Consider the following 57,671-nt stretch of genomic DNA (forward strand, 5'->3'; position numbering starts at 1 on the left):
TACCTGCTCGTTATCGAAGTAGATGAGATCAGGCGTCCACTGCGTGTGCGCAAGACGGCCGAATAGTGGTGCGTAGGAGGCCATGCGAACGGTGTCTCCATTGCGTTCCATTGACGTCATGATTGCTGCTTCAGCCAGCGCACTGATCTGCATATTGGACCATGAACCGTATTCGCCCAAGTAGGTGGCCGGTCCGTTTGGGTCGCGGCCATCGTAATGGTCGAGATGCGAGAACCACCATTGCGGCGACTTGTACGCATGCTCATCAACCATATCGAGATGCTGTTCGTGAGCGAATGCCCAGCCGTTGTCGTAATCCTCGCCATTGGGCACTGGGCCGACGGTACCAATCACCGTAACTTCCGGATACTGGCGTTTGACGGCATCATGAATCATCGTGAAGCGCTCACGGAAGGCCTCATTGGTTTTATCCTCATTGCCAAGGCCAAGATAGCTGAGATCAAACGGTTCCGGATGACCGGCAGCGGCACGCTTCGCACCCCACTCGGAATCCACAGGACCATTCGCATATTCGATGAGATCCAGAGTTTCCTGCACCAGTTCGTCCATGTCTTCGATGGGTACGGTGGTCACTCCCCCGGCAGTGTTCTGGCAGGAGACGCCGACCGGCAGCACAGGCAGCGGCTTGGCGCCAATCGCCTCACACAGCAGGAAATATTCATGGAAGCCGATGGTGAACGACTGATGATAGCCCCAATAACTGTATTGATGCTGGCGATGCTCCACGGGCCCGATAGTCCGCTTCCAACGGTACATGTTGTCCACTTCCACGCCATGGGTGATGCAGCCGCCTGGGAAGCGCATAAAGCGCGGATGCAGCGTGCGCAAGGCATCAACGAGGTTCTCGCGGAAGATACAGGGGTTGCCTTGATCATCGCATGGTTTGAGAGAGATCCAGTCGATACGGAAGATGGCGTCCGTGGACGTTGCAGTTGGATTGATTCCGTTGTGCTGCGCGATAGTCAGTCGCAGTGCACCCTGAGCGGTATTGCCGGAGCAATCAAGCATGAATCGCACATGATTCCAACCGTGGGAGTCGGCAACAGTGCTGTCGGCAGCACTGTCGGTAGCACAGATGCAGTCGCAGTCATCGCCATTGTGCGCAGGAATCACAGTTTCAGCAGTGCCTAGCACAGCGCAGGAGGCCTCATCAATCAGCTCGGCGGTGAACTGCACATCGGCACTGTCCGCGCGAACCCAAGCCGAGCATTGATACTGTGTGCCGGCACGCAAATTCATGCCGTCGAAGCCGCGGTTGATGAGCGTATCAGTGCCCCCGGTAAGCCGAATGGCCAGATGATGAGGATTCTCATCGGCAACCGGCTCATCGGTGCGTACGGAGACATCGCGGAAGCCATTGCCGGTGTGTCCGATAGTCCAGCTGAACAGGTGACTCCAGCGGGGATTGTCGGTGCGGTTGTATTCGAAGGCGCCGTTTTGCACGAGTTCGGCATTGAGCCCGCCGTCCACTGCATAGTTGATGTCTTCCAAGAAGATGCCCCATAAATCTTGGCTAATCAGTTTGCCTTGCTGTTTGTTATGCACCATCACATTGACTGGCTGCTTTGCCGTGATATCCGCCATGGATGCTCCTTGGTAACAATTTGGTAACTGTCGATTATGCCGTTCGACAATCAATATTATCGATAATATCATGCTATGTATCGATAAAGTTATCGATATATAAAAAATCGATACCGATACAGTGAGTGCAGAAGCTTGCTGTGCACACAGTCAAGGAGACGCCATGAAGAAGTACCCGAACATCACCGTGAAGTACCAGAACATCGGTTCCGCAGATAAGCAGTACATCTCCCTGAACAATGCCATTTCCGCCAACTCCGGTATGCCGGACGTTGCCATGCCTGAGTACCACGCGCTGCCGCAGTTCGTCTCCACTGGCAAGCTCGCCGACGCGGTGGTGTTGCCGCCTGTCGGCGGGGTCTCTCCCTCCGTCAGCCTTCGGCTGACACCTCCCTCGTCAGAGGGAGGCTTAGCAAGTACGTTCGGCCTCGGACCTCACCTTTCGGACACTTCCCTCGTCGGAGGGAGGCTGCGTATAGGCCCCCTCTGACGAGGGGGCTCCCGGCGAAGCCGGGTGGGGGAGAGACCTAAAACACAGCTGGCGGAGCTCCGCAAAGTCCAACTCACTCGTTTTTGCCATAGTTTGTGACCGGTTACGCGTTGTGTGTACACTAAGAAATTGTTTGAAGAAGAGCACCGCACTCTTGCGAGCCTCTACTGCAAACAATGGAAGTGCCGCCAATTTACTGGCGGAAAGAAATCGCTATGGTACATAGCGATTGCCGGTCATTGAAGACTGCGCAATGGTCGGCTCTGGGAAGACGAGGAGGTCTCCTCTATGGCTGCAAGCAATGTGCAGAAATTATTTGGAGGAGTAGTCGCTGCGGCGACACTATGTGCCGGAATATTAGTCGTTCCGGTGGCTCAAGCAGAGGAAAGCACCAATCCCGAACCGGCTACAGGAACCACATATTACGTGGATTGCTCTGCGGCAGAGAACGGCAGCGGTACTGCACAAGACAGTCCGCTGAACTCATTTACCGCGGCAAACAGCGTACAGCTGCAGCCCGGCGATCAGCTGCTGTTCAAGCGCGGCACAACCTGCACCGGCGAAAACCAAACCGTTGATGGCAACACCATCAAAGCTGCTTTGCGCATCGTCAATGTGAAAGGTACTGCCGAAGCACCAATCATCATCGGTGATTACGGCGATGCCGATGCCGCAGCACCAAAGCTTGCCGGCGATGGCGTGGCCGACGTAGTACTGCTGCGCAACAGCGAATACATCACCGTGCAGAATCTGGACATTACTAACACTGATCCCGAGGCTGACCATTACAAGTACATGCGCCGCGGCATCACAGCGGAGAACGACAATGCTGGCGAATTAAGCGGCATCATCATTCGCAACAATTCCATCCACGATATCTACGGCGAAAAGCAAAAGGACTTGGGCGGCTCGGCAGCAATCCAGCTGGAGAATTACGGCCGCTCCATTCCAGTCGATGGTGCAACCCAGACCAAGGGCAGCGTGAAATCCGATACCTCCCGCAGCACCCGCTCCTGGTTCAATGACGTGCAGATTGTGGGCAACACCATCACCGATGTGAACCGATCCGGCATTAACATGTCTTCCGACTTCCGTTGCCGCGAAGATGTGGCATGGGAATGCGGCGTATCCGGCTCTCTGCGCGACCAATATCCGTGGACGCCGAACACCAACCTGTACATCGCCGAAAACACGTTGAAGAATATCGGCGGCGACGGCATCGTGGTGCAGATGTCCGATGGTGCAGTGGTCGAAAAGAACTATCTGGAGAATGCGGCCAGCGTTTCCGGTCAGGGCTCGAACGCCGGCATCTGGAACTGGAATTCAGACAACACTCTGTTCCAGTACAACGAGGTGACCAACACCCAAAAGACCAGCGGCAACAATGATGGCACCGCATGGGACTTCGATTACGGCACCCGCAACACCGTGTTCCAGTACAACTACAGCCACGATAACGCTGGCGGTGCTACGCTCGTATGCGCCTGCACCGACTGGTACAAGTGGCAGAACAACAACGCTGAGCTTATCGGCACGGCATTGGGCGGCACTTTCCGCTACAACCTGTCCGTCAACGATGGTGTGGCCAGTGAGCCTTGCGATGGTTCGGAGAACACCTACCGCACGGTGACGCTCGACGGCATCACCGATATGAATTACTACAACAACACAACCATCCTGCCCAAGGGAACGAATGTCACGTTCTCCAACAATGCGCAGAACGCTGGCGTCACCTACAACAACAATGTGATTATTGCTCAGGATGGTACTTCCATGGCCGATCAGAACAATAATCTCAACTCCGATGGCTTCCAGATCAACTACGGCAACAACCTGTACGTTGGTGGCGATAAGGATATGTGGGCCAAGGTTGGCGAGAACGGCAATAAGTACGTCGACCTCACTGAGTACCTGAGCGCGACCGGCATCGATCTCGACGCTGTTGCCAAGGGTGATTTGAGCACGCTGTATTCTGCCAAGGCCACTGATTATGCGGCAGGTAAGGGTCGTGCGATGGCGACAGATAACTTCCCGTTTGCCATCAGCAACACGTATCTGACCGGCGATAATGCGCTGAAAACCCGCGACTTCCCGCACGGTTTCAACCACGCTAAGCAGACGTATGGCACTCAGCATGTGGTGTCTGGCTGGACTGCTCCGGCTGTGGGCGCTTTCCAGGGTGCTGATACCACGGCAACCGGTGACGTGGCCGATTTGGCTGCAGGCAAGACTGTGACCATTGATGCGCCCGGCAATGCCACACTGAAGATTAAGGCCACTACGACAGGAGACGCGGTACTGGAAGCCAGCTTGGCCAACGACCGCGACTATGTGCAGAAGACCGCAGGCGAGGGTGAGCAGGTGCTGCACGTGCGCACATCGTCTGACGTGTCCAAGCTGACCCTGACCAACGCGGGTAAGTCCGGCGCGATCACCGGCATCAGCGTGGCAACCGTCTACGACCAGCTGTGGGATGGCTCATTCGAGAACATCAACCTCGGCACCAACAGCGAACCGTGGAATGGTATTTCGCCATGGACTCCAGCCAACCGCGATCATTCCAAGAACCGCGACACCTACAAGGATTCCAGGTTCAAGCGCTACCGCTCCGACCTCAACCAGAAGGACGCGGTTGTTTCCGGTGAGCGTGCCGCCAAGCTTGGCAAGAGCGACGGCGTCTCCTTCACGCAGATCGACCAGCGCAACATTCCAGCTGAGCCCGGCAAGACCTATGAGCTCGGCTTCTGGATTACCACCGGTGCCAGCAACGACGAGACACCTTCCACCGTGAGCACCACCGTGCGTTACCGCAAGGAAGGCTCTGGTGCAGGCGGCAACTTCAGCCAATACGCCACCGCGCTGCTGAACAAGACCGTAGAGGCCGAAACCGCTACGGGCGGCGAAAAGGTGTACGTGTCCGGTACGTTTACTGTACCGTGGGATGCCGCTGCAGACAGCGCGCTGTGGGTCAACATTCAGCAGCCTGACTTGGCTGATTCGTCCGCCGCTTACGTGGACAATGTGACCTTGACCGAGGTGGCCACTCCGGCTACGGATATTGAATCCATTACTGTGACCCAGCAGCCAACCAAGGTTGATTACCAGGTTGGCGAATCGTTGGATACTACTGGTTTGGAAGTCACCGCTACCCTTTCGGACGGCACCACGCGCGTGCTCGATGCATCCGAATACACGCTGCTTGGTTTCGATTCGGCTAAGGCTGGCGTGGTTCCGGTCACGGTCAAACTCAATGCCGATGGCAGCAAGGTGGCCCGATTCCGCGTGCGCGTGCAGAACGTGACCAACTTGGCGAACAAGTTCTGCTCGTCTGCAGCCGCTTCCGATGTGCAGACCAGGTGGGGCACATCGAAGGCCTCATACACGTGCGACAACGATCTGTCGACCAACTGGTCGAACTGGAAGGATTCGTCTGAGGATGCTCCCGCCAACCCATCATGGCTCAACTGGACCTTCGATAAGAAGTACCAGTTGAGCACGCTGGAGTTCTACCTTGACCAGACCAAGGCTGAGGCTGCGCCTGCTCAGTTCAAGGTGCAGTACCTTGACGACGATGGTAATTGGGCGGATACCGACATTATCGGCAAGCCCAACGCCGATGACAAGGCCACGCCAACCACTGTGAACCTGAGCAGCCTGCCCGCCACCAAGGCCATCAGCCTGATCATCACCCCTGCCAACTACGGCAGCGACCAGCCATATTCCAAGGTGGCTGAGGTGAAGATCTTCCAGGCTGCTGACCCGCTGCCGACGATGGATTCGCTGAAGATCGAAGCCAATCCGAGCCAGACCAAGTACACGGAGGGCGACATGTTCTCCGCTTCCGGTCTCAAGGTGCAGGGCGTGTGGTCGGACGGCAGCGCTGAAGAGCTGCTGAGCGGCGAATACACACTGGCTGCTACCAATGCTTCCGGTGAGGCTGTGGACCTTGATCAGCCACTTCCTGCCGGCGATCTGACCATCACGGTCACTTCCACGGACAATGCGGAAGCCAAGGCCACGTTCACAGTATCGGTTGCTCAAAAGCAGCCAGAACCGGAGCCTGAAGTGACGATCACCAGCATTGCCGTGGCGAAGAACCCATCCAAGACCACGTATACGGTTGGCGATCTGTTCTCCGCTGATGGCTTGAAGGTGAACGCCGCATTGTCGAACGGCACCGTGCGCGAACTTGGCTCTGACGAGTACAAGATCTTCGCCTTCGATGCTGTGGATAATCCAATCGATCTGACCAAACCGTTCTCGGCAACTGGCGAGCTGACGGTAATGGTTCGGTTGAAGTCCGATACCACCAAGACCGCCACGTTCGCGATTACGGTCAAGGCCAAGGGCGGCAGCAATTCTACCGATCAGAACAAGACCGATAACCAGAAGGGCGATAAGCTGACCGACTCCGGTTCTTCAGTGACTGTTATCGCCGGTGTAGTGGTTGTGCTGGTCATTGTGGGAGGCATCCTACTGCTTAACCGCAAGCGTCACTGATTGCAGCAGTTGGTTGATTAATTAAATAATTATTTATCACAAATATTATGATGATATGCTGATATTATTAAAAACAGGACTTCGTATCTCGGAACTGTGCGGACTGACAGTAGCCGACATTGATTTCAAGAATGAAGTTGTGATTATCGACCACCAGTTATTAAAGAGCAAGGAACAAGGCTATTACATTGAAACGCCTAAAACAAAAAGCGGAATAAGGCAAGTGCCATTAAGCAAAGAAACGATACAGGCATTTCAACGGGTTATGAAGAAACGCCCAAAGGCAGAACCATTTGTGATAGACGGACGGGGCAATTTCCTATTTGTCAATCATAAGGGCAAGCCAAAAGTTGCGATTGATTACAACGCCTTATTTGTCCGTATGGTAAAGAAATACAACAAGCACCACAAAGACAATCCCTTGCCACATATCACACCGCATACGCTACGCCATACGTTCTGCACAAGGCTGGCAAGCAAGAACATGAACCCAAAAGATTTACAGTATATCATGGGGCATTCAAACATTAGTATCACAATGAATTGGTACGCTCATGCGTCCATAGATACCGCAAAATCAGAGGTTCAGCGTCTAATTGCATAGAAGTATTTACCACGATTTTAACCACGTTTGATAGAGAAAATATAAGAAGATAGACCTAGATATGTGAGGTTTACCACAAAAGCAAAATGCCCGTAGAGCCGATAAAATAAGGCTTTGCGGACATTTAAGAAGATATAAAAAGATAGTCAAAAAGACATATATAATTGTGATACACATTGTCCGTCTTGATGAATGAGAGTAAGGCTTGTTCCTGTTCCTCTGTCAATGCGACTTTCTCTTTGGTATCATTTTCTATGACTTCACTTAACTTGAAATCAAAGGGATTTTTCCTTACACAATCGTCTTGTATGGCGATATAGAATGACGCTTTTAACGAGCGTTTATGGTTGTTAATGGTATTGTAGGAAAAGCCTTTGTCTTTCATGCGTAACGCCCATTCTTTAGCGTCAGAGGGTTTGATTGTATCAATGCTCCTAGCACCCAGCTTGTCCTCTTTCAATAACCGCATGAGTTGTTCCCGTTGTTTTTGTGTGCTTTTCTTCACATTTGCCCTCTGTGCGTTCTGTTTGGCATAGAGTTGGCAAAGCGTCATTTTCTTGCCTGTGCTGTCGATACCGTCCTCAATATCCCGTCTTATCTGCTGTTCCAGTTCTCGAAGTGAGGGTTTTTCCCGTTTTCCCTTTGGTGTCGGGTCTGTGGGTGTCAATCTCCAAGCATACACATATTTTGTGTTTCCAAATGCGTCCACATATTTATATAAGTATTTTCCGTCTGTTCGTTGGCTCTCTCCAGTATGCAGGATACGTCCTTTGTTATCCCGTCTTTTTTCTTTCATGGTGTCTGCTCCTTTCCTTGTTGGAAAGAGCCTTGATATGACTTGTGTTCATCATAACACATACAAGGCTCATTTGCACTAGATAGCGTCCAATTTGTCAATGACCTGTTCAAACTGTCGGCGTTTAATCTGTATGCGGTTGCCATTCATAATGAGCCAGCCAGCGTCCTTGTTTTCCTCTGCCAATCGTCTTAACTTGTTTTCTCCGATACGGAAATACTTTGACACTTCTTCAATGGTAAGGGTGTATTTTTCCCATACGGGAATATCGTTGTTATTCATCAGATACCCCCTTTCCCATGTTTCGTGTCATACTGGATATAGGGGATAAGGTCGGTGCGGTTTATCCTCTGTAAATGGGCGGTTAATTTACTGGAAAGGGAATTGCTGTATCTTGCCTTATCAAGCATAGTTCCTACTTTTTCCAGTCCACCTAATGCGTCATGTTCTTCTAAGAAATAAAAACTTTTGACAGCGGAAATCACGCCACCCTCTGTGAGCCATTGCTGTGTTTCCTCAAGGGAATTTTGCTGTTTTGGTACTTGCAGTTTCAAGACTTCCACAGCCCCTAAAAAGCGTTCCCAAAATCGACACGTTTTCCACCTGCTTTTATTACTTTCGTTTCTGTTTGGCACGACAAAGCGTAGGTTGTTTGCCAGTAGCCCGAAAGCCAGTTCCCCAAGTTCCAGCGGTCTGTCCTTAAATGTCATGGCAAAAACATGAGCCTTATCATCACGCAGTTGCATTTCTGTTCGTTTCCAACTGCCGACTTCCTCAAGCGTCTTATTATGTTTTGAACAGACTTCCTTATCCTTATCATAAAAGCGGTAGGATAATCCAGATTTTCCAGCACCGATATAAACAGTCTTTGCGGTGTCGAAATCGTCAAACTTGCTTTCATCAAAGTGGTAGCCCTCACTATTGGAGATAAATTCCTCTTTTTCGCATTTCTTCTTTATCTGCTCTATGGTAAAGAATGGCTTTTCGTTCCTATCATCAATGGCAATATCAAGTCTTGTGAAATGGAAGTTATCCAGTCCGTATCTTCGCTCGCAACGTCGGAACATATCCCCAAAGGTATAATTCCTACTGTCGAGAATACGGAAAATATCATCACAACCTCTGCCAGTCATAACAAGATAACAGCCTAACCCTTGTGGGTTGTCCTCTGTTTTTCTTGCGTCCCCCGATACATAAATATCTCCAATCTGCCAGCGTGCTTGATAGGTCTTGAATTTAACGCTTGCCGAATAGACATTGAAAATGTCAGTCGGTAAATCTAAAATGTGCATGATAACATCTTCTGCGGTTGCAGTATCAAATACAATGCTGATGTAATCAATCTTAACGGATAAATTTTTGTGTGTAGTTATAGTGCATTACTCCTTTCGTATGCCCCGTTTTTTTGCGGGGTAAAAATAGCGTTTTGTCCTTTATTTATCACAGTTTCTAGGTACTATGACATGTATGCGCAGGGCGGTGTTATATACGCCCTTTACGAACGCCTAAAGGCGTTCCCTTTCCAAAAGGAACTGTCTGTCCGAACACGTCTGGGGGACGTGCCCCGTCCAGCCAGCCCCTTTTGGAAACCACTATTTTCGGTCTGACAGTCCATGCTTATTCATGCTATCAAAGTGAAAATATATCTTCTCTATGCTTACTCAAGCGTGTGATTGACCCTAGCGTGCTTAATCACTCCATCTAATACGATAATAACGCCATTAGAATTACTTGTCAAGAAGTTTTTGTTGACTTTTGGATATATATTAAGTATGATATGCTTATAAATACCAAGAGAAGCAACGAAAGGAGCGGTTATACTAAGTTATGGAGCATTATGAAAAGAAAATCAGTTTCTTAGGAGAAAACATACAGACCATAAGAAAACACAGAGGAATGAAACAACAGGAACTTGCGGACAAAATCGGTATCAATATGCAGAGCCTTTCCAAGATTGAACGTGGTGTGAATTATCCTACCTTTGATACATTAGAGAAGATAATGGACGTGCTGGGTGTAACGCCCAATGAATTATTGTCGGGAGAATGGAAGTATATCGACCATACCGAGCCATATATTATGGATATTATCAAACGGGAACAGGACTTCAATGTTTCCTTAGATTATCTGTCTGAAAATGAATTCTTTGATAATGAAAACGAATACAAATTCTACATGGAAACCATATTGATTAGATACATCAGCAATTATCTTTCTAATGAGGTTGTAGAAATTGAAGAACTTATGGAAATCAAACAGTTGATACAGCGTCAAAAAATAGAACGTATGATGAAAGTACACAAGGAAATGCGAGGGTTAGACCGATACAGAGAACAACCAAAAGAATACAAATATCACAACCCTTATGATGATTGGATATTCCGTCAACTTGCAGATATTGACAACAGAAAAAACATTCCTAATACTTCTCCACAAGTAGACTTTAATGAGGGAGATTATGAAGATTATCTAAAGGCGAAATGGAACAGAGGTTTTTAATTTCCTCTTGCATGGAAGATACAGCAAACAAAAAGCCCAATAAAGAGTGCAAAGCACCACCAATGGTGGCAAGGCTCTTGACAGGGCTTTTTCTTTTCTGTGATTGGTAATCAAGAGGAAGAAAGGAAAAGTGTGCATTTTCAATGCAGAAAATATTTAAAGGGTATGCTGATTTTTATTGTGGTGGATATATGGAACTGTTATAATATGAGTATGAAGAAAGCGACAAATTGGAAGTTGTAGAGGTATAAAGAATTATGAAAAGTTTAATTATATATGGTAGTCAATATGGAACAGCAAAAGCATACGCTACAAAACTTTCAGAGATAACAGAAATTCCTTGCATAAGTTATGAAAACATAAAGGATATAAAGGATTACGAGCAGATAATTTATTTTGGGGGGTTGTATGCAGGTGGTGTAAAAGGATTAAAAAACACATTTAGACTATTGAAAAATAGCAATATCAAAACGATTCTGGTTACTGTAGGGCTTGCAGATGTAAATAATAAAGAAAATACTAATAACATTAAAGCCTCCCTTGAAAAACAACTTGAAAAAGATATTTATAAAAACTCTTTAATCTTTCACTTAAGAGGTGGTATAGACTACAGTAAATTGAATTTCAAGCACAAGACTATGATGAAAATGTTATATCATTCTCTTAAAAACAAGCCAATTGAAAGCCTTACGCAAGAAGATAAGGCACTGATAGAAACCTATAACACAAAAGTAGATTTTGTTGATTACGATTCGCTAAAACAAATTGTAGAGGTGATTCAATAAATCTCAGTTTGAAAAGGGGAAATGAAAAAGTGGCAATTTCAAATATAAATACAATTATTAGTAATGATTTTCAAAAAGTTTGGAACATTGTTTTAGCTGTTGATAAATATAACTCATGGCGAAGTGATTTGAGCAAAACAGAAATAATAAATGACAAACAATTTATTGAATACACAAAAAATGGATATGCTACTACATTTACCGTCACCGTTGTAGAACCATATAAACGCTGGGAATTTGATATGGAGAATAGCAACATGAAAGGTCATTGGATTGGTGTTTTTATAGACAAAGGGAATGAAACACAAATAGACTTTACAGAAAATGTGATACCTAAAAAGTGGTTTATGAAACCTTTTGTAAAAACCTATTTAAAAAAACAACAAAAGCAATTTGTTCTGGACTTAAAGAAAGCATTGGAATAATAAAATTCAAGATTGGAGGGTTGGAAATGGCTTCAAGTAAAGATTATTTACAATTTGTTTTAGAACAATTATCAGAATTACAAGAAATAACATATCGTGCAATGATGGGAGAATTTATTATCTATTATCGTGGAAAAATCATTGGCGGTATATATGATGATAGGTTACTGGTAAAACCAACAAAGTCTGCAATTTCTTATATGCCAACAGTTACTTATGAAATTCCATACGAAAATGCCAAAGAAATGTTATTGGTGGAAGAAATTGATAATAAAGATTTTCTGACGGGGTTATTTAATGTGATGTATGATGAACTACCAACGCAAAAACCTAAAAAGAAAAAATAAACAGTTTTTAACTTGACAATTTCATATCCATACACACAAAGCAGTTAGTCTTAGGATTGACTGCTTTTTTCTTACCAAAATTATAGATTGGAGTGATGAAATGATATACTCTTAGAACTTTTTAACAAGATTATTGAAGCATAAAATTTTGTTGTAGCACTTATATGTGAATGGTATAATCGGGGTATGAAAAAAGATAAAATAGATTAGGAGTCAAGTTATGGATTATATCATAAGGGAAATTAAAAAAGCAGAATATGATTTACTCAATGACTTTTTGTATGAAGCAATTTATATTCCAGACGGTGTTGAGCCACCACCTAAATCAATAATTAACTGTCCAGAATTACAAGAATATGTTTTTGAATTTGGAAAGCGAAAAGATGATAGGGCTTTAGTTGCGGAAGTTCAAGGAAATGTCATAGGTGCTATTTGGGTACGAATAATGAACGATTACGGACACATTGACAATGATACACCGTCCCTTGCTATGTCTGTTTTTCAAAAGTATAGAGGACAAGGGATTGGGACTTCATTATTGCAACAATTATTGTTAGTGGAAAAATCTTTTGGTTATTCAAAAATTTCCTTATCTGTTCAGAAAAATAATTATGCAGTAAAAATGTATAAGAAAGCAGGTTTTCTTGTTGTTGATGAAAACAGCGAAGAATATATTATGACTATAAATCTATAACAGACAATCTAGTTTACAATTTCATATCCCTACATACAAAGCAGTTAGTCTTATGATTGACTGCTTTTTAAAAAGACACCATTTAGGTGTAATGATGTCTTTTGGGTGTTATTTTATAGTCATATCAAGGCTCATTCAATCGTGGTAAATTAGTGGTAAAATGAATGGTTTTCTATACTCCAAAATGCTTGAAAGTATAGTGGTTATGCGAATAATCCAAAATTAGATATAAAAATTATATAGAATTAATCAACCAATCGATCAATCAACCAAAGAAGGCCCAAAGTCGGGATATGTTCCCGACTATGGGCCTTTTGCGTGATAACGTCCGAATTTTTGCGCAAATTGGTTGAGGGCTTGGAATAGGGCATGGCCTGTGTCCTGTGTACGATTTTCAGTCGCCAAACATAGGAAAACCGCGATTGGAAAGCAGGACGCAAGCCATGTCACAGCAGATTCTACAGGTCGACCAGGCCATGTTGGAGACCACCCTGGACCGGATGGTCCGCAAAAGCGTCGAGGAGACGTTGAACGCGATGCTCGACGCGGAGGCCGACGAGATCACCGGCGCCGCACGCTATGAGCGCAGCGGGGGCCGCAAGGCCTATCGGGCCGGCCACTACGAGCGTGACCTGACCGTCAAGGCCGGCAGGATGAGTCTCAAGGTGCCGAAACTCAAGGGCGCGGTGTTCGAGTCGGCGGTGATCGAACGCTATCGGCGGCGCGAGGAGAGCGTCGAGGAGGCTTTGATCGACATGTACCTGGCCGGCGTGAGCACGCGTCAGGTCGATGACGTCAGCCAGTTGCTGTGGGGCGACCGCATGCCCTCGCAGACCCTGAGCGACAAGCTCAAGAAGGTGTACGCCGACATCGACGAATGGCGCAACCGGCCCTTGGGGCAGGAGTACGCGTACCTGTTCATGGACGGCGTGTGGCACAAGCGCTGCTGGGGAGGCTCGGTGGAGAACGTGAGCATCCTGGTCGCCATCGGCGTCGGCATGGACGGCCACAGGGAGGTGCTCGCCGTGGCGGAGGGCATGAAGGAGGACGCGGAAAGCTGGCGCTCGTTCATCAAGGGCATGCTCTCACGAGGGTTGAAGGGCGTGAGATTGGTGACGGGAGACCGGTGCGCCGGCCTCGTGGCCGCTGTGGGTGAATTGCTGCCCGGCGCCCGCTACCAGCGGTGCATGGTCCACTTCGAACGCAACATCCTCGCCAAGGTCAACCCCAGGAACAGGGATTGGGCCGCGGACGCCCTGAAGGCCGTGTTCTCCATGGAGACCAGGGTCAAGGCGCTGGAGAAGGCGGAATCCGTCGCCGGGGACATGGAGGCGCGGAAACTGAAGGAGGCCGCCAAATGCCTGCGCGAGGGTATCGGCGAGACCACGACCTACCTTCTGGACGACTATCCCCGCGAGCACCGCCGCCGCATCCGCACCAACAACATGATCGAACGCCTCAACCGCGAGATCCGTCGACGCACAAGAGTGGTCGGCAGCTTCCCAGACGGACGCAGCGCATTGATGCTTGTCTGCGCGCGCATCCGCTACGTGACCTCCAACGAATGGTCGACACGACGCTACCTCGACATGTCAAGGCTCGGTGAGAGCGTACAGGCAGCGAACTGATCATCGCCACAGGGACGGGTGAAGATCAAAGTGCGCAAGAATCCGGGCACTACCTTTTGCGTTGTTTTATGTCTGATTGCTGTTTGTATGTTTACGCAGACTGCCGGGTAATAATCTCCGTGGGCAGCAGTTTCACGGTATTGCGCTCCACTGTCTCGCCATTGAGCATGCTGAGCAGCAATTGCGACATCACGCGGCCATGCAGTCGAGAATCCTGGCGAACTGTGGTGAGTTTCGGATCAATCATTGTGGCGATCGGAGAATCATCGAAACCGGTGACCGCGATATCCTCAGGCACGCGGCAACCGAAGCGATGCAGTTGATTAATCACACCGACTGCAATGTCATCATTGGCGCACACAATGCCATCGAGACTATCGAGCTTTGACTGGAATTCCACAGCGGCCATCTCGCCGCTGGTAATCTCCCAGTCATCTGCGTAATACACGAGACTGTCATCGAAACGCTCGCCCATGGCTTCTTTGAAGCCGTTCATTCGATTATTGGCGGACGGCGAATAGCCAGGGCCGCACACATAAGCCAGTCTGGTACGCCCTTGGTTCAGTAGATAGCGGGTGATGTCTCGTTGGCCGGCTGCGTTCGTGAAATCAACGGCCGGATAGGCGACGACGGTACTGCGATCGCTGGCTTCAGACAAGACAACCGGTCGGTTAGCAGTGCGGAAAATGTTAATCAGTGAATCATCCTCACTCAACGAGAAGAGCAGATAGCCGTCCGCGAAATCGCTTTGCACCAATTGGGCGATGCGTTGGGTGGAGGCCGCGGAATTGGCGATAAGAGTCACCATCTGATAGCCGGCGTCGCCCAACGTCTGATTCGCGTCAGCCATAGCTTCGGAAACACTGGACTGCATCAGCGTGGAGATGGATTCGATCTGCACAATGAACGCGACCATGGATGTGCGCTGCTGGGCCAAAGAGCGGGCCGCATTATTCGGCGTGTACCGGGATTCTTTGATGGCTTTGGCGATGCGCTGTGCGGCGTCTTCGGAAACGTGCTGGTTGCCATTGAGGTATCTGGATACCGTGCCATAGGATACGCCGGCTAGGCGGGCCACGTCTCTAATGGTTACTTTCTTGTTCGCCTCAGTCATACAAGACATGGTATCCGCTTTCTGTCTAATGCTCCCTTGCGCTACACCATTGTAACCGGTCACAGGCGTGTTGCTGTGGAACTAGGTGTGGATTCGTGGTGCTGTGCTTATCGAATCACTTAACCTTTATCGATAACTTGCGTGACCGGTCACAATTAGAGTATGCTTTGTTTGTAACCGGTCACATAGAGGGTGATTCGGGTGGATTCAATTGATGAATCCAGGGAGAAATAAGGAGTGCAATGAAGCAAATAGTATCTTCTGATACCCGTGGGAAATCCACTTCCCCATCGGGTTTGCGCAAAGTGATGGCAGCAGTTGCTGGCGCGGCGATGATGCTGACCATCATGCCAATGGGCGTGCAAACGGCAGTTGCCGCTGACGCGAACTTCACCGATAGCGGTACTGTCACCGCGTATGCGCCGACTGGCGTTGGCAATGGCACCACGACATCGCCGGACGTGGCATCCACCAAGTACACGGTCACCGCAAACGGCACCTCAGTCGAAGCTGTGAAATATCAGGCCAATGGTAATAATTTCGACATCGCTCGCTTCAAATCCGATTCGCGCACTCCAGTAATTGAAGTCACCGTGCCGAACGAGGAAATCAACACCGTCAACATTTACCCGCAGCGTTACTATCCAACAACCGCATACAAAGTCAGCGATGACAAACACACGCTGACCTTCAAGATGGAAGCCAGCCTGTACTCCGCCATCGTGATGATTAACGGCGACGCCACCAACGCATCCGGCAAACCATACCTCGCAGTCATCAACGATCCTGAAGAAGATTCCGATACCGTTCCAGACAAGACGTCTGCATCCGATGGATCCGGCATCAACGAGCAGACCGGTGTGCTGAACATCGCCGAATACGCGAAGAACTGGTTCGCCAAGAACAGCAATGCTGAGATTCAGGAAGCCAACCTTGCCAAGGCTGAAGTCAGCAAGTGGGCCGGAAAGACCGTCGGCAAGACGGAGATTCCAGCTGACGCTAAGGTCGATGCCGGTAAGATCGTGCCTGCGAGCACCAATGAGGTCACGTACCCCAACGAGCGTGCACTGGCCTCCGACGATTACACCTACGTGCTGCAGGCGGCCCTTGAGGAAATCAAGAACAACGATAAGCTCAACACCTTGTACTTCCCGAATGGCACCTACATCTACGGCGGTCTTGACATCGCCAAGTGGACTAGCAAGCCGCTGAACATCTACGTAGACGAAGGTGCGCTGCTCAAGAACCATGTGCAGCCGAACCGTGAAGCCATGGAGCCGGCTATCGGCATCTGGAGCTCCAAAGACATCACCATCTCTGGTCGCGGCATCTTCGACAACAATGGCGTGCAGAATTACCGCCAAGACAATCATGATGCATACCGCAGCCAGCATCAGGGCGGTGTGATGGTTGTGCAGTCGCAGAACATCACCTTCAACGACACCTACATGCGTGATTCCAAGCAGTGGAACTATGAGACCCACACTGCCGAAAACGTGACCTTCAACAACATCAAGGGCCTGACCCCGTATGGCCAGCCTTGGGTAGATGGCACCGATTTGGCATCCGGCAAGAACCTGACCATCAACGGTGTGCTCACGCTTGGCAACGATGACGCTTTCGCATCCGGGCACTACAATCCGGGCAATCAGTTCGAGCCAACTCATGCCGACAACATCAAGGGCTTCGGCATGAACGGTGACAGTCCGCGCACCCAGGAATGGATTGACGCAGCCGCCGCTTATGAGTACTACTCCGAAAAGCACAACCTCGATAACCTTGCTTGGGATACCGATGATACGGAGAACGTCACCGTCAACAACACGGTGAACTGGTCGTACGCGGGCGGCAACGGCATTCGTCTCGGTCACAATGTGATGGGCCATACGCTGAAGAACTACACGTTCAACAACTTCAACCCGATTAGCTTCCAAGGCGGCGGTTGGGGCATCACCGTGCAGAACAACACCGGCACCTACCCGAATTACGAGGACTTCACCATCAAGAACTCGTCGTTCGATACCTCTCGCGTGGGTGGCAACTACTCCGTGCAGGGCAAGGACCCGCTGATCAAGAACGTGACCATCGACAACGTCTGGTTCTCCAACGCCAACGCATCCAGCAGCATCTCTAACATCGAGAACGCCACGGTCAATGACATCTACATCGCCGGCAAGCAGGTGCAGTACACGAACCAGAACAAGTTCACTGCCACCAACGTGACGAACCTGAAGTACACGTACACCGATGCCGATGGCAAGACGCAGCCGGTCAAGGACAACGCTCTGCCGACCTTCACTGCGCCTGAATCGGATGCATACACCGCCAAGAGCAACAATGTGCTCTCGTTCAACGTAGCTGCAACCGATGCTGATGAGGGTGATTCGGTGACGCTCGGTGTGGATGAATCCACGCTGCCAGAGGGCGCCAACTTCGACCCCGAGACTGGCGACTTCTCCTGGAAGCCGACCGAAGCTCAGGCTGGCAAGAGCTACGAAGTTAAGTTCACTGCAGCCGATCAGGGCGCTGTGGCTGGCGATTATGATGCAGTGACCAAGACGGTCACCATCACCGTGCAGTCCTCCAGCTCCGCCACGGCCACTGTGAAAGGCGTGATTTCCGGAGACACGTTCAATGGCTCCTGGAGCAGCGACGCCAAGGTGAATAACAGCACTGGCCGCACCATCAAGCTGAGCAACGCGAGCGGTGACTCCAAGCAGGGCTTTGTCGAACTCGATTTGAGCAAGGCAAACAAGATTGGCGAGCATGATTCTGTGAATCTGGTGCTTACCTACATCGGCCACCGCAAGACCGCTACTGCGACTGACGAAATCTCCGTCAAGGCCACCAAGGTAGTCGACGGTTGTGCGGGCGGTGCTACCAGCTGCGGTATTGCGGACATGACGTGGAACACTCGTCCGAATGTTTCTACTGATGCAGCCGATACCGTTGAATCCGCCAAGTTCACTGTTGGCGATGTGATGGTAAAGGAAGGTTCCGAAGATCAGATTCGCGATAACGCCATCGATGGCCGTAAGGTTCGTCTTGACGTGAGCGATCTGGTGCATGCTGCACAGGCAGCCGGCGAAACCAAGCTGATGCTGGCTCTCGACATCACCGGTAGCTATGAAGTTCGCTTCGTGAGCACTGAAGGTGCCACCACCGATAAGCTCAACAACGCCAACGCCGATATGGCTCCAGCTGTTGAGGTGACCACGGTTTCCCCGACCGCCATCACCGGCCCAACCGAGCAGACCATCACGGAAGGTGAAAGCGCGTCCTCCGACGTATTCGATCTGACCGGTGTTGATCCGCTGAAGGTTGAGCTGTCTGGCGATACCGCCGACGGCAAGATCACGTGGAACAACGACACCAATCGCGTTGACTTCGCCGAGGGCATCGCCGTTGGTGAGCATAAGTTCACTGTGACGCTAACCGATGCAAACGGCGACACTGCGTCGACTGATTTTGTGTTGACGGTCAATCCTGCCCCGGTGCAGCCTGACACGGAGAAGCCAGTGATTTCCGGTGCTAGCGATGTGACGCTTGAGTATGGCGCTGCGTTCGATCCGAAGGCTGGTGTGACTGCTTCCGATACTAAGGATGGCGATCTGACTAGCAAGATTGTGATCTCCGGAGACACGGTGAACACCAAGGTTGCCAAGACCTACACGGTGATCTACACCGTGACCGATGCTGCCGGCAATGTACAGACCGTGAACCGCAAGGTTACGGTTAAGGCCAAGGATTCCGGCAACCAGAACACAGGTGACAACCAGAGCAACAATCAGAACAACAATCAGAACCAGTCCGGCAACCAGCAGTCCAACAAGACGGACGGCAAGGGCACTGGCAACCTGGTCGATACTGGTGTTGCAGTCGCAGGCATTGCCGTAGCAGTAGTGATACTGCTCGCAGCCGGCCTTGCGCTGGTGGCTGTGCGCCGCACTCGCCAGTAGTGCAGGTTGCTGTGCCTGACTTCTAGGCCATGCTCGTGCTGCATGGTGCCTCGTAACGAGGCGCATGCAACACGGCATGGCCTTTTCGCATCAGTGAAAGAGCAGCGAGCAGGCCGAGAATCGCCTTTACCGTTGCGGTACGAAGCTTTCGCGCGGAACCAGCGTGGTAGACAGCATGGTATGAGTGTGCGTGGAGGAGTCGTAATTCAATGATTGCGACAGCACCAGCAGCGCAGTACGCGCCAAATCCTGCTGATTGATGTCATAGGTAGTCAGTGGCGGCGAAACATACTGTGCGATGGTCTGGTTGTTAATGCTGATCAGGCTAACATCGCGCGGCACAATAATGCCGGCCTGATTGAACGCCTGCAGCATACCAACTGCCAAAGCATCAGTAGCCACAATAAAGCAGTCCGGCAGATTGCCGCCGAGCTGTGCGATGACCTGTTCGCCGAGTTTGCGCCCGCTTTCCACGCTGACCTGCTCGCTGATGAAAATCAGCCCATCAGTATGCAATCCGAGGCGTTCGCACCAGTTGCGGTATGCCAATGTGCGCACATCTTCGGGGTATTCGTACGAGCCCATGATGTGCCCCTTGCAGCCGATTAATCCAATGCATTGCATGCCGCGAGCTGTGGCTTCGCTCAACGCGTCCAGTACGGTTTGCGCAAGGTCGGGCTGTACTGAATCAAACAGGTTTGGCGCAGGATTGACATCGATGAATACGCCATGCGGCAGCACATTATGCAACTGCACGAGCTCGTCATGAGTGTGTACTTCCGGGCCGATGGACACAAAACCGTCGTATTGATCGGCATTGTCAATCAAGGCCTGAATGTCGGTGAAGAACGAGAGCGTGATGTGCATATCTTCAGCGGTGGTGAGCAACGTGTTGCGTAGCTCGCTGTAATACGCGTTGAGCAGTTCTTCGTCGCTGTCGATGGCGTCGAGCACGGCGATATCGTGAGGTGCGAGATAGTGCCGCTCCTGCACTTCGTAACCGAGTTCTTTGCTGACCTGAAGAATCTTTCGCCGGGTTTCTTCCTTGACTGAGAAGGTTGGGTCTCCATTGAGCAGGCGGGAAACAGTCGCCGGGGAGAAGCCTGCCTGCTGTGCTATTTGCCTGATAGTGACCATGCTGATATCCGATTGATTCTGTGTCTTTTCCGCACTCTGCGCTGAGGCGCACTAGTAACGCTTGTTTACTTCACTCCATCGTAATGCAAAAAGTTTCATTATGTGCGATTGTGCTTGATTTGTTATCAATAAGCAGGGTTTGTTATGTGCTGATGCGGGTTGTTCTTGGTGTTGCGAAAGTAGTTGAGTATACTATTTAGTAAACAGTTTATTTATTGCTCACGTGGTGGTGTGCAGCAGAATTCAGGAAGGCGATAATCACTTATGGCTGATTCGATGATTGCCGAACAGTTTGACCCAGCATGGCTTGCAGATTCGCGCGTATTCGCGGTGAACAGAGTTGCCGCACATTCCAACCATCGTTTCTATGACCATGCTCCCCTGGCTGGCGAATCAATGGATCTTCAGCAGAGCCTGGACGGCGAATGGTCGGTTTCGATTGCGGACTTGGCAGACCTCGGTACCGAGGCTCTGACTGCCGCTGACTTTGCCGATCCTGCTTTCGATGATTCCGCATACGAATCCATCGAGGTGCCTTCTTGCCTGGAAGTCAAGGGGTTCCTGCCGCACAAGTACGTGAACCAGCAGTACCCATGGTCTGGCCATGAGGCGCCTGAAGCTCCCGGCATCCCAGAGCATAACCATGTGGCGTTCTATCGCCGTGAGTTCACTCCTGAATTCAAGGTGGCCTCAGCTGTCGCTGCCAATGCGCGCGCGATTGCCGCTGGTGAAGCCGCGCCGTTCCCGATTACCGTGACCTTTGAAGGAGCCTCTACCGCCATCGCAGTCTGGCTGAACGGTGTTTTTGTAGGCTATTCTGAGGATTCCTTTACCCCAAGCGAATTCGATGTGACCGCAGCACTGCAGCCGGGAAAGAACGTGCTCGCTGTAGCCTGCTTCCAGTACACGTCCGCCAGCTGGCTCGAAGACCAGGATTTCTGGCGTATGCATGGCCTGTTCCGCTCGGTTGAACTTACTGCTCAGCCGGCTGTGCATGTTGCAGATTTGCGTGTGACTGCCGACTATGACTATGAGGCCGGTGAGGGTGACCTTACCGTTGATGCGTTCGTGCGCAATGCCGCAGCTACGGATGCTTTCGAGGCTGTGCTGACCGATGCGGATGGTGCGGAAGTGTGGCGCGAAGGCATTGCCGCTGAAGCCGCTGACTCTGCGGGCGATGCTGCGGGCGACTCCCCCATCGCCTTCAGCTGGCATGCGAATGTCGGTCAAGTCAACCCGTGGAGTGCTGAAGAGCCGACCCTCTACACGCTGACCGTCACCGCACTGGATGCTGACGGCAATGTGATTGAAGCCGTGCCGCAGCGCATCGGTTTCCGCCACTTCGCCATTGAAGACGGCATCATGAAAATCAACGGCAAGCGCATTGTGTTCAGGGGCGTGAACCGCCATGAATTCGATGCGCGCACCGGCCGTACGGTTTCCGAAGCGGTGATGCTGCAGGATATCCACGAATTCAAGCGACTCAACATCAACGCCGTACGCACCTGCCACTACCCGAACCAGACCCGCTGGTACGAGCTGTGCGACGAATACGGCATCTACATGATTGACGAAACCAACATCGAAACGCACGGCACCTGGACCTACGGCGATGGCAGCTTCCACCCGGAAACCGCTGTGCCGGGCAGCCGCGACGAGTGGCGTGCGGCATGCGTAGATCGCCTGAACAGCATGATGCGCCGCGACTGGAATCATCCGAGTGTGGTGATCTGGTCGCTCGGCAACGAGTCCTTCGGCGGCGACGTATTCCGCACCATGCGCGATTTCGTGCACGCCAACGATCCCATGCGCCCAGTGCATTACGAGAGCGTATTCAACGAGCCGGAATACAGCGACGTCACGGACATTATGAGCCGTATGTATGCCAAGCCGGATGAAATCAAGGAACTGTACCTCTTCGGTGAGGATCAGAAGCCGTACATTTCTTGCGAATACTCGCATTCGATGGGCAACTCCACCGGCGGCCTGCACCTGTACACCGCCCTCGAGCAGTACCCGAAGTATCAGGGCGGATTCATCTGGGATTACGTAGATCAGGCCCTGTTCCAGCAGCTCGACGACGGCACCGAACGCCTCGCCTACGGCGGCGACTTCGATGATCGCCCGACCGACTACGAATTCAGTGGCAACGGCATTGTATTCGCGGACCGCACGCCAACGCCTAAAGCCCAGGAAGTCAAGCAACTGTACGCCAACGTGCGCCTGACCCCGGACGAATCCGGCGTGACGATTGTCAACGATAACCTGTTCATCTCCACGGCTCGATTCGTATTCACTGCGCGCGTGCTGGTGAACGGTACTGAACGCTGGCATGCGGATTACCGCTTCGATGTGCCGGCTGGTGATACGCAGCGACTGCCGATTGCATTCCCGCGCGTCACCGATTTGGTGCCGCTGACCGGCCGCGCTGAGGTTGTGTACGAGGTTGATCAGCGACTGGCCGAGGCCACTGATTGGGCGCCGGCTGGGTATGAGCTGACGTTCGGCCAGTATGTGGCCAGCGTGGACTTCGGCGATGCTGCTGAGGCTGACGCTGCTGGTGAGGTTACAGCTGTAGTGGCTGAGGATCCGTTCAATGCCGGCATCCATAACGCCGCAGCAGAGGCACTGCTTTCTAAGACTGCGGGCGGATTGGTTTCCTTCAAGCGTGACGGTCGCGAAATGGTGATTCGCCGTCCTTCCTTGACTACCTTCCGCGCGCTGGTGGATAACGATCGCGGCAATCAGTCCGGTTTCAATCGTGCGCAATGGTTCGCTGCCGGTCGCTATGCACGTGTGACCAATACTGCCATCGAGCAGAGCGTATCCGGTCTCACCGGTACTTACACCTACGAACTGGCCGATGCCGCGCACACGCCTGTCGCCGTGCGCTACGAAATCGACGCAGCCCTGCGCATCCATCTGACTGCAGAATTCCCGGGCGAAGCGGGCGCGGTTACGCTGCCTGCATTCGGTCTGGAATGGATGCTGCCGGCACAATACGATCATCTGCACTTCTACGGTCTGGGACCTGAAGAGACCTACGCCGACCGACTGCATGGTGCCAAGCTGGGCGTCTTCTCCCGTACTGCCGAGGAGGACTTCGCGCCGTACTTGGTGCCGCAGGAAACCGGCAATCATGAAGGCGTGCGCTGGGCTGAAATCACCGATGAGCACGGCCACGGCCTGCGCGTTTCGGCAGCCGGTGCGGACGCCCAGCCGTTTGCAATGAGCCTCCTGCCATACAGCTCATTGATGCTGGAGGAGGCCACGCACGCCAACGAGCTGCCACCGGTTCGCCACACGTTCTTGCGTCTGCTTGCCGCACAGATGGGCGTTGGCGGAGATGACACGTGGGGCGCTCCCGTGCACCCAGAGTTCCAGCTGCCCGCTGACAAGCCGCTCAAGCTCGACGTAACGCTGGAGCTGATTTAAGCCGCCGTATTCCAGCTCGAAGACTGGTGCTGTCTGCACGCTTCGTTTGACTCCCATTATCAGGCTGAGGTGTTTGCAGTCGAAACGGTTGAACTCGTAAAGGGTGCACCCATGCGCGTGGGTGCACCCTTTATCACGTTATGGTTCGGGGGTTTCGATTGTGCTATTTCCGGTGCTATGTTGGCGGCGAACGCCAGCAGGGGGAATTTCTATTGGTTTGCGGTGTTTGTTAGGAGTCGCTCCTGCCGCGTGCTTGATTATCGCAATCAATCAATCGATTAAGAGAGAATCCCTATGAAGAAATCCATTCTTCATGCGGTTGGTGTGTTGCTAGCGGCGAGCATGTTGTTCAGTGGGGCAGCCGTTACCGCATCAGCCACAGAAACCAGCAAACCTGCATCATCGCAATCATCCGTTGCGGACAACAGTACTGATACTGCGGCTTCCATCGACCGTACATGGTCACTGGATGCTTCAGCGAACACTGCTCTTGCCGCGTTGGGCACAGTACAAGGCGCCTCGCAAACCTTCGACGGTTTGACTATTGACGCCACTGCAGCCGGCGCCAAATTCGCGCCTCGCGCCAACGATACCCAAATCAATGCAGGAACCATCATCGGTGTTCCTGTGCCAGCGCATACCAACCCGGCTACCATCACGCTGAACCTGTCTGGCGGCACAACTGCAGTCACCGCATCTGCCGGCGAAGTCAAAGACAATGTCATCACATTGCCAGCTGCAGATGCAGACGCCACCGTCAACATCACATTTACAGCTCCCTCGTCATACCTCAGCAGCATTGTTCTGGCAGAACAGAAGCCAGAACCAGCATTCCCCGGTACACCGACTGCAGTATCGGCCACTGATACCACATGGGATTTCACCGAAGCTGCAACTGATCGCCCGACCGTACAAGGCGGCACTGCCGACTACCACGGCATTGCCATCGATGCGCGTGCGCAAGGAGCCAAATTCAGCCCACGTACTACAGCAGCCAGCGGCGGCAGCGATACTCAGGTGAACGCGGGCACCATCCTGTACATTCCAGTGGCACAAACCGCGGGCGGAGCCAGCATCACCGTGCAGGGGCAGGCATACGGAGCTACGCTCAAACTCGATAATGCGGATATCACCACCGGTGCCGCAACCGTTGTGCCTACAGACTCTACGCACTATGTGCCGCTTACCATCGGCGGTACAGGAAGCCTGTACCTGACCGGCATCGCCATTGATTATGCAGCCGATACACCCGCTGCTGCCAGCCATATCGTTACCGTTGGCCCGAACGGACAGTACCAGAGCATTCAGGCAGCTTTGGATGCAAACAATTCTTCCGAAACCGACCGACTGGTATTGAAGATCGCTCCTGGCGATTATCGCGAAAAAGTTACCGTGACCAAGCCGGGCGTCACCTTTGCCAACGCAGACGTGACTGCCAAGCGAGCAGTGACGATTCGTGCCAGCTACTATTCATCGAACACATTCGATGCCGCCGGCAACTTTGTACCGCAGGACGCATTCGATCTGGGCACCAACAAGTGCGCTACCGTGACCATCGGTGCAGGCGCCACCGGTTTCGCCGCCTACGGCATCACATTCCAGAATGATTACAACGTGGTGGATCACACTGCTGAAGGCCAGCAGACTCCAGCAGTTGCGCTGAATACGCAAGCGGACAAGGTATACCTCAAGAACAGCCGCATTATCGGCCGCCAGGATACGTTGTATGTGCAGGGATCCGGCAATCGCGTGTACGTGGACGGCGGATACATCGAGGGCACTGTGGACTTTGTATTCGGTGACGCGAACGCGTACTTCACCGGTACTGAACTACACATGGCTGCCTTCCCTGGCAAGAACAACGGATACTTCACCGCCGCAAACACCAAGAAATCCGGCGTGGGCTTGGTGCTTGATCGCTGCAATCTGACTGTTTCCGACGCATACGGTGCTGATGCGAAGCTTTCGCTGGGCCGCCCATGGCAGACCTTCGCGCAGTATTCGCAGGTGCGCAATGCTGACGGCAGCAGCTATGTGACAAATGTGAACCTGAATGCGAAAAACTCCACGTATACGGACACTTCCTCAGCCGTGACGTACCTTGACAGCACAATCTCCAGCAAGGTCACCAAGGACCGTTGGAATGTGTGGACCAGCAAGGATAAGAACGGCAAGAGCGTGGATGTGACCTTCCATCCCGATGTGCGCTTTACGGAATACGCCAGCCATGATGAGTCCGGTGCTCTGCTGAACCCGGCCGACTATCCGAAGATTGTGCTCGGCAAGATGGAATCGCTGGATGAGGCTCAAGTGCAGGCGAAGCGTGCGGAACTGATTTCAGCATTGGGCTTCGGTACTGAAGCTGGCCAATGGGCTGTTCCGGATGGTACATGGCCGTTTGCCTACGACCCGAACTACTCCACCGGAACTGATGTTGTGCCGACTCAGCCGAGCGCAGGCAGCAATGCGAATACCACTTCCCGTGCTAAGGCCAAGGCCAACAAGCAGATTGCCAACACTGGTTCGTCTGTGATGGCCATTGCCGTGGCTGTTGTAGTACTGGTTGTGGCGGGCCTTGTTCTGGTTGTCGTGCGCAATAAGCGGCGGTAGCTCGCGCTGCGAGTGCTCTAGATACAAGTGCTCTGCGAATACTCGGAGAGCACTTTGCAAGCGTAACGAAAATCCGGCATATCAAGCAGATGCATTGTTGTGCATCGCCTGGTATGCCGGTTTTTTTATGAACAGTGTGCCTTACTGCTTTACTGCAGTGGGATTTACAGCACGCCCTGAGCAACCATAGCGTTGGCCACCTTGACGAAGCCGGCGATGTTGGCGCCAGCCATCAGGTCGCCTTCCTCGCCGTATTCCTTAGCGGCGGCAAGGGAGTTGGCCACAATCTCTTCCATGATGGACTTGAGCTTGGCGTCGACCTCGTCGAAGGTCCAGCTCAGGCGGTAGCTGTTCTGGCTCATCTCCAGGCCGGAGACGGCCACGCCACCAGCATTTGCAGCCTTAGCCGGGCCGTACAGCAGACCGTTGGACTTGTAGACTTCGATGGCTTCCGGAGTGGACGGCATGTTCGCGCCCTCGCACACCACCTTGCAGCCGCCAGCGACGAGAGCCTTGGCGGACTCCTCGCTGATTTCGTTCTGGGTGGCGCACGGCAGAGCGATGTCACACGGCACGGTCCACACGCCAGAGCAACCCTCATGGTATTCGGCGGACGGCACGCGCTCGGCGTACTCCTTAATACGGCCGCGCTCGACTTCCTTGATCTGCTTGACCACAGCAACATCAATGCCGTTCGGATCGTAGACGTAGCCGTTGGAATCGGAGACGGTCACCACCTTGGCGCCCAGCTCCTCAGCCTTCTGTGCAGCGTAAATAGCCACGTTGCCAGAGCCGGAAATCACCACGGTCTTGCCTTCGAATGAATCGTTCTTCAGCACGCGCAGTGCTTCCTGGGTGTAGTAGCAAACGCCATAACCGGTGGCCTCAGTGCGGGCGAGCGAGCCGCCGAACTCCAGGCCCTTACCAGTCAGCACGCCGGAGTACTCGTCGCGGATGCGCTTGTACTGGCCGAACAGGTAGCCGATCTCACGGCCGCCCACGTTAATGTCGCCGGCCGGAACATCAGTGAACTGGCCGATGTGACGGCATAGTTCGGTCATGAAGGCCTGGCAGAAACGCATGACTTCGGCGTCGGAGCGGCCCTTCGGGTTGAAGTCGGAGCCGCCCTTGCCGCCGCCCATCGGCAGCGTGGTGAGGCTGTTCTTCAGAATCTGCTCGAAGCCGAGGAACTTGATAACACCTTCGTTCACGGTTGGGTGGAAGCGCAGACCGCCCTTGTACGGTCCAATGGCGGAGTTGAACTGCACGCGGTAGCCGCGGTTCACCTGCACCTTGCCTTCATCGTCAACCCAGGCCACGCGGAACTTGACCACGCGCTCCGGCTCAACGAGACGCTCCAGCACGCCGTTCTTCTCGTATTCAGGATGCTTGGCGATTACCGGCTGCAGGGTGTCCAGCACCTCGTAGACGGCCTGCAGGAATTCGGGCTGATCGCCGTCACGCTTCTCGACCTGTTCGTAGACGCGCTTGACGTACTCGTTTGTGAGCATAGTGAAACTCCCCTTTGGGTTGGACTATCAAATAAGACGCTTCCGATTGTATGCGCGAATTATGGAAACGCTCAAGAGGTGGGTTTGATATTCGCCACTAGGCGGACATTGGAGCGGGTGTGCCGCGCGGGGTGCGTACGGGTCCGTGGCGCCATACAAGTGCCACGCCAGCGCGGATTGGCCCAAAATGCGCTGGCGTGGCGAGGCTCAACCTTCACAATCCCTGATTTGGGCGCTTATTTGTGCCACGCCACTGCAAATGCCGCGTTTCTGCGCTGGCGTGGCACGGAACCTTGCCACGCCAGCGCAAATCAGGCGAAAACGCGCTGCCGTGGCACACATAAGCCGGAAAAATGTGCCAGCGTCCCACTGGAAGACGCTGGCACATGCATAGTACGCGATATCAGCTGCGGCAGAACTCAGGCGGCGCGAGCGATGGCCTGCTCGAAGTCCTTGGTGCCCTTGAACACTTCCTGCATCCACGGGTTGATGCCCTGCTTCTTAGCGCGGATGAGAATGTAGCCGAGAGCCAGCACGTTGGCCACGAGCGCAATCAGCGAGACTACGAGGTTCACGTTCGGGTTATTCACGGACTGGGTGGAGAACACGGAGTAATCCTGGAACATCGGGAACACCTGAGCGAACATGCACCAGATGGCCAGCGTGAAGGCGCGGTTCTGAATCCAGCCGCCCTTGTTCCAGAAGAAGTTCGCCACGGTCGGAGCCAGCAGCAGTGCCAGGCCGCAGTACCAGGAGTGGGTGGGCAGGCAGTTGTAGGTGTAGCAGAAGTTCCACAGATCGTAGGCCACGATGAACACCCAGGTCATGTCCGGCCAGAGCATATCGTCCTTCTTCTTGGAGGCGTAGATGCCGAACCAGCCGGTCATGCAGAAGATGTTGAGGATGCCGGCAACGCCGTTGAATACGTTGTGCCAGCCGCCGTAGAGGGTCACGCCTTCGGTGGAGATCCAGGTGCCGCCCCATCCGCGGATGGCGGATTCAAAGTCGGAGACCACGGCGATCAGGATGTTGATAGCCACAATGACGAACGGGAAGCACTTGAACCAGTGGGATTTACCGATGGAGCCCCACTTGTATTTGAGGGCCATGAAGCCGATGCAGCCGATGGTGGCCGCGTACAGCTTGGCGTAATGGAACCACGAGGTCATGTGCACGTAGGTGGGGTTGTTAAGAGCCCACTCAGCACCCATGGCTGCGGCAGTGTAAATGGTGATGAAGTAGACGGTTAGGATTGCGGGGATGACCAGGAACGCCACTACGCCACCGGTTTTGGTGCGGCGAGCGAGCTCGTTGGCGCCGATAAGGCAGCAGAAGACGAGAATCCATCCGATCCATTGGTAGACGGCATTGTCGCCGTAGACCTGAAACAGCATAACGGTCCTTTCCACATGTGCTGTGTTATGCGGGGCCTCGTCATCCCTCGTTGGACGCCGGGCCGGGCTTATTGGCGCTTGGCTCGAGGTGCTGCGCCCTGCAATCATTGCGGAGCACGCATTGTTGACGAAGCGTCAATTTCTCTCGCAGCATATTGTAAACCCTCTTTTGACGCTGTGTCAAAAGAGGGTGTTGGTGTGGTGCGATTCAAGCGCTGTACCGCGTTGACTACTGTCCACACAGTGCTTGGATAACCATATGCGAGTAGGCTTCGCGGCCGAGTCCCTCGCCAATGGTCAGATGCACGCCATCGTCATAGAAATATTCGCTATGCCCCTCGCTCAGACCGTACCAATCCATAATGCCCACGTTCTTATGCCGCGCGGCCACCGCACGCATGGCGGCATTTACGCTCTCCGCATCCATGGCGGGGTTGCGAATCGTAATGAAATACAGAGCCTTTCCGTTGACCGCATTCACCGCGTCTTCGAACGACTGCTCCGGATTGGGCCCTGCGCTGTTGGTGCCCAGCGCCGCAATTACCACGCGCTTATCATCGCCCGCTGCCAGATGCTGCTGGTATGTGCTCGGGAAAGCAACCAAACTGCGACCGATTTCATTGTCTTGAATCGCGTTCGGCATAGTGTTTACCAGCACGCGTTGTGCGCCCATCTCCACAGAATCGCTGATGATGAGAGGATCAGCACTGCACACGCCAGTGGAAGCATCATAGGTCCAACCGGAAGTATCCAAATTATCCGGCACCTTTTCCGCGACCGGCACCAGTTTGTTGGCATCCTCGGCTTGTTGCTCGCTCTGCTCAGTAGTCTGTTGCGTTGCCTCATCCGTTGGTTTTGGAGCTGATTCGGTTTTAGCCGGTGTCTTCTCAACTGCGGCGGTTACCGGGCGCAGTTGAGCGGAGCGAGCCTGTGCAATAGCTCCCCAGTCAAGCGGTAGCACACACAACAGCACTGTGCCTACGGCGCACAGCACAATGATGATACGCCGGCACAGCAGCAGCGCACGCAATGCGGCCTTACGTACATCGTGCCGCGCCTGCGCGCGATGGCGCGATGCGCGCTGTGCCACCTGATCGCCAAAGCGAATCGTGCGCTCAACTAACTGATAGAACAGTTCCGTGGCAATCCACAGCACTATGGCTTGCACAATCCATTCCCACCAAGCCAGTTTGGTGGTGCGCGTGGCAGGATTCATCATCTCCAGCATCGGATAATGCACCAGATACAGTGAGAACGAACGTGATCCGATATATCGCAGTGGACGCACGGACAGTGCGCGGCCCACAATATTGCCGGGCACAATGGCGGCCGCGAGCAGAAGCGTTGCGAGCAGCGCAATAACCAAGTATCCGCCGCGATACAGCACGGTCCAGCTCGAACGGGCAGCTACGAATGCGATGGCCAATAGCACCAGAGGTACGAGAGCCAAAGCATCACCAAGGCCGATGCGATGATGATTGGAATCTGTTGAAATACTGCTCTGCGAGCGGTGATTGCCGGTTGTGAGCATTGCCAGTAGCGCGCCGGTCAGCAGCTCTGCCGCACGAGTGTCAAGGCCGTAATATGAGCGGCTTCCAGTGGCATTCGGGTCGAACAGGAATGCCATAACGAGTGTGGAAGCCAGCGTAAGCGCGGCGACTATACCAAGTTGTGCATTGCGCGGCAGCTTAGTGCGGTACAGCGCGAGCAATATCAGTGGCCACAGCAGGTAGAACTGCATCAATACGCCGAGAAACCACAGATGCGTTAGAGGTGAAGGCAGTCCTGCTGCAGCGAAGTAAGAGACATGGCGGAAGATGTTGACCCAGTTGCTTACGAAGAACAGTGACGGTAGCGCATCGGCTTGGGCTTTGGGCAGCAGGCTGGGAGAGGTAATGTATGCGGCTATTGCGGTGAGTGCGATGATAACCACTACCGGTGGTACGAGTCGTTTAAGTCGTTTGACTGCGTAAGTGCCGTATGAGATGGTGCCAGTGCTGCTGAGTTCCTTGGTAACGCTGCGGGTGATGAGGAATCCGCTGATAACAAAGAAGATGGTGACGCCGAGGAATCCGCCTTGCAGCAGTGAAGGGCGCGTGTGATAGGCGACTACGCCAAGGATTGCCAGTGCGCGCATGCCGTCGATGGCAGTGAAGTGGGCGTTGTTATTCCCGCTGGATTGATCACGATTGTGTTGAGATGATGATGCGATGCGTGCTGGGCGAGAATTCGTCATCGATGAACCACTTTTCTGCAAACTGCCTGTTCTCTCTTGTGTGCATTGTAGACGCTGGGGGCTTATTGCGGGGGCAGGTTGGCGGGTTCTGGTGAGGTCGTTTCCCGGCTGAGTGCTTCTGCGTCCGTAACCGTCACTATGTATGCGCATCGACGAAGTGGCCGCATACATAATGATGGTTAAGGGCTCCGAATCGTCACTATGTATGCGTGATGACGAGATTGCCGCAAACATAATGACGTTTTTGGTCTTGGAATCGTCATTATGTATGCGGGTGCTTCGTTGAGCCGCGTACATAATGACAATGTGGCTAGCCGGGTTCGAGCCGACTACCCTCTGCTTGCTTCCTGTGCGATTCCAACCGATCTGGTTTTCACGGATGGTTGGCAATCTGTTCTACTTCGACCACATTTTCGGGACGAATCGTCCATAGAGTTGCCTGCACCCATTCGCGAGGCATCTGATCATATGGGACGATCACGTTGTCGTGCCACTGCTGACGGCGCTGTTCTGCGGTATCCTCCCAATGTTCGTCCAGCCATCGGTCATAGGTCGCATCATCCCAGTCTTTCGCCTCCAACGGCGGGGCTGGCCAGTTGTTGATGACCATGTGGAATGCGTCGAAACAGGTGAACAGGCACTGCTCTCGTTCGACTCGCAAATGCAGCAGGTCGCAATCCTCATAGGAATCAGTAAAATCTTCGGATTTCAAATTAGGGTGATGACATACGTTGCCCTTGTCGTCTATCCACTGCGCCCATGCCCACAATGGCGTCGCATCCGCTGACGGGCGCGGCAGGCCGGCAGCCTCCATCTCCCCGATAATCCACTGGTAGGCGGGTTGGACGGCGTCCCACCATGATGTGTCGCCATCATCGAGAATCGACTGGTGGCGCGCCATAGCCGCGCTTGGTGTGTATTCGCCATGCTTGGCGAACGCACGCTCGACCACCGGATACGGTTGGAACGAATACAGATCAATCAAAAGATGAAGAAATCCTCTCCAATTATGTCGACGTACGACTAGGCCACCTGCCTTGACATGAACATCGTATTCGGCTCCTTCAGTCGGAGGAATCCGTGCCGTTCATACCAGTTGGCAAGAGCATCATTCAACGGGTCAAGAATAATCACACGTCTGCCGCATACATAATGACAATGGAGCTAGCCGGGTTCGAACCGACAACCCTTTGCTGTGATTCATGATTATTCGGTGTATTTCACTAATATTCAAAACCGCTTAAAACGGCTTTATAGAGCCATTTTTATGGTTCTTGAAATCACGTGAAAATGCATTGAAAACCATGGAATTGCATAGTGATGTCTACTGAATGTTTACTGGTTTGATTCGGCTCTGGCGAATAGCTGCGATGGAGATATTTCTAAGGCGTCGCAGATGTTCCAGATTTTATCTATGGTGGCTGCTTGTTCCCCGCGTTCGATTCGACCCATGTAGGCGCGGTCTATGTTGGCCAGTTCGGCAAGGTGCTCTTGCGATATTGATTTCGATTTTCGGGCGTCACGGATTGCGTCGCCGAATCTTCTGCGGCGTTGTTCCATGACGGCCTGTTTGTTCACGCGGCTTATAATCCGTCGTCTTGTCTAGAATATCCACGGCTTATAAGCCGTATTTATGTTGCGGTAGGTGAGTAGTCTATTGAAGGAATAAGGTCGTGAGCAGTAGAGAGAAAACGACAATGAACGAGGAAAACAAGCAGACGGAAACCCTGCCGGAGGTGGAGAAGACCACGACTCTTGGGCATGCGGACGAAGCTGATGAGAAGACGGCGATGGTTATTCAAAAAGCCAAGCCGAAGTGGCTTATCCCGGCCATTGCCGGTATTGGCGTGATCGTGTTGGTCGGTGCGGGTTTAGGCGGGTATCACGTCTGGACTTCACACGAATTGGCCGTGGCGAAGGAAGCATGCGCTACCGCGGCCGAGAAGGTTCGCGAATCCGCGAGCGACTACAACACTCTGGTGAACGGTGATGCGAGCGACGCTTCCGCGATCACAGCCGATCAGGTGAAGGACACGAAGACCGTCGAATCCCTGGCGGAGGAGTTGAAGAACACCGCCCCCGAATACGCGGGCTGCGTCGCCGACGATGCCAAGGGCCTGAACGCCGCGGCTGATGCGTTGGAATCCCAGGCCAAGTGGTATGAGACCCACACGAAATCACTGTCCAAAGCCGTGAAGAACGTGACCGAGTCCAAGGCGGCGAAGACGTTGGAGACCGCGAAGTCGAACCTCTCCTCGAAACTGGATGAGGCGTCGAAGCTCCTCTCCGACTCGGATGGCAAGGTCGCCGACAACGCCACACGAGACAACCTGACCAAGGCGATCGACGACGGGAACAAGCTGAAGGACGGGACCGATCTGGCCAAAATCGATTCTGCGCGTAAGGCGATTGAGGATGCGATGAAGACCGTGAATGATTCCATCAATGCGAAGAACGAGGCCGACGCGCAGGCCGCGGCCGCCGCGGCGCAGGCTTCATCCGGCTCAGGCTATACCGGCTCCTCCTCCAGGGGAGGTTCCAACTACTCCGGCGGAACCACATACGGGAAGAATGCCAACGGCTCTAGTGGCAGCCAGACTTCAAATGGGAATTCTGGCAGCACTGGAGGTCAGAAAACTCAGAATGGCTGGACGTTGAATTCCGATGGAAGTTTTTCTGCGACGTTCTGCGGCACGCTCGGACAGAATCCGACGTTTTGCTGACCCGTGTAAATTTCTTACTCCTCTTTTCGCTTCGTGAATCCCCGTTCCTTTCCCTTCACCGGATGGGAACGGGGATTCCTTATATCCAGGCGAGATTATTCAACTGTTTGGGTGAAGCTGCCTGTTGTCCCCTGTAGGCTTCTACCCACCATTCGTCCATGAGACTTCCGGGGAAACACCAGAGGAGCGGTTTGTTGCCGATTGTGGCGTTGTTACGTTCCGCCCATTCGATTGCCAGATGGCCTGCCTGCATGTGCGTGTGCAATAGGCGTAGTACGTGCCAGAGGAGTCTGAAGAGGAATGTTGCTGCCAGTATGAGTAGGAATGGGTTTCGTATGCCGGCATGCTGGTAGAGGTCTGGCGTCCAGCATGCGGCGATGAGCAGGAGGGTTCCGGCTGAGCTCCTTTATGTCCGTAACCGTCACTATGTATGCGCGTCGACGAAGCAGTCGCGTACATAATGATGGTTTTGGGCTCCGAATCGTCACTATGTACGCGTGATGACGAGACTGCCGCAAACATAGTGACGTTTTTGGCTTTGGAATCGTCATTATGTATGCGGGTGCTTCGTTGAGCCGCGTACATAATGATGATGGAGTGCCGGAATTTGGGTTATAGCCCGAAAAATCGAGGGGGCAAAACAAAAAACCCTTGGAATCGGATTGATTCCAAGGGTTTGGTGGTGGAGCTAGCCGGGTTCGAACCGGCGACCCTCTGCTTGCAAAGCAGATGCGCTACCAGCTGCGCTATAGCCCCATGTTGAGTTGTTGAAAAAAAGAGCGGCCTGCGAGCCGCTTCATTTTTCCGTGGGCCCAGGAGGACTTGAACCTCCGACCTCATCCTTATCAGGGATGCGCTCTAACCAGCTGAGCTATGGGCCCGATCATGCACTTCAAAAGCGCACAAGTGATTACAATACCACTGAATGCAGAAGTGTCAACGCAGACCCTCTTCGGCGTGTCGCGTTGATTGGGTGGGGGAAGCTGCACTACAGTCGCGACAGCGACATCTGCAGAATTGGCACCAGCTCGCCGCGAATCACAATATCGCCGCCAATCTGACACCTGCGAATAACAGTGCGCGGGTGCAGAACCGACGTGGTGTCTTGCGTGAGCTGCTGCTGGGCGGCGCTGATAAACGTATCGTTCACAATGTCGGAAGGCCCGTAGACGCAGATATCGGCAATGTCCAATAAGGCTACCGGCATAGCCAGCGCCAATGCCAAATCTCGCCCGGCTTGCGCAACAATGCTTTCGCAATCGTCGGGGTGTTCTTGCATGCGTGCGCGCACAACAGGCGTGCCGATAATCGCATCCAAGCAGCCGCGCCGACCGCACGAGCATTGTGGGCCATCACGCTTCACCGGTATGTGTCCAATCTCGCCGACCGCATAGCCGCTGCCAACCACGCGCATATCATTGACCAACGCAGCAGAACCAACGCCACGTGCGAGCTGCACCAGTAGCAGATTCGGCCCTCCCTGCCCAAAACAGCGTTCCGCCATTAGCGCGCTTGCGGCATCATTGTTGACGGTTGTAGGAATTCCAAATTCCCGTTCAATGGGTTCGCGCAAATCAATGTTGCGCCACTTCGAATAGGTGTATGAGAGCACATTGCTCTCATTTTTCACCACGCCAGGCGCAGCAATTCCAATGCCGATCGGCCGCTGACCTGAATGCAAGAGTTGCCCGATGAGATTGATGACGTCGCTTACCTCAAATTGGTCAGAAGCTCCCAGCGTTATTTCGGCGCGTGTGATGGTTTGCCCGAGGATGTTCAATATGGCGCCTTGAATGAGGTGCGGTTGGGACAAATCGATGCTGAGGAATCGAAGCTGTTCCGGGTCGGCGCCAAGCAATGTGCCGCGCTTTCCGGGGCCTTTGCCGCTGTGCTGCTGCAGCCCGATCTCGCGAACAAAGCCGCCAGCCATCAGGGCGGCGACAGCCTCTGAAACCACCACGCGGGACAGTCCGGTTGTTCGCGCAATATCCGCTCGGGAAAGCTGACGGTGGGGAAACAGTGTGCTAAACACCAATGCCGCGTTGTTGCGCCGCATATCAATAGGGCGGATAGTGCCATTGGTGCTACTCGTTGTGGCATGCGGAGCGGTAATCGGAAAGAATGGAGTAGCCGAAGATGGTTCTGTGTTCGCTATCGCGTTTCGGGCTGACATAGCATCTCCTTCGATTTCGGCTGTTGTGTTCGACTATATCCCAAGTACCTACAGTTCTATTTGTTAGCGCAGCTGCTTTATTACAGACATATAAACCATGGATACAATCGATAATTTTACCGTAACCTTAAAATAACAAAGCAAACTTACTCTCCGTTTCAACGTCAAAACTTGTTAGCTCAGCTAACAATTATGGCGAACTGGTGCAAGCCGGTGAAAGGGAGGAACAATGAAAACAACACGACGCACTGCCTTTGTGGCGGCTCTCACTGCACTGATCGTCTCGCTCGGAGGATGCTCGATGGGCAAGCCACAAGTTTCCGCCAGCGCATCAGATAGCAAAACCCTCACCGTTTGGTCCATGAACGGCGATCTCAGCCCTGAGGTGCTGAACGAAATCAATAGTCGATTCACCAAAGAAACCGGCGTGCAGGTAAAGCTTGAAATGCACGACTGGGATGGCATCACCACGAAAGTGACCACCGCGCTGACCACCAGCACTCCGCCTGATGTGATTGACGTCGGCAATACGCAGGTTTCCGGCTACGCGGCAAACGGCGGACTTCTGGACCTTACCTCCCACAAGAGCGACCTCGAACAAGGCCAAACGTGGGTCAAAGGCTTGGAAGACAGCGCCACCTATGATGGCAAGCTCTACGGTGTCCCTGGCCTGCTCGCACCTTTCGCAGTGCTCTATAACAAGAAGATTTGGGCAGACGCCGGCATTACCACAGTGCCTACAACATACGATGAGCTCGAAAAAGACTTGGATGCCATCAAGGCCAAGCATACGGACGATTCCAGCTTCTCCGCGTTCTACCTGTGCGGGCAGGACTGGTATTCCGCCTTGCAATGGGTCTGGAATGCTGGCGGCAATATCGCTACGCAGAGCGGAAGCAAGTGGTCCGGTTCGCTGGCGTCCGATGCTTCGGTAACCGGTGTTTCCGAATGGAAGGCTTTCCAGAATAAGTACTCTGCGCCAGCATCTCGTACGTTGGCCACTGATTCGCCAGACCAGACGCAGATCTTTGCTGATGGCAAGGCTGCAACTATTATCGCGCCAAGTTCTTCGATCGGCACTGCCGTCAATCTGAAGTCTCAAGTAACCAAGGACGACATCGGTTCGTTCGCTATTCCAGGCAAGGATGGCAAGCCTCAGCCCACGTTCACCAGCGGTTCTGATTGGGTGATTCCCGCGAAGACCACCAAGAGCGATCTTGCTCTCAAGTGGGTGAAGATCGCGGCAAGCCCTGATATTCAGGAGAACTACGTGTTCCCGAAGCAATTCCTCAACCCGAACACGGTTGAAGGCAACGAGGAGATTATGAAGAGCTCTGCGATGACCGATTCGCTGAAGGGATACGTTGATTCCGCTAAGGCTGCAGTATCCACGCCAATGGCGGCCGGTTGGTTGAAGGTCGAGGGCAATAAGGTTATGGAGAATTACTTCTCCTCCGTGGCTTCTGGATCGTCTACTCCACAGCAGGCCGGCGATAAAACCGATAGTCAGCTCAATGAATTGCTGAACCAATGATTGCGCTGGACTGAGGCGCTGTAGTCAAGGTGATGGAGTCAATATGAGTGACGTAACACGTTCTGTGAAGATAGGTCGAAATCGCGGCAAACATCCCATCGCGCGCGAAGAGCACAAGCTGGGGTATTCGACGAAAACCGCAATGTTGTTGCTTACCCCGTCAGGGCTGATTCTGGGCGCGCTGGTGATCGTACCGCTTATCTTCCTCGTGTTCACGTCATTCACTGACTTCGACCAGCGGACCCTTTTCACCGGCGAATTCAATGTTGTGGGGCTCAGCACGTATGGTGCGGTGCTCGCGGATTCGGAATTCTGGTGGTCCGTTGTACGCACGGTACTGCTTATGGTGGCGTGCGTGGCCGGAACTGTGCTGCTGGGCATGGCGGTCGCCCAGTTCATGGGAAAGCTCGGCAAAGTCACGCAGTATATCGTGACAGTGACGATGATTCTTGCGTGGGCAATGCCTGAAGTCGCTTCTGCTGAAGTGTGGAATTGGCTGTTCCAACCAGGCTATGGCGTGATTAATTGGCTGCTCACCCAGCTGCATATCTTTGGCGATGTGACCAATGTGTCATGGGCTAATGATGCGCGACTCGCGTACATCTGCATCTGGCTCTTGGTAGTGTGGCAGGCAATCCCATTCGTTGCAGTAACCATGTTTGCTGCCATACAGCAGGTTGATCCCTCCTGTATCGAAGCGGCAAAAATCGATGGAGCCGGGCCGATCCGCCTGTACTGGATGATCACTATCCCGCTGGTCAAGCCAACATTACTGCTGGTCACCGTGCTGTCGATTATTTGGGATTTCAACATTTCAACCAGATATGGCTGGTTTCCAAAGGCGGCCCGGATAATGCCACAGCCAACCTTGGCGTATTCACCTATAAGAACGCATTTGTGGGATTTGACATCGGCAATGGCGCAGCAATCTCAGTGATTACCACGCTGATGCTACTCGCATTGACTGCACTGTATATCCGCAGTTTGCTCAAGAGCGGGGAGGATTTGGTATGAACTCGCATAATCCGTTGCGCCATGCAGTCATGACAGTACTGGGGCTGTTGTTTGCCGCAGCATATTTCTTCCCGTTCTATTGGATGGTCAATTCAGCACTCAAGCCGCGCAGTGAGATTATGACCTCTACCCCACTGTTTTGGCCGCGCCACATTACTTTGCAGAATTTCGTCGTGGCCATTACGCAAACCAACTTCGCAATCAATCTGAAGAACAGTCTTATCGTGGTGTTCAGTGCAGTGGTGTTTTCAGTGATCTTCGCATTCTTCGCCTGCTACGCTCTCACGCGATTCCGCTTCCGTGGACGTGCCGCTTTCATGGTCGGCATTCTGGTGATTCAGATGCTGCCCGGTACGGCAATGCTTATACCGCAGTTTCTGGTGTTCAACCAGCTTGGCTTATTGAACACCTACTTAGGGCTGATTTTGGCGTATGTGTCTGCAGTGCTGCCATTCTCCATTTGGAATTTGCGCAACTTCTTCCTCAACATTCCTATCGAAGTTGAAGAAGCGGCCATGATTGATGGTGCGAATACCTGGCAGATTCTCTGGCATATCACTTTCCCGCTGCTGGTTCCCGGCTTGGTGTCGACTTCGATTTTCGCGTTCATTTCCGCATGGAATGACTACTTGACCGCATACACTTTCATGAAGGATCAGAGCATGTACACTCTGCCGGTGTGGTTGGCTTCGTTCACCACACCGCGTGGAGTTGATTATGGCAGCCAGATGGCAGCAGCGACGCTGTTCTCCCTTCCGGTTGTGATTGTGTTCCTACTGGTGCAACGGAAGGTGACGGAAGGCGCAGCGTTGGGTGCAGTAAAGGGCTGAACGGGCAGTCTCAAGTATTCAGCAGCCAAACAGCCAATGGAATGGCAAAGGAGTGTAATGCAGTATTGCGTTGAGAAGCAGACTCGGGAGTTTGAGCTGATTCCCCAGCCTCGCAAGGTTAACGTCAATCATGATGCGGCGGTTGTGCTGCCGTATGTGGGCCGTATCGTGGAGAATGCTGGCGATGCAGATGTGCCCAATGTGTGGGCTAATCAGATTGCTGATGATATTGAGGCGGCAACCGGCTTGCGTTGGGATGTTGCCAAGGGCGATCGATGGCAGTCCTTTATTACGCTGTCGATTGCTGCTACAGCTGGTGCAGCTGCCGGCGAATATCATCTGACGATTGCGCAAGACGGCATTACTGTGATCGGCGGCGACGCATCAGGTTTGCGCGATGGTGTACAAACATTGCGCCAGATTATTCGCCAATGTGGTTCGGTATTACCTGAGCTCACCATTGACGATAGCCCTGCGTATCAGACCCGCGGATACTATCTTGATGCAACGCGCGGCCGTGTGCCTACGCTCGATTGGCTGAAACATTGGGCCGACAAACTGTGCCTGTACAAATACAATCAGCTTCAGCTGTATGTTGAGCATTCGTTTGCTTTCGATGATATGAGCGAGACCTGGCGCGGTACCAGTCCGCTCAAACCGGCAGATATTATCGCGTTTGATGAATACTGTGCAGCCCGCGGCATCGAACTGGTACCTTCGGTGTCTACGTTCGGCCACCTGTACATGGCATTGCGCACGCATGAGCTTCGCCATCTTGGTGAATTCCCTGAACAGGCGGACCGCCCGTACAGTCTTATTGAGCGTATGGAACATCACACGCTGAACATTACCGAAGCGGATTCGTTTGCTCTTTCTTGCACGTTGATTGACGACTATCTTCAGTTGTTCCGCAGTCGCAAGTTCAACATTTGCGGCGACGAAACATTCGATCTTGGCAAGGGGCGTTCCAAGCCTGAGGCGGATAAGCGCGGAGTCGCCGCCATGTATGCCGACTATGTATCTCGCCTGTGCAATCACCTGTCTGAGCAAGGGCGCGAACCGCTGTTCTGGGGCGATATTGCGGTAGAAATGCCGGAGATTCTTGAGGCTCTACCGAAAGACGTGATGCTGCTCAACTGGCTGTATTCGCCGGAAATCGACGATGAGAAGGTGCGTCTTGTGGCGGAGTCAGGCGCCGCCCAATACGTGTGCCCGGCCGTATGGTGCTGGAATGCCTTGCTGCCCAAGTTGGACTGGGCCTGGGCGAATATTTCTCGATTGGCTCGATATGGTTTGCAATACGGTGCCGCCGGATTCCTGGTGACTGATTGGGGTGACTATGGGCACGTCAACGATCCTCGTATGGCAATTCCCGGCATGATATATGGCGCTCAGTGCGCCTGGAATCCGGATGGGATTACGGGCGAGGATGATACGCAGGCGCAAAGTGAGCTCAACCGGCGTATTTCTGTCGTGGAATATGGCGACCTCACGGGCGAATTTGTGGCAGCGTTGCGCGATGCTAGCCATCAGGTGACGTTCGGATGGGACAATATCGTTCGTTATCTCGAGCTCGACTATGGTGACGGTTCGCTGAACACCGATGTGCGCAATGCTATTTGGACCGACGACAATGGCGATGATGGCGGAACCTATGCCGAGCGCATCCATACAAGCACAACCGTGCAGGAGGCCCGCGTCAATCTATTGACTTGGCTGAAACCGGATCTTCTGCAGTGGGGCAGCGCTAACACAGCATTGCGTGCAGATATCGCTCAGCTTGGTGCGATTGCGGCGCAAGCGACACCGTATGATGCAGTAGATACGCGCGGTTCCGTATTGCAGCCGGTGCTGATCGCAGCAGAAGGGCAGCGCTTATTCAATGAGTTGGGCGTATGCCTAGCGTTGCGTGCGGGCGTTCTTACCGAAGCGGAGGCCGCCGAGGCTGCGCAAACTACGTTCCCGCAGCAGGTTGCGCGCGGTTTGGAACAATGGTTTGAACAGTATGCGGCAGTGTGGCGTACGGTGAGTGCTGAATCTGAATTGCGGCGTATTGCTGACGTTGTCTGGCGCTGCGCTGACTTACTGCGCAGCTAGCTCTGGCCGCTCTGGCCGCCAACTGCGAGGTCGTGAAATCAAGGAAAACAATCGGGAAAGATAGTAACGATGACTGAAATCAACGGTAGTGATACTGCGTTATCAGTACTTCAGGTAGCTGCGCGCATTCATATGCCTGACCTGGTCATTGATGTGTTGCGCCAACTTCAAGATTCCGGCGAAACGCTGCCGCCAGAAGGCATGGATGCCGTGCGCGGTCTGACTGATCCACAGCGCCGCGTTGCATCATGGCATACGTTGAAATCGGCGCTCGGGAACGATACGGATGGCATGCGCATGCTGTACTGGATGCTATATGCCGCTGGTCAGTACACCTTCCCCGAATATTGCCGCATGAGCATTTCGGGGACTGTGTTTGACGACACTATGGCCTGCTTTTCCAGGTTTGTTGGCGAGCATCAGGTGAGCTATGGCCGGTACGGATTCGACCGTGATTTTTGGACATACCGCGAACTAAGCGCGCGCCTATTCCGATTAGGTGCATTGGAATTCGAATTGGCGTACGAGGCTGATGATGTACCGGCAATTGCCGGCATGCCGCGCATTATCAACATGCACATTCCATCCGATGCGCCGCTGACCCCAGAGCAATGCGATGCCTCTATTGCCCATTCGCGCTCATTCCTCGCACAATACTTCCCTGATTGGGCGAATCTGCCGTATTGGTGTGAATCATGGCTGCTCTCCCCCGCTCTTGAGACTTTGCTTCCGGAGCGCTCGCATATTCTGGCATTCCAGCATCGTTTTGATATTCGCCAAACCAATCCAGATGCGCCGGACTGGCGGGAATGGGTGTTCCAGCGGTGTGCCGCGCCGATTCCAGATCTGCCAGAGCATACATCATTGCAACGTAATATGAAACGATTCCTGCTTGCAGGAGGCAAGGTCGGCATTGGCATCGGTTGTTTGCGCTGACTGTGTGCGACTGTTTGCTGACTGTCGGTTGCGTGCGTGAGAATAACGCACATGCCGTACCGACATTCATCCCGCGCTGCAGCTGGCAGCAGTAGCTACAGTCTGACCGTTGACGGATTGCCGATTACGGTGGTGCGCAAGCCGATTAAAAACATGTACCTGCGCATCAAGCCGCCAAATGGAGACGTGGTGGTGTCCGCGCCGCAACGCATGAGTGAGCGCATGATTGTTGATTTCGTGCGTGGGCGGCGAGCTTGGATTGACGGCAATGTGCGCAAAATGATGCGCGCTCGGCAGCAATCGTTAGTACCGGAATCCGGTACATCCGGTAGTACTCCGGTTGGCGATAGTGGGGCATATTCAGGGGTTGCTGCTGGCCAAGGCAATGGCCGATTCGTGTGGACTGATGAGCTGCGCGCGCAGGCTACGGCCAATATCAATGCGCAATTGCCGGGGCTGCTGGCCAAATGGGGGCCTGTGATTGGCCGGGCACCCTCGCATATTACGTTGCGCTTGATGACTTCGCGCTGGGGTTCATGCACGCCGAAAACCGGGCGTATTCGGCTGAATCTGCAACTTGGCCTGATGGAACCGCGGTTTTTGGAATACGTGCTAGTGCACGAAATGACTCACCTCTGGGAGCGCGGCCACGGCACCGGATTCCAGAGGCGCATCGGCTCGTACCTGCCGAATTGGCGCGAATTGCGCCGCGAGCTCAATCGCCGTGTGGTGCTGTGACCGTCAGTGTCACTATCCCTCAGTCCGCTAACGCGGCCAGCTCCCCCTGACAAGGGGAGCCAGAAAAAAGGAATGTCACTCTTCGATGTCGCTGGCGATATTGCTGATGGCCTGATCGGATTCGTCGACAATCTGCCGCATCGTGGCTTCGGCAGCAGCGCCATCGCCCTTACGAATCAATGCCGCAACTTCGGTATGCCAGTTCAGAGCCGTCTGATCAGCCACTTGAGGCATGAGCTCATGCTGGGTACGGCCGGTCAGCGTTGAGGCAATCACATCGCCGAGGGCTGCGAACATTCGGTTGCCGGAAGCCTCCAGCAGCGTGCGATGGAAGAGAATATCTGCATCAAGATATGCGGATTCATTAGCGTGATTGGAATGCGCCACCATTTCAATGGCCGCGCCGGTCAAGATTCCCCATTGTTCAGGAGTGGCGTTGGTGGCGGAAAGCCTTGCCGCTGCCGGTTCCACAGCGGCTCGCAGTTGGGAAAGCTCATGCAATGCAGCGATGCGATGCGGGCCGCGCAATCGCCACTGAATCACCTGCGGGTCGAGAATGTTCCACTGTTCGATGGGGTTTGCGGTAGCGCCAGCCTTGCGCTTCACGCTGACCAATCCCATGGATTCCAGCACGCGCGTTACTTCGCGCGTCACCGTGCGTGAGGGTGCTGCGTCGCCATCCATATTCGGCTCCGGCAATCGTTCTCCTTCGGCAACTTCACCGCTGACCACAGCCATGCCCCATTCATCCAGCAGACGGTCATGCAGGGAGAGTTCGCCGTTGGTGGTGGAGGTGCCGGGATCGGTAGCAGTAGTCGAAGAAGTCGCAGAAGTCATAAGACAAGTATCGCACGTTCTGGTGGTTATGGCATACATATTCGACACGCCAGCGTGCAAAAGTATTGCGTATTCCATAATCGTCCGTTATATTAAATATCAACATACAAAATGTATGCGGTGACAATGAAACGTCATTCAAATACAACTACTCAAAGAAGAGATGGATTATGAATACGCTTGTTTTGGCTGAAGCCGCAAACGCAGTCCAGCTCAATAGCACTCAGCTTGGCATCAGCGTGGTGGCCAGCATCGTAGTGCTGATTCTGCTGGTCACTGTCGCTAAGCTGCACCCGTTCGTTTCCCTGCTGATCTCCTCCCTCGTGGTCGGCATCGGCTCGGGTTACGGCCCGGTGGCCACCGTGGAAAGCTTCTCCAACACCTTCGGCTCCACCATGGCATCCGTGGGTATCCTCGTCGGCTTGGGTGCCATGCTCGGCCGCGTGCTGATGGATACCGGCGCTGCAGACAGCATTGTCGATACGCTGCTCGCCAAGACCTCCACCAAGATGATTCCGTGGACCATGGCTCTGATCGGTGCGCTGATTGGCCTGCCAATGTTCTTCGAAGTCGGCCTTGTGGTGCTCGTGCCGGTGATTATCCTTATCACCCGCCGCTCCAAGCTCCCGCTGATGCGCGTGGCCATTCCTACCTTGGCCGGCCTGTCCGTGATGCACGCCTGCATGCCTCCTCAGCCTGGCCCGCTCGCCGCACTGAGCTGCTTCAAGAACGGTTCCGTGGGCATCACCATGATGTTCGGCCTGCCGATCGCCGTAATCACCGCCGCTCTGGTTGGCCCGCTGTTCTCCAAGTTTGCCGCCAAGTGGGTGCCGGTCGGCGCTCCTGAGAACTTCGACACCGGAAAGGGCCGCGTCGACGCCGATGGCAACCTGGTAACCTCCAAGCCTCCGTTCGCCCTGTCCGTGCTGTGCATCCTCGTGCCGGCCATCCTGATGCTCGCCAACGCCATTTTCGAGATTGTGGCTCCTGATCAGGCTGATTCCAAGGCTATTTACGCTCAGGTGCTCGCCTTCTTCGGCAAGCCTGCCATTGCACTGGCCACCGCCGTGATCTTTGCGATGATTGTGCTCGGCCGCACCACTCACATGTCTTGGAAGACCGTGAACGATTCTCTTAAGGCTGCTCTGCCGCCTATCGCAGGCATCCTGCTGATCGTCGGCGCAGGTGGCGGCTACAAGGGTGTGCTGGTGGATACCGGTATCGGTGACATCATCGGCAAGTTTGTGGAAAGCTCCGCCATCTCCATCTTCCTGCTCGCATGGCTTATCGCCGCCTTCGTTCGCGTGGCCACTGGTTCCGCTACCGTCGCGATCATCACTACGGCCGGCATTCTCGGCCCGGTGGTCGATCAGATGGGCGTCACCGCTCCGGCTATCGCTCTGCTGGTAATCGCCATCGGCGCAGGCTCCGTGTTCCTCTCCCACGTCAACGACGCTGGCTTCTGGCTCATCAAGGAATACTTCGGCCTCGAGGTTGGGGAAACCTTCAAGACCTGGACCGTGCTCGAATGCCTGCTGTCCGTCGTGGTGCTCGCCCTCGTCATGGTCTGCAGCATCTTCGTGCCGCTGGTCTAGTCCCCGCTCCTGTTGGCCTCCCTCTGAAGAGCTGAGCCGTTAAGCAAACAACCCAGTGGGCTGTTTGTAGGCGAAGGCGAGCAGCCGCGAGCAATGATGATGCCGGCCGGAGGCCGTCCATAATTGCGTTCGGGCTGTCAGCTGGAAAGCTGACTGGGGGAGAGACCCACCGCAATATCTTGTCACTCATATCGCTAACTCAAGGAACTCATCATGACCATCGCTACCGCCGAACTTACTGACATCATCACCGCCAACACCATCCCCGCAGACTACTTCGCCAAGACCAAGCCAATCATCGTGCTGATGGGCGTGTGTGGTTGCGGCAAAAGCACTGTGGCTACTCACCTGACCGAACGCTACGGCCTGAAGTACGCCGAAGCTGACGACTTCCACCCGCAGGCCAACATCGACAAGATGGCAGCCGGCATCCCCCTGACCGACGAAGACCGCTGGCCGTGGCTGGACACGCTCGCGTCTTGGATTGACGAGCGCGTGGCTGCAGGCGAAGCCGCCGTAGTGACCTGCTCCGCCCTGAAGAAGGTTTACCGTGACAAGTTGCGCCGCCCGGGTGTGGTGTTCGTGTACATGCAGGGCACCTTCGACGAAGTGATGGACCGCCTGTCTCACCGTGAAGGCCACTTCATGAAGCCGAGCATGCTCAAGAGCCAGTTCGACATCCTGGAAGAACCGGGCGATGACGAAGTGCACGTCAACGTTCACATCGGTTTGGCCGATCCCGACCAGGAAGCCATGGCCGTGGCTGAGGCTCTGAACCTGTAAGCAATCCCCCTAACCTCAACTCGTTATTCGTTTCATTGAAAGAAGGCAACACAATGCAGATGGGAATGATCGGCCTCGGCCGAATGGGCGGCAACATGGTCAAGCGCCTGCGTGAAGACGGCCACAAGATCGTAGGCTTCGATATGAATCCGGAATCCGGCCGTGACGTCGATTCTCTGGAAGCGCTGGTGGCGGCTCTTGACGCCCCGCGCGTGGTATGGATTATGGTTCCGGCGGGCGCTCCCACCGATTCCACCGTGGAGCAGCTGGGTGATCTGCTTGAGCCAGGCGACATCGTGGTCGACGGCGGCAATTCCAAGTACACCGAAGACCGCGACCATGCCGCCGCCCTGGCTGAAAAGGGCATTGGCTTCCTGGATTGCGGCGTTTCTGGCGGCGTATGGGGTGCTGAGCGTGGCTATGCGCTGATGATTGGCGGTTCCGATAAGGATTATGAGACCGTGCTGCCGATCTTCCAGAGTCTCAAGCCGGAAGGCGAGTACGGCCTGGTTCATGCCGGCCCAGTGGGCGGCGGCCACTTCGCCAAGATGGTGCATAACGGCATCGAATACGGCATGATGCAGGCATTCGGCGAAGGCTTCGCCACCATGCTGCGCAGCGAATACGTCACCAACCCGGCCGAAACCATGACTTCCTGGCGTACCGGTTCTGTGGTTGCCAGCTGGCTGCTCGATTTGCTGGATAACGCCACTAAGGAAGATCCTGAGCTGAAGAGCGTTCCAGCTGTGGCCAATGAATCTGGCGAGGCCAAGTGGATGATCGAAGCGGCACTCGAGTTGGGCGTGCCGGTTCCAACTACGGCTGCAGCTCTCTGGCAGCGCCAGACCTCCCGCGGTGGTGCCGATGACATTCTGCGCGTTGTCACCGCCCTGCGCGCCCAGTTCGGCGGCCACGTCACCAAGGTAGACGAAATCGCCACCCACTGAGTTGGTATGGATTAAGGAACGGACTTCCGTCGTAGACGACTGAGGGGAGTTACCGGCAATTGAGCTGGTAACTCCCCTCAGTCAGCTTCGCGGCCAGCTCCCCTCAACGAGGTGAGCCAAAGCATAGAGCTCTTACCTACGCCAGGTGAGAGCGCATGAACCACTGGAACTTCTAACAACCCCTGAGAAATGGCAGAATAGAGCCAATTCTGAGGTTTCTACGAAACTTCATAGAGTCGCTACATAGAGTCGCTATAATGGTGGTATGAGTAGCAAGAAACAGCGTCGAGCCAAGGGTGACGGAAGCCTGTATCAAACCATGCACAACAACCGCGTCGAATGGTGTGCAGCATGGTGGGGCGAGGATAAGAAGAAACACAGAACCTACGGACTCACTGAAACCGAAGCGCTGGTTAAGAAACAGAAGCTAATCAGTAAGTTAGCTTTACCTGACAATGAGAAGCCCAAGCCAAGAAGAACAACCCTGGGCACGGCCAGTAATCCGACCGTGGAACAGTTCATGGAACGCTGGTTAAAGAACAGAACCACATTAAGTGAAGTGGTCCGCAGACAATACAGGATGAATCTGAGTAACCATGTCATGCCAATTATTGGTAAAAAAGCGTTACGCAGATTATCTGATACTGACATAACAGCAGTGATGGATTCCATGTCAGCTAGAGATATTGGAAAAACCGCAACAGCTCACACGCTGAAACAGCTGAATACCATGCTGAACTACGCGGTAAAAATGAAGTTCTTAAACCGTAATCCATGCGAGTATGTTGATTTACCAACAATACGACCAGCAGTAAGACATCTTGACAATGAACAACTTGATTGGAGAACCAGCACTTTTCAGAACATTCTTGATGAACTGAAAGACCCGTCAAACAAATACCACGACGATTACACAAGAATCCTGTTAATGGGGTTAGGACTACGAGGCAGTGAGTTAGTTGGATTGACATGGGATTGTTTCAGTTTTACTGAAAAAACGCTCACAATCAGGCAGCAGCAGAAGAAAGAAAAAGGTGGTTCATACTACATTGCAATGAACACTAAAAACAAGCATGAAAGAGAAATACCGTTACCACAACTGTATCTTGAAGCATTAACAGAAGAGATGACGAAAGCCAGAAAGCAGAAAGAACCACTGAAAACCGACGATGGTAGAGAAATCAGTAACTGTATGTTCTTACACGAAGATGGCTCAATCATCACTTATCACTGGCATTTTGACCGTTGGAAATTGATACTACACGATTATCTGAAATCCGAAGGTAGAACAGAAGAAGAAATCAAGAAACTCACATGGCGACCACACTACAACAGGCATATAGCAGCGTCGATTATGGCAAGAAATAAAGTGCCACTCACAACGGCGCAGCAGATTTTAGGACATCTTGATAAAGAGATGACTGAATGGTATACACACGCATATCAAGAAGATGTAAGAGAGGCAGCAGAAACACTGGCAAAAACTTACAGTGAAGACCCGTGGCAATTTGCAAAACAACCAGTGCAGAAAGCCAATTCGTTACCTGTAAGCTGGGAGTAACACAAAAAGGGTAAGAGCTTAAAAACTCTTACCCAATGAGAAGAAACGATTTAAACCAATAAGTGAACGAATAAACGCTCACTTACTTAATATCATGCTGAAAGTTCTTATTATGATAGTAATCCAATAAAGCAAGCATATCTTTTATTGTTGTATCACTGTTACCAGCAGCACGATTATACGCATCAAGAACCCTGATAACATCAGTTATTGTTCCATCTAAAAAGGATATCAAATCCTCTAAACGACGAGTCGAATAATCATCAATGCCTTGTTCATTGAATTGCTCAACTGAAAGGTTACCATCAATCAGATTTTCATCATAAAGAGGTGAATCAAGAAGATAATCTGAGACTTCATCAACAACATCAATATAACTCATGCGGCAACCTCCATGAAACGAGCGTGGATGTTCTCTTTAACAAAATCAGCCGTATCAGGATGAATGTTGTCTTCAAGTTCTTGAATGAATCTGAACTTCCAATACTTATACTGTTTTTCAGTCATTGCATCATTACCAGTAAACCAGTAAGCATATTTTCTAACAATGGAATAAGCTTCATCGCCTTCAAAATCGTATTCTTTAAGAGTATTCCACAGAATATGTTCAATCTCTTCTCTACTATCAAGAGCAATAATTTTCTTGTTCATAATGTATAATCTTTCTACTCAATTTTCTTACCATAGTTGTTTTTTCCTTTCACTACACTCAACGGAGCATGTAACCGTTTTATTCCCATCATGCAGAAATAATTTCATCGGGTAACGGGTAATCAACATCGAGTAAATCATCAACAAACATATCATCAGATAGTTCATTTAATGGTGTGTGATAGAACTCGTTTTTCAGAACATCACGACCAGAACCAATTCTGAAAGGTGACTGATATTTACCAGTTTTCAGATACACATTTGAAATACGACGGTAAAACGGTTCTCTTTCATTGTAAGTTTTGAGATTTCTATATTGCTCATTCAGTGACCAATTCGTGGTAATCCACACTTCATCCCATAAAGCGAACTTGTTACGGTAACGGGATTCCATTTCAAACTGATAATGGTCGAGCATGTCATATAAGTCACCAACATCCTTGACTTCTGAACGAAACTCTTCAAGTAGCAAAACAGGCTGATTGTTATAAGAATCAAACGGATGTGCTTTTGTAAGACGAGTCTTAAACACCTCTTGTGGTTCATGTAACACATGCTGGACATAGTAGGATTTACCAACATCAGAATTACCATACATATAGTTCACAACTACATTTCTGTTTTCTAATGATTTCTTCTTCATTAAAGCGTTGAAATATCTATCAACAAAAGCAGAACCAGTGGTATTCATCAACAAGGATAATGTATCATCAAGAACAATTTCATCAGGAGTCATACCATCATCAAGAGCTTCTTTTAACATTGCAAGGTCATTTCTAACACCTTGTTGTGAAGCAGTTGGTTTAGCACTCATTTCATTCTTAAAATCATCGGATGACCACCATGGTCCAGCTTGTCTTGTATCAAGTTTTGAACAATAACGAGCAGCTTGTATTTCAGATTTCTTAACAATCTGAATAGCAATTGCAATACCTTTATCACTAAACCACTTATTCACATCCTTGATACGACGAGGACTGTCACGATTAAGAAAGAAACAACCCTGATAATGCAAGAAACCATTCTCATTCTTATCAGTTGATTGTTTACCTCGTTCAAGTTGGAATACAAACTTTTCAATACAATCTTGTGATTTCAAAACATCAATAATTGCATCAGCTGATAAAGTTGGTAAACCAATACTTTTATCTTCCAATGCATCACAAGTAAAGAAAAAGTTTCTTGATTGCTTATTGATTTTCTTGATATCTACCATAAAAAACTCCTAATTTTTACCAAAGTCGATGATTTTTTACCAAAGTTATTCAAATTTTTACCATTTCATTTTCAAATGGTAGAAAGTAGTTTCAAGCTTTAAAAGCCTAAAAAACAATGCTCATTTACCATTTACCAAAGTCCCTATTGGAATCAAGAGGTTTCTTGCGAAACCTCGTCATGCGCCGCAAGCGCCACATGACTACGGGACTTTGGTCACATACCACTCACAAGCAGCAGTAACACAGCAGCAGAAAGCAAACCACGCGGCCGCGCTGTTCATGGAAAGCCACCACCGCAGGAAGCGCAGAAACCGCCCCATAGCCGCTGTTTCTTGCTGGCAGGCTGTCCAAGCCAGGCTGGCATCAGAAAGGCGGCAGAAAGCGATTCTGAGCCCCTACGAGGATACTAATCTAAACAGCGCAGCAGCAGAAGAAAAGCCACGGCCACTATGAACCGCAGCCCATGAGAAGAACCGTTCACAATCCATTGAACCAGTTCAGTAACGAAGAAGATTCAATCATCCATTGATTCATAACCTTCTTACAGGTAACATTCACACGCTGAAAGTCACCAGCACGGCACCATTTACGAACAGTTGAATCCTTAACATCAATCAGTTTTGAAACCTCATTTACTGTCAGATACTTCTTCATCAACATCACCACCTTTATTCTTCTTCATCAGCATTGAAGCCTGTTTATGGTTCAAACCAATCAGAAAAGCAACAATGATTAGTAACATGTAAAGAATTGCAGTGAGTGTAAAGAAGCCCAATTCAATCCAGATATAAATAATCATGAAGCAATTCCAGATTGTGGTAATCAGATTCATCACAGCAGATGAACTGATTTTCTCTTTTGAAAGCTTACTGGCAGAACCACTTAAACCAACCAGAAAAACTTTTTGTGAAACCTGCCATCCAATAATAGCAGATAACACTATTGAAAATACAACACTAACATTAAACATCTTTTCTCCTCTTTTTATCATCAGAACCAGTAGGAATTAAGAAACCAACTGATAAACAGAACACGGCGAAAGCACCACCAGCTATCAACAAATCTTTTGAACCAGTAATAGCAAAACTATTAAGTGGGGTATCAGAAACAGGTTTGTAGAAAAATATAGCTGATACATAACCGTTTTCATCAACATTTATATACTTACTGGGCGTGCGAACCACGCAATCGCCTTTTACCTGTAAATAACTACTCGAAGTGCAAGTGAAGTAACTATCATCAGGAGCTTTATAACCCCTAGGGGCTATCGTTTCAGGCTTGAAATATGCCGTAAAAGGCTTATTTAAATCCCAAGAACGAAGATAACCAGAATAACTGAAACACATTGCACCAGTATCATAATTATAAGTAGAAACATACTGGATACCTATTCCAACCCGAGCTGTTGAATAAGCGTAGAGAAACGCCGGGTCACCACCACTGGCTTTTATTGATTTACCAGTCATATAATCAAGTGCATATAAGCAATATTTATTATCAACTTTATAACAATCGGCACCAATTGTTGCAAGGCAACCAATTTCAGAATCCTGTTTAACAACATTTTGTTCAACTATTGCATTGGGAATTATATAAGATGGTGCTATTGTTCTTGAATCCTGTTCATCGGCGGATGAAATAGAACCGCTCTTACGGTCATTACTATAAGTAACAGCAAGTGCGTTACCGGCATGAGCGCCGCATAACACGACGCCCATAACCAGTGACAAGAAGAGACAAATTATTTTCTTACATGTCATTATTCAAACCCCCATGATTCCCATCTCTTCCGAAGCGAGGCTGCAAAGTCGGCTGCTTCTTTTGATTGCTCATAGGATGGTTTTGATTTTGACTCATACGAGCCTTTTCTTGTTCTATTTTTCTGCGAACCATCACTAATTGGTCGTTCACAAACAGGCTCATTGGACTGTGATTTTCCCATGCTATATTCTCCCAATACTTATAATCATCATCAGTAACCCAGACGGTCATTTTTCTTTTACGAGGCTGACCCATAATCAAACTCCTTTTGTATACGAATCCCAATCTTTAACATTGCCTACTGCATCAAAAGCATCCGGGTCACCGCCATGTTCTCTTACGCGGTCAGAAACCCACCTATCAAAATCATTCAAAGCGAATGGGTTATAACGACCCGAATGCGCATCATGCAATTCTCGACAACTTCTGAACTTGATAAGAACCTGCAACCATTCAGAAGCCGTCATAGTTACTTAACCTCAACCAGTGAATCGGCGGTAACACTCCAAGCGATTCTGTTATCTCTTACATAGGGTGTAAAAACAGGATTCACAAGAGCGTATTTCTTCAAACCAATCACATCAACTGGTTGGAAAACACGAAGTGAAACAAAATCAACAACATCATCATCCTGCAGGAAGCTAACACCATTCACACGATAAACTTTTTTACCATTAACCAGAACATCTTCATCAGTGCGCTTATTATCTTTATAAGCTTTAACTGGTTGTAAATCAGCGGCCTTGATAGTAGCAACGCTTACAACGAAAATGTTACCGGCAGGAACCATATTGAATTGAGTCATTTTAAAAATCTCCTATATGTTTAATCTAATTCATCAGAACCTTTCTGATATAAACATTGAAAAGCAAGTTATCATTCATTACTATTTTTCTTCACTTTTCTTTTTGTTGTTTTCAATGTTATCTTATATCTATCAAACTCGTATTTTGCGTAAAACGATGTCAGTTATGACTAAAAAATGTGATAAATACGCTTAAAAAGCCAGATAATAACCAAGTGCAATTATTCATGCAATAAAAAAGTGTGATGTAAATCACATTTTTCATCAAAAAACAATAGAAAACCCGAGGTTTCCAAGCCCCGGGCAATCCGAATGTAAAAGTAATAGATATCCATTGAAAGTTTATATTCCAATGTATGAGTATTTCTCATATCACTTATATATCTATCAAACTTTTGTCGAAGGTAACAGAGAACGCCTTACGGCTATAAAAGAGCGCTGGTAAACCAGCTTGAACGGGGGGTATTCCTATTCGGCCATAGGCTTCCCCCGAACCCCCAAAAACGGTCATTTTGTTCTTACGCCTGTTTTCGCAAGCTCAAACCCAGTCGTGCGAACAAAATAGTGTGGTGGTTCTAATTTCAATTTTAAGAGCAGAAAACCAACCAATGTGAAATTGGTCAGAAAGCCCAGTTTTTGTGATTTCTATCCGAACGCTCGATTATATGAACTGATACACCAGCGTAAATAAGCGACACCGATTTTCAGCGAAAGAAAAAGCGACCCCGTTCATGGTAGAATAGAGTCGCTAAATAGAGTCGCTACTGCAAGTCAGTAACTAAACCGTTGAAATTTCAACGATAAAGGTGGCTTCTAAGGAACCACTGGAACTTTTCGAGCTGCTGAACGTGGTCCTGAATGATGTTGGAGCTGACGAAGTCCAGTTCGTCCAGCTCGGCAATGGCCTTGCGGTCATCAGCGATGAAGGCATCGTAGTACTCAATCAAAGCCTCAAGATACTTCTCAGTGCCTGCGCGGCCGTCCACATCGAACGGCTTCCACGTACGATTGCGCACAATGGCATCCGGGCGACCATCAGGAGTGCCGCCCAAAGTGGCGATGCGCTCGGCGGTCTCATCAGCCTGAGCCAGCACGGATTCGACCTCCGGGTCGAGCATTTCGTGCACGGCAATGAAGTTCGGGCCGGTCACATTCCAGTGGGCGTGCTTGAGAACCTGTGCAGCCTCCTGCTCCTGGCTCAGACGATTCTGCAGAATAGCAATGGCCTTCTCGCTGATTGCCTCATCGAGGCCCGGGACCACAAATGCAAGTGTCATAATGTTCCTTCCTTTCTTACTTGGGAACAGTCATTCCAGTATAGGCGTTTTAAGGCTGCCACAAGCCCGGAGCCAGCGTGGGAAGAATCACTCCTTGACTGAATCATCCTTCAGCGGAGCATGGTCGGGCAGCAATTACTGACTCGCCTGCGGCGAGACTCAACATTGCCTTCGCTCGGCTGTCGCCTTGCTCAGGCCTCGGCTATGGATAGTCCACCGGACTATCCATCACGCCTCGGCCGCTTTCCGCACATCAATGGTTTCGATGCGGCGGCCGTCCACCTTGGTGACCACCATGTCGTAGCCGTCGTCCGAATGCAGCACATCGCCCACAGCACCCATCTTGCCGGTATGCGCTAAGAAGTAGCCGGCCACCGTCTCATACGGTCCGTCTTCCAGTTCAATGCCGGTCAGATCAGCGAAGTCCTCAATGGTCATGCTGGCATCAATTGTGGCCACACCATCAACGAACACTGTACGAGGTTTGCGCTCGCCGCCCTTCTCACTCGGCAGATCGTACTCGTCGCGAATATCGCCCACGAGCTCCTCAGTCATATCCTCAAGCGTCACAATGCCATCCGTGCCGCCATACTCATCGATGACCACAGCCAAATGAATACCGCGCTTACGCAGCAGCTCCAAAGAAGGCAACAGTTTGGACGTGCCAGGCAGCGAAATGCCTTCGCGCACCACATCGCGTACGGTCTCGGCGTTCGGATCGCGCACATCCAGCAAATCGCGCACGTGCACAAAGCCAATCACATCATCGAAATCCTTACCAGTCACCGGGTAACGGGAGTACGGCTGATCACGCACGAAAGCGGCGGCTTCGGCCAGCGGCTGATCGCCCTCAATGAACACCACATCAGCGCGCGGGCGCATCACTTCAGCCACAATAGTTTCAGACGCATCAAATACATCGTCCAGAATCGTGCGCTCATCCTTGGAAAGATTGGTATTGGAGCTCACCAGCACGCGCAGCTCGTCATCGGACACCTCAGATTCAGTTTGCTGCGGATCGAAACCAAGCAAGCGAACAATACCGTTCGTATTCTTACCAATCAGCCAAATAATCGGGCGGCAGATCGTGGCGAACGCATCAATAGCCGGCACTACCGCGCGCGCAATCTGCTCAGTGCGCTGCATTGCGATACGCTTTGGCACCATTTCGGAAATCACGATGGAGCAGTAAGAAATAATCAAGGTGAGCACAATGTTCACCAAGCCGCCGGCAATACCCACCGGCACACCCCAGTTTTCCACCGTAGGAATCAAATATGGGGCGATGGAGGAAGCGCCGAACGAGGCGGACAGGAAGCCGGAAAGCGTCACACCAATCTGCACAGTGGAGAGGAAGGTGTTCGGATCGCGCGCGATTTTAGCGACTTTGGCACCGCGTGCATCCTCCTGTTCCATCTGCTCGATCTGCGAGCCTCGTAGTGAGACCAAAGCTAACTCGGTGCCGGAAAACACGGAGCCGATGATGAGAAAAACGAAAATCAGGAGGATGTTCAAACCAAGTGACATGACTCCAACTCTAGGGGAGTGGGGAGTCAATTTGCTGGTTAGACCATGAGCAATACTCAACAGTATGCATTGGTGTAAATTAGTGTAATTTCGTGTAATATGGTGTGCAATCGTGACACATAGTATGCGTTGTGGCTAGGAGCATGGTCATGGTAGTAAACCCGTTCAAACCGACTGCCGGTAAAATGCCGCCGATTCTTATTGGTCGTCAGTCCATCATCGATGATTTTTCCGAGGCGTTGACCAATGGTGTAGGTGCTCCTGGTCGCATCATGTTGGTTACTGGTCAACGTGGTTTTGGAAAAACGGTCATGTTGACGGAGTTTCGGCGTATTGCTAAGGCGCAACATTGGGAGGTTATTGGGGAGACCGCATCGACTGGCCTAGTGACGAGACTAATAGCCGCGTTATCGCCTTCGGGAATTCACTTGGACCAAGCTAATATCAGCCCTTCTATTGGAGTCTCTGGTATCGCCACAGCGAGTCTTGGTCAGATGCATTTTGCGGCGGAATCCAATCCATTAACGTTGCGTAATGCATTGAACAAGCGGCTTGCCAGCAAGAAAATCAGCAAGGGCAAAGGAATACTCATCACTATCGATGAGACGCAGGCGGCCTCACATGATGATTTGGTGGCGATTGCCACGGCTGTGCAACATATCATCACGGATGCTGATGAAAGTGACACTCCTGATGCCGATAAAAAAGGCGTGGCTATTGTTTTTGCTGGTTTACCGTATATGGTCAATGACTTATTAGATAACGAAGTGACCACATTCCTACGCCGCGCGCTACGTCGAGAGCTTGATAATGTGCCATTGCCAGACGTGAAGAATGCGTTTTTGGAGACCGTTGCCGCTTCAGGCAAGACCATAAGCGAAGAAGATGCACTTGAA

The 57,671-nt window shown here is 51.8% G+C and carries 46 protein-coding genes, 2 tRNA genes and 2 pseudogenes (2 of these 50 cut by a window edge); 24 read left to right on the top strand and 26 right to left on the bottom strand.

Annotated features, from left to right (window positions below; genetic code table 11):
- Window positions 1-1,605: the 5' portion of an alpha-L-arabinofuranosidase C-terminal domain-containing protein gene (locus AC1AY0_RS08550; RefSeq protein ID WP_476524790.1), read on the bottom strand. The gene continues 864 nt to the left of window position 1, outside the view; 1,605 of the gene's 2,469 nt are visible here — the first part of the coding sequence; the start codon lies at window positions 1,603-1,605; its stop codon lies off the left edge, out of view.
- A 163-nt stretch (window positions 1,606-1,768) separates the two neighbouring features.
- Here AC1AY0_RS08550 and AC1AY0_RS08555 point away from each other — a divergent pair, with 163 nt between their 5' ends.
- The 3 genes and pseudogenes from AC1AY0_RS08555 to AC1AY0_RS08565 all read left to right on the top strand — a co-directional run.
- Window positions 1,769-2,095, top strand: coding sequence for a hypothetical protein (locus AC1AY0_RS08555; protein ID WP_476524789.1), 327 nt, complete (start codon window positions 1,769-1,771; stop codon window positions 2,093-2,095).
- 288 nt (window positions 2,096-2,383) lie between these two features.
- Complete coding sequence (locus AC1AY0_RS08560; RefSeq protein ID WP_476526216.1) at window positions 2,384-6,595, top strand: bacterial Ig-like domain-containing protein; 4,212 nt, start codon at window positions 2,384-2,386, stop codon at window positions 6,593-6,595.
- Between the two features lie 31 nt (window positions 6,596-6,626).
- A pseudogene (locus AC1AY0_RS08565) lies at window positions 6,627-7,199 on the top strand (site-specific integrase); the annotation flags it as partial.
- A gap of 160 nt (window positions 7,200-7,359) precedes the next feature.
- Here the strand turns inward: AC1AY0_RS08565 and AC1AY0_RS08570 are convergent.
- The 3 genes and pseudogenes from AC1AY0_RS08570 to AC1AY0_RS08580 all read right to left on the bottom strand — a co-directional run.
- Window positions 7,360-7,995 (bottom strand): annotated as a pseudogene (locus tag AC1AY0_RS08570) (integrase DNA-binding domain-containing protein); the annotation flags it as partial.
- Window positions 7,996-8,073: 78 nt separating this feature from the next.
- A complete protein-coding gene (locus AC1AY0_RS08575) occupies window positions 8,074-8,277 on the bottom strand; it encodes an excisionase (RefSeq protein ID WP_476526217.1) in 204 nt (67 codons plus the stop codon).
- Entirely contained in the window at window positions 8,277-9,368 is a 1,092-nt protein-coding gene (locus AC1AY0_RS08580; RefSeq protein WP_165472440.1) for a replication initiation factor domain-containing protein, read from the bottom strand. The genes AC1AY0_RS08575 and AC1AY0_RS08580 overlap by 1 nt, the downstream gene beginning before the upstream one ends.
- A 454-nt stretch (window positions 9,369-9,822) precedes the next feature.
- Between AC1AY0_RS08580 and AC1AY0_RS08585 the strand changes: the two genes are divergently transcribed.
- From AC1AY0_RS08585 to AC1AY0_RS08610, 6 genes are all read left to right on the top strand, one after another.
- Window positions 9,823-10,494 (top strand): helix-turn-helix domain-containing protein, encoded by a 672-nt coding sequence (locus AC1AY0_RS08585; protein WP_021422697.1) that lies wholly within the window; start codon window positions 9,823-9,825, stop codon window positions 10,492-10,494.
- A 257-nt stretch (window positions 10,495-10,751) separates the two neighbouring features.
- On the top strand, window positions 10,752-11,279 hold the full coding sequence (locus tag AC1AY0_RS08590) for a flavodoxin domain-containing protein (RefSeq protein WP_118301873.1): 528 nt from the start codon (window positions 10,752-10,754) through the stop codon (window positions 11,277-11,279).
- Window positions 11,280-11,308: 29 nt separating this feature from the next.
- Window positions 11,309-11,704: an SRPBCC family protein gene (locus AC1AY0_RS08595; protein WP_011068146.1), complete on the top strand. Its 396-nt coding sequence runs from the start codon at window positions 11,309-11,311 to the stop codon at window positions 11,702-11,704.
- A 26-nt stretch (window positions 11,705-11,730) separates the two neighbouring features.
- The gene (locus AC1AY0_RS08600; protein ID WP_105309540.1) at window positions 11,731-12,051 is read left to right on the top strand and encodes a TfoX/Sxy family protein; all 321 of its coding nucleotides are present in this window, start codon (window positions 11,731-11,733) and stop codon (window positions 12,049-12,051) included.
- 220 nt (window positions 12,052-12,271) lie between these two features.
- The gene (locus AC1AY0_RS08605) at window positions 12,272-12,745 is read left to right on the top strand and encodes a GNAT family N-acetyltransferase (protein WP_021422709.1); all 474 of its coding nucleotides are present in this window, start codon (window positions 12,272-12,274) and stop codon (window positions 12,743-12,745) included.
- 443 nt (window positions 12,746-13,188) lie between these two features.
- The gene (locus tag AC1AY0_RS08610; RefSeq protein ID WP_476526221.1) at window positions 13,189-14,373 is read left to right on the top strand and encodes an IS256 family transposase; all 1,185 of its coding nucleotides are present in this window, start codon (window positions 13,189-13,191) and stop codon (window positions 14,371-14,373) included.
- 91 nt (window positions 14,374-14,464) lie between these two features.
- On the opposite strand, the gene AC1AY0_RS08615 is transcribed toward AC1AY0_RS08610, so the two are convergent.
- Complete coding sequence (locus tag AC1AY0_RS08615) at window positions 14,465-15,487, bottom strand: LacI family DNA-binding transcriptional regulator (protein ID WP_476523093.1); 1,023 nt, start codon at window positions 15,485-15,487, stop codon at window positions 14,465-14,467.
- 242 nt (window positions 15,488-15,729) lie between these two features.
- Here AC1AY0_RS08615 and AC1AY0_RS08620 point away from each other — a divergent pair, with 242 nt between their 5' ends.
- Window positions 15,730-19,446 (top strand): immunoglobulin-like domain-containing protein, encoded by a 3,717-nt coding sequence (locus AC1AY0_RS08620; RefSeq protein WP_476523092.1) that lies wholly within the window; start codon window positions 15,730-15,732, stop codon window positions 19,444-19,446.
- Between the two features lie 126 nt (window positions 19,447-19,572).
- On the opposite strand, the gene AC1AY0_RS08625 is transcribed toward AC1AY0_RS08620, so the two are convergent.
- A complete protein-coding gene (locus AC1AY0_RS08625; RefSeq protein ID WP_476523091.1) occupies window positions 19,573-20,583 on the bottom strand; it encodes a LacI family DNA-binding transcriptional regulator in 1,011 nt (336 codons plus the stop codon).
- A 264-nt stretch (window positions 20,584-20,847) separates the two neighbouring features.
- Here AC1AY0_RS08625 and lacZ point away from each other — a divergent pair, with 264 nt between their 5' ends.
- A complete protein-coding gene (gene lacZ / locus AC1AY0_RS08630) occupies window positions 20,848-24,018 on the top strand; it encodes a beta-galactosidase, LacZ type (protein ID WP_476523090.1) in 3,171 nt (1,056 codons plus the stop codon).
- A gap of 294 nt (window positions 24,019-24,312) precedes the next feature.
- Complete coding sequence (locus AC1AY0_RS08635) at window positions 24,313-26,628, top strand: pectinesterase family protein (protein ID WP_476523089.1); 2,316 nt, start codon at window positions 24,313-24,315, stop codon at window positions 26,626-26,628.
- 164 nt (window positions 26,629-26,792) lie between these two features.
- On the opposite strand, the gene gdhA is transcribed toward AC1AY0_RS08635, so the two are convergent.
- From gdhA to AC1AY0_RS08660, 5 genes are all read right to left on the bottom strand, one after another.
- Window positions 26,793-28,139 (bottom strand): NADP-specific glutamate dehydrogenase, encoded by a 1,347-nt coding sequence (gene gdhA / locus AC1AY0_RS08640; protein ID WP_476523088.1) that lies wholly within the window; start codon window positions 28,137-28,139, stop codon window positions 26,793-26,795.
- A gap of 419 nt (window positions 28,140-28,558) precedes the next feature.
- On the bottom strand, window positions 28,559-29,533 hold the full coding sequence (locus AC1AY0_RS08645; RefSeq protein ID WP_476523087.1) for a DUF5692 family protein: 975 nt from the start codon (window positions 29,531-29,533) through the stop codon (window positions 28,559-28,561).
- 229 nt (window positions 29,534-29,762) lie between these two features.
- Window positions 29,763-31,769 carry an acyltransferase family protein gene (locus AC1AY0_RS08650; protein ID WP_476523086.1) on the bottom strand — a complete coding sequence of 669 codons (2,007 nt, stop codon included), beginning with the start codon at window positions 31,767-31,769 and terminating at the stop codon, window positions 29,763-29,765.
- Between the two features lie 373 nt (window positions 31,770-32,142).
- The gene (locus tag AC1AY0_RS08655; protein WP_476523085.1) at window positions 32,143-32,754 is read right to left on the bottom strand and encodes a DUF3841 domain-containing protein; all 612 of its coding nucleotides are present in this window, start codon (window positions 32,752-32,754) and stop codon (window positions 32,143-32,145) included.
- Window positions 32,755-33,104: 350 nt separating this feature from the next.
- Window positions 33,105-33,329: a helix-turn-helix domain-containing protein gene (locus tag AC1AY0_RS08660; protein WP_476526223.1), complete on the bottom strand. Its 225-nt coding sequence runs from the start codon at window positions 33,327-33,329 to the stop codon at window positions 33,105-33,107.
- Window positions 33,330-33,466: 137 nt separating this feature from the next.
- Between AC1AY0_RS08660 and AC1AY0_RS08665 the strand changes: the two genes are divergently transcribed.
- Window positions 33,467-34,492, top strand: coding sequence for a colicin transporter (locus AC1AY0_RS08665; RefSeq protein ID WP_476523083.1), 1,026 nt, complete (start codon window positions 33,467-33,469; stop codon window positions 34,490-34,492).
- Between the two features lie 680 nt (window positions 34,493-35,172).
- Here AC1AY0_RS08665 and AC1AY0_RS08670 read toward each other — a convergent pair.
- From AC1AY0_RS08670 to AC1AY0_RS08680, 3 genes are all read right to left on the bottom strand, one after another.
- Window positions 35,173-35,248: transfer RNA gene (locus AC1AY0_RS08670), tRNA-Ala, on the bottom strand.
- Window positions 35,249-35,299: 51 nt separating this feature from the next.
- A tRNA-Ile gene (locus AC1AY0_RS08675) sits at window positions 35,300-35,373 on the bottom strand.
- A 107-nt stretch (window positions 35,374-35,480) separates the two neighbouring features.
- On the bottom strand, window positions 35,481-36,665 hold the full coding sequence (locus AC1AY0_RS08680) for an ROK family transcriptional regulator (RefSeq protein ID WP_476523082.1): 1,185 nt from the start codon (window positions 36,663-36,665) through the stop codon (window positions 35,481-35,483).
- Window positions 36,666-36,894: 229 nt separating this feature from the next.
- Here AC1AY0_RS08680 and AC1AY0_RS08685 point away from each other — a divergent pair, with 229 nt between their 5' ends.
- The 6 genes from AC1AY0_RS08685 (at window position 36,895) to AC1AY0_RS08710 (ending at window position 43,814) form a co-directional block, all read left to right on the top strand.
- On the top strand, window positions 36,895-38,199 hold the full coding sequence (locus AC1AY0_RS08685; protein ID WP_476523081.1) for an extracellular solute-binding protein: 1,305 nt from the start codon (window positions 36,895-36,897) through the stop codon (window positions 38,197-38,199).
- Between the two features lie 43 nt (window positions 38,200-38,242).
- Window positions 38,243-39,136 carry a carbohydrate ABC transporter permease gene (locus AC1AY0_RS08690; protein WP_476526225.1) on the top strand — a complete coding sequence of 298 codons (894 nt, stop codon included), beginning with the start codon at window positions 38,243-38,245 and terminating at the stop codon, window positions 39,134-39,136.
- A gap of 73 nt (window positions 39,137-39,209) precedes the next feature.
- Entirely contained in the window at window positions 39,210-40,043 is an 834-nt protein-coding gene (locus AC1AY0_RS08695; RefSeq protein ID WP_476523079.1) for a carbohydrate ABC transporter permease, read from the top strand.
- Window positions 40,044-40,100: 57 nt separating this feature from the next.
- A complete protein-coding gene (locus tag AC1AY0_RS08700; protein WP_476523078.1) occupies window positions 40,101-42,140 on the top strand; it encodes a beta-N-acetylhexosaminidase in 2,040 nt (679 codons plus the stop codon).
- 69 nt (window positions 42,141-42,209) lie between these two features.
- Window positions 42,210-43,076, top strand: coding sequence for an acyltransferase domain-containing protein (locus AC1AY0_RS08705; RefSeq protein ID WP_476523077.1), 867 nt, complete (start codon window positions 42,210-42,212; stop codon window positions 43,074-43,076).
- A gap of 51 nt (window positions 43,077-43,127) precedes the next feature.
- The gene (locus AC1AY0_RS08710) at window positions 43,128-43,814 is read left to right on the top strand and encodes a M48 family metallopeptidase (protein WP_476523076.1); all 687 of its coding nucleotides are present in this window, start codon (window positions 43,128-43,130) and stop codon (window positions 43,812-43,814) included.
- Window positions 43,815-43,889: 75 nt separating this feature from the next.
- Here AC1AY0_RS08710 and AC1AY0_RS08715 read toward each other — a convergent pair whose 3' ends face one another.
- Window positions 43,890-44,651 (bottom strand): FadR/GntR family transcriptional regulator, encoded by a 762-nt coding sequence (locus AC1AY0_RS08715; RefSeq protein ID WP_476523075.1) that lies wholly within the window; start codon window positions 44,649-44,651, stop codon window positions 43,890-43,892.
- A 170-nt stretch (window positions 44,652-44,821) separates the two neighbouring features.
- Between AC1AY0_RS08715 and AC1AY0_RS08720 the strand changes: the two genes are divergently transcribed.
- From AC1AY0_RS08720 to AC1AY0_RS08735, 4 genes are all read left to right on the top strand, one after another.
- Window positions 44,822-46,246 carry a GntP family permease gene (locus AC1AY0_RS08720; RefSeq protein ID WP_476523074.1) on the top strand — a complete coding sequence of 475 codons (1,425 nt, stop codon included), beginning with the start codon at window positions 44,822-44,824 and terminating at the stop codon, window positions 46,244-46,246.
- Window positions 46,247-46,459: 213 nt separating this feature from the next.
- Window positions 46,460-47,029 carry a gluconokinase gene (locus AC1AY0_RS08725; protein ID WP_237746129.1) on the top strand — a complete coding sequence of 190 codons (570 nt, stop codon included), beginning with the start codon at window positions 46,460-46,462 and terminating at the stop codon, window positions 47,027-47,029.
- A gap of 53 nt (window positions 47,030-47,082) precedes the next feature.
- Entirely contained in the window at window positions 47,083-47,976 is an 894-nt protein-coding gene (gnd, locus tag AC1AY0_RS08730; RefSeq protein ID WP_033891471.1) for a phosphogluconate dehydrogenase (NAD(+)-dependent, decarboxylating), read from the top strand.
- 265 nt (window positions 47,977-48,241) lie between these two features.
- Complete coding sequence (locus AC1AY0_RS08735) at window positions 48,242-49,537, top strand: tyrosine-type recombinase/integrase (protein ID WP_476526226.1); 1,296 nt, start codon at window positions 48,242-48,244, stop codon at window positions 49,535-49,537.
- 82 nt (window positions 49,538-49,619) lie between these two features.
- On the opposite strand, the gene AC1AY0_RS08740 is transcribed toward AC1AY0_RS08735, so the two are convergent.
- The 11 genes from AC1AY0_RS08740 to AC1AY0_RS08790 form a co-directional block, all read right to left on the bottom strand.
- On the bottom strand, window positions 49,620-49,919 hold the full coding sequence (locus AC1AY0_RS08740) for a hypothetical protein (RefSeq protein WP_476526227.1): 300 nt from the start codon (window positions 49,917-49,919) through the stop codon (window positions 49,620-49,622).
- Complete coding sequence (locus AC1AY0_RS08745; RefSeq protein ID WP_476526228.1) at window positions 49,916-50,188, bottom strand: hypothetical protein; 273 nt, start codon at window positions 50,186-50,188, stop codon at window positions 49,916-49,918. Before AC1AY0_RS08745 ends, AC1AY0_RS08740 begins: the two co-directional genes overlap by 4 nt.
- An 88-nt stretch (window positions 50,189-50,276) precedes the next feature.
- Window positions 50,277-51,404 carry a hypothetical protein gene (locus tag AC1AY0_RS08750; protein WP_476526230.1) on the bottom strand — a complete coding sequence of 376 codons (1,128 nt, stop codon included), beginning with the start codon at window positions 51,402-51,404 and terminating at the stop codon, window positions 50,277-50,279.
- A gap of 478 nt (window positions 51,405-51,882) precedes the next feature.
- Window positions 51,883-52,059 (bottom strand): helix-turn-helix domain-containing protein, encoded by a 177-nt coding sequence (locus AC1AY0_RS08755; protein ID WP_476526232.1) that lies wholly within the window; start codon window positions 52,057-52,059, stop codon window positions 51,883-51,885.
- Window positions 52,034-52,375, bottom strand: a complete 342-nt coding sequence (locus AC1AY0_RS08760; RefSeq protein ID WP_476526233.1) for a hypothetical protein — start codon at window positions 52,373-52,375, stop codon at window positions 52,034-52,036. The genes AC1AY0_RS08755 and AC1AY0_RS08760 overlap by 26 nt, the downstream gene beginning before the upstream one ends.
- Window positions 52,368-53,135 carry a hypothetical protein gene (locus tag AC1AY0_RS08765; protein ID WP_476526235.1) on the bottom strand — a complete coding sequence of 256 codons (768 nt, stop codon included), beginning with the start codon at window positions 53,133-53,135 and terminating at the stop codon, window positions 52,368-52,370. The genes AC1AY0_RS08760 and AC1AY0_RS08765 overlap by 8 nt, the downstream gene beginning before the upstream one ends.
- A 19-nt stretch (window positions 53,136-53,154) precedes the next feature.
- Complete coding sequence (locus tag AC1AY0_RS08770; RefSeq protein WP_476526237.1) at window positions 53,155-53,421, bottom strand: hypothetical protein; 267 nt, start codon at window positions 53,419-53,421, stop codon at window positions 53,155-53,157.
- 2 nt (window positions 53,422-53,423) lie between these two features.
- Complete coding sequence (locus AC1AY0_RS08775; RefSeq protein WP_476526239.1) at window positions 53,424-53,633, bottom strand: hypothetical protein; 210 nt, start codon at window positions 53,631-53,633, stop codon at window positions 53,424-53,426.
- Window positions 53,634-53,635: 2 nt separating this feature from the next.
- A complete protein-coding gene (locus tag AC1AY0_RS08780) occupies window positions 53,636-53,971 on the bottom strand; it encodes a hypothetical protein (protein ID WP_476526241.1) in 336 nt (111 codons plus the stop codon).
- Between the two features lie 794 nt (window positions 53,972-54,765).
- Complete coding sequence (locus AC1AY0_RS08785) at window positions 54,766-55,248, bottom strand: Dps family protein (RefSeq protein ID WP_476526243.1); 483 nt, start codon at window positions 55,246-55,248, stop codon at window positions 54,766-54,768.
- A 228-nt stretch (window positions 55,249-55,476) separates the two neighbouring features.
- Window positions 55,477-56,775, bottom strand: coding sequence for a hemolysin family protein (locus AC1AY0_RS08790; protein WP_476526245.1), 1,299 nt, complete (start codon window positions 56,773-56,775; stop codon window positions 55,477-55,479).
- A 149-nt stretch (window positions 56,776-56,924) separates the two neighbouring features.
- Between AC1AY0_RS08790 and AC1AY0_RS08795 the strand changes: the two genes are divergently transcribed.
- Window positions 56,925-57,671: the 5' portion of an ATP-binding protein gene (locus AC1AY0_RS08795; RefSeq protein ID WP_033891467.1), read on the top strand. The gene runs 390 nt beyond the window's last position; 747 of the gene's 1,137 nt are visible here — the first part of the coding sequence; the start codon lies at window positions 56,925-56,927; the stop codon falls past the right edge of the window.

The organism is Bifidobacterium sp. LH_416 (genome assembly GCF_056357055.1).

Coding starts and splice junctions, on each gene's coding strand:
- AC1AY0_RS08555 (WP_476524789.1), top strand. CDS start 1,769: ATGAAGAAGTACCCGAACATCACCGTGAAGTACCAGAACATCGGTTCC.
- AC1AY0_RS08560 (WP_476526216.1), top strand. CDS start 2,384: ATGGCTGCAAGCAATGTGCAGAAATTATTTGGAGGAGTAGTCGCTGCG.
- AC1AY0_RS08575 (WP_476526217.1), bottom strand. CDS start 8,277: ATGAATAACAACGATATTCCCGTATGGGAAAAATACACCCTTACCATT.
- AC1AY0_RS08585 (WP_021422697.1), top strand. CDS start 9,823: ATGGAGCATTATGAAAAGAAAATCAGTTTCTTAGGAGAAAACATACAG.
- AC1AY0_RS08590 (WP_118301873.1), top strand. CDS start 10,752: ATGAAAAGTTTAATTATATATGGTAGTCAATATGGAACAGCAAAAGCA.
- AC1AY0_RS08600 (WP_105309540.1), top strand. CDS start 11,731: ATGGCTTCAAGTAAAGATTATTTACAATTTGTTTTAGAACAATTATCA.
- AC1AY0_RS08605 (WP_021422709.1), top strand. CDS start 12,272: ATGGATTATATCATAAGGGAAATTAAAAAAGCAGAATATGATTTACTC.
- AC1AY0_RS08610 (WP_476526221.1), top strand. CDS start 13,189: ATGTCACAGCAGATTCTACAGGTCGACCAGGCCATGTTGGAGACCACC.
- AC1AY0_RS08615 (WP_476523093.1), bottom strand. CDS start 15,487: ATGACTGAGGCGAACAAGAAAGTAACCATTAGAGACGTGGCCCGCCTA.
- AC1AY0_RS08620 (WP_476523092.1), top strand. CDS start 15,730: ATGAAGCAAATAGTATCTTCTGATACCCGTGGGAAATCCACTTCCCCA.
- AC1AY0_RS08625 (WP_476523091.1), bottom strand. CDS start 20,583: ATGGTCACTATCAGGCAAATAGCACAGCAGGCAGGCTTCTCCCCGGCG.
- lacZ (WP_476523090.1), top strand. CDS start 20,848: ATGGCTGATTCGATGATTGCCGAACAGTTTGACCCAGCATGGCTTGCA.
- AC1AY0_RS08635 (WP_476523089.1), top strand. CDS start 24,313: ATGAAGAAATCCATTCTTCATGCGGTTGGTGTGTTGCTAGCGGCGAGC.
- gdhA (WP_476523088.1), bottom strand. CDS start 28,139: ATGCTCACAAACGAGTACGTCAAGCGCGTCTACGAACAGGTCGAGAAG.
- AC1AY0_RS08645 (WP_476523087.1), bottom strand. CDS start 29,533: ATGCTGTTTCAGGTCTACGGCGACAATGCCGTCTACCAATGGATCGGA.
- AC1AY0_RS08650 (WP_476523086.1), bottom strand. CDS start 31,769: ATGACGAATTCTCGCCCAGCACGCATCGCATCATCATCTCAACACAAT.
- AC1AY0_RS08660 (WP_476526223.1), bottom strand. CDS start 33,329: ATGGAACAACGCCGCAGAAGATTCGGCGACGCAATCCGTGACGCCCGA.
- AC1AY0_RS08665 (WP_476523083.1), top strand. CDS start 33,467: ATGAACGAGGAAAACAAGCAGACGGAAACCCTGCCGGAGGTGGAGAAG.
- AC1AY0_RS08680 (WP_476523082.1), bottom strand. CDS start 36,665: ATGTCAGCCCGAAACGCGATAGCGAACACAGAACCATCTTCGGCTACT.
- AC1AY0_RS08685 (WP_476523081.1), top strand. CDS start 36,895: ATGAAAACAACACGACGCACTGCCTTTGTGGCGGCTCTCACTGCACTG.
- AC1AY0_RS08690 (WP_476526225.1), top strand. CDS start 38,243: ATGAGTGACGTAACACGTTCTGTGAAGATAGGTCGAAATCGCGGCAAA.
- AC1AY0_RS08695 (WP_476523079.1), top strand. CDS start 39,210: ATGAACTCGCATAATCCGTTGCGCCATGCAGTCATGACAGTACTGGGG.
- AC1AY0_RS08700 (WP_476523078.1), top strand. CDS start 40,101: ATGCAGTATTGCGTTGAGAAGCAGACTCGGGAGTTTGAGCTGATTCCC.
- AC1AY0_RS08705 (WP_476523077.1), top strand. CDS start 42,210: ATGACTGAAATCAACGGTAGTGATACTGCGTTATCAGTACTTCAGGTA.
- AC1AY0_RS08710 (WP_476523076.1), top strand. CDS start 43,128: ATGCCGTACCGACATTCATCCCGCGCTGCAGCTGGCAGCAGTAGCTAC.
- AC1AY0_RS08715 (WP_476523075.1), bottom strand. CDS start 44,651: ATGACTTCTGCGACTTCTTCGACTACTGCTACCGATCCCGGCACCTCC.
- AC1AY0_RS08720 (WP_476523074.1), top strand. CDS start 44,822: ATGAATACGCTTGTTTTGGCTGAAGCCGCAAACGCAGTCCAGCTCAAT.
- AC1AY0_RS08725 (WP_237746129.1), top strand. CDS start 46,460: ATGACCATCGCTACCGCCGAACTTACTGACATCATCACCGCCAACACC.
- gnd (WP_033891471.1), top strand. CDS start 47,083: ATGCAGATGGGAATGATCGGCCTCGGCCGAATGGGCGGCAACATGGTC.
- AC1AY0_RS08735 (WP_476526226.1), top strand. CDS start 48,242: ATGAGTAGCAAGAAACAGCGTCGAGCCAAGGGTGACGGAAGCCTGTAT.
- AC1AY0_RS08740 (WP_476526227.1), bottom strand. CDS start 49,919: ATGAGTTATATTGATGTTGTTGATGAAGTCTCAGATTATCTTCTTGAT.
- AC1AY0_RS08745 (WP_476526228.1), bottom strand. CDS start 50,188: ATGAACAAGAAAATTATTGCTCTTGATAGTAGAGAAGAGATTGAACAT.
- AC1AY0_RS08750 (WP_476526230.1), bottom strand. CDS start 51,404: ATGGTAGATATCAAGAAAATCAATAAGCAATCAAGAAACTTTTTCTTT.
- AC1AY0_RS08755 (WP_476526232.1), bottom strand. CDS start 52,059: ATGAAGAAGTATCTGACAGTAAATGAGGTTTCAAAACTGATTGATGTT.
- AC1AY0_RS08760 (WP_476526233.1), bottom strand. CDS start 52,375: ATGTTTAATGTTAGTGTTGTATTTTCAATAGTGTTATCTGCTATTATT.
- AC1AY0_RS08770 (WP_476526237.1), bottom strand. CDS start 53,421: ATGGGTCAGCCTCGTAAAAGAAAAATGACCGTCTGGGTTACTGATGAT.
- AC1AY0_RS08775 (WP_476526239.1), bottom strand. CDS start 53,633: ATGACGGCTTCTGAATGGTTGCAGGTTCTTATCAAGTTCAGAAGTTGT.
- AC1AY0_RS08780 (WP_476526241.1), bottom strand. CDS start 53,971: ATGACTCAATTCAATATGGTTCCTGCCGGTAACATTTTCGTTGTAAGC.
- AC1AY0_RS08785 (WP_476526243.1), bottom strand. CDS start 55,248: ATGACACTTGCATTTGTGGTCCCGGGCCTCGATGAGGCAATCAGCGAG.
- AC1AY0_RS08790 (WP_476526245.1), bottom strand. CDS start 56,775: ATGTCACTTGGTTTGAACATCCTCCTGATTTTCGTTTTTCTCATCATC.